The 57,671-nt window shown below is 41.8% G+C and carries 54 protein-coding genes and 1 pseudogene (2 of these 55 only partly in view); 31 read left to right on the forward strand and 24 right to left on the reverse strand.

The window, feature by feature from the left end; genetic code table 11:
* Positions 1–1,280, forward strand: partial view of a phosphatidylglycerol lysyltransferase domain-containing protein gene (locus FD724_RS25735; protein WP_179074544.1) — the 3' portion only. It extends 391 nt beyond the left edge of the window; the window shows 1,280 of its 1,671 coding nt (coding positions 392–1,671); its start codon lies off the left edge, out of view; the stop codon is at positions 1,278–1,280.
* A gap of 359 nt (positions 1,281–1,639) precedes the next feature.
* Positions 1,640–3,031 carry a hypothetical protein gene (locus tag FD724_RS25740; protein WP_179074545.1) on the forward strand — a complete coding sequence of 464 codons (1,392 nt, stop codon included), beginning with the start codon at positions 1,640–1,642 and terminating at the stop codon, positions 3,029–3,031.
* Positions 3,032–3,481: 450 nt separating this feature from the next.
* Here FD724_RS25740 and FD724_RS25745 read toward each other — a convergent pair.
* From FD724_RS25745 to FD724_RS25755, 3 genes and pseudogenes are all read right to left on the reverse strand, one after another.
* Positions 3,482–4,455, reverse strand: a pseudogene (locus FD724_RS25745) (transposase).
* A 2-nt stretch (positions 4,456–4,457) separates the two neighbouring features.
* The gene (locus FD724_RS25750; RefSeq protein ID WP_179074546.1) at positions 4,458–4,979 is read right to left on the reverse strand and encodes a hypothetical protein; all 522 of its coding nucleotides are present in this window, start codon (positions 4,977–4,979) and stop codon (positions 4,458–4,460) included.
* Between the two features lie 37 nt (positions 4,980–5,016).
* Entirely contained in the window at positions 5,017–5,616 is a 600-nt protein-coding gene (locus FD724_RS25755) for a site-2 protease family protein (protein WP_179074547.1), read from the reverse strand.
* Between the two features lie 528 nt (positions 5,617–6,144).
* Here FD724_RS25755 and FD724_RS25760 point away from each other — a divergent pair.
* From FD724_RS25760 to urtE, 8 genes are all read left to right on the forward strand, one after another.
* Entirely contained in the window at positions 6,145–6,420 is a 276-nt protein-coding gene (locus FD724_RS25760) for a DUF485 domain-containing protein (RefSeq protein ID WP_179074548.1), read from the forward strand.
* 178 nt (positions 6,421–6,598) lie between these two features.
* Positions 6,599–8,167 carry a sodium/solute symporter gene (locus FD724_RS25765; protein ID WP_179074549.1) on the forward strand — a complete coding sequence of 523 codons (1,569 nt, stop codon included), beginning with the start codon at positions 6,599–6,601 and terminating at the stop codon, positions 8,165–8,167.
* A gap of 313 nt (positions 8,168–8,480) precedes the next feature.
* Positions 8,481–9,794, forward strand: coding sequence for an urea ABC transporter substrate-binding protein (urtA, locus tag FD724_RS25770; protein ID WP_179074550.1), 1,314 nt, complete (start codon positions 8,481–8,483; stop codon positions 9,792–9,794).
* Between the two features lie 470 nt (positions 9,795–10,264).
* The gene (urtB, locus tag FD724_RS25775; RefSeq protein WP_179074551.1) at positions 10,265–11,425 is read left to right on the forward strand and encodes an urea ABC transporter permease subunit UrtB; all 1,161 of its coding nucleotides are present in this window, start codon (positions 10,265–10,267) and stop codon (positions 11,423–11,425) included.
* 30 nt (positions 11,426–11,455) lie between these two features.
* The gene (gene urtC, locus FD724_RS25780; RefSeq protein WP_179074552.1) at positions 11,456–12,574 is read left to right on the forward strand and encodes an urea ABC transporter permease subunit UrtC; all 1,119 of its coding nucleotides are present in this window, start codon (positions 11,456–11,458) and stop codon (positions 12,572–12,574) included.
* Positions 12,549–13,295, forward strand: coding sequence for an urea ABC transporter ATP-binding protein UrtD (gene urtD / locus FD724_RS25785; protein WP_179074553.1), 747 nt, complete (start codon positions 12,549–12,551; stop codon positions 13,293–13,295). The genes urtC and urtD overlap by 26 nt, the downstream gene beginning before the upstream one ends.
* Positions 13,296–13,348: 53 nt before the next feature.
* Positions 13,349–13,963: a Uma2 family endonuclease gene (locus FD724_RS25790; protein WP_179074554.1), complete on the forward strand. Its 615-nt coding sequence runs from the start codon at positions 13,349–13,351 to the stop codon at positions 13,961–13,963.
* A 14-nt stretch (positions 13,964–13,977) separates the two neighbouring features.
* Positions 13,978–14,676: an urea ABC transporter ATP-binding subunit UrtE gene (gene urtE / locus FD724_RS25795; protein WP_179074555.1), complete on the forward strand. Its 699-nt coding sequence runs from the start codon at positions 13,978–13,980 to the stop codon at positions 14,674–14,676.
* Between the two features lie 152 nt (positions 14,677–14,828).
* Here the strand turns inward: urtE and FD724_RS25800 are convergent, their stop codons facing one another.
* The 3 genes from FD724_RS25800 to FD724_RS25810 are packed head-to-tail and all read right to left on the reverse strand — an operon-like array spanning position 14,829 to position 17,686.
* On the reverse strand, positions 14,829–15,575 hold the full coding sequence (locus FD724_RS25800; RefSeq protein WP_179074556.1) for a hypothetical protein: 747 nt from the start codon (positions 15,573–15,575) through the stop codon (positions 14,829–14,831).
* 8 nt (positions 15,576–15,583) lie between these two features.
* Positions 15,584–16,897, reverse strand: a complete 1,314-nt coding sequence (locus FD724_RS25805) for a cytochrome P450 (protein WP_179074557.1) — start codon at positions 16,895–16,897, stop codon at positions 15,584–15,586.
* Positions 16,898–16,903: 6 nt separating this feature from the next.
* Positions 16,904–17,686: an ABC transporter permease gene (locus FD724_RS25810; protein WP_179074558.1), complete on the reverse strand. Its 783-nt coding sequence runs from the start codon at positions 17,684–17,686 to the stop codon at positions 16,904–16,906.
* Positions 17,687–17,836: 150 nt separating this feature from the next.
* On the opposite strand from FD724_RS25810, the gene FD724_RS25815 reads away from it, so the two are divergent.
* The 3 genes from FD724_RS25815 to FD724_RS25825 all read left to right on the forward strand — a co-directional run bounded on the left by FD724_RS25815 (position 17,837) and on the right by FD724_RS25825 (position 19,726).
* On the forward strand, positions 17,837–18,448 hold the full coding sequence (locus tag FD724_RS25815; RefSeq protein WP_174713245.1) for a DedA family protein: 612 nt from the start codon (positions 17,837–17,839) through the stop codon (positions 18,446–18,448).
* Between the two features lie 69 nt (positions 18,449–18,517).
* Complete coding sequence (locus FD724_RS25820) at positions 18,518–19,141, forward strand: exopolysaccharide biosynthesis protein (RefSeq protein ID WP_179074559.1); 624 nt, start codon at positions 18,518–18,520, stop codon at positions 19,139–19,141.
* Between the two features lie 60 nt (positions 19,142–19,201).
* Complete coding sequence (locus tag FD724_RS25825; RefSeq protein WP_179074560.1) at positions 19,202–19,726, forward strand: hypothetical protein; 525 nt, start codon at positions 19,202–19,204, stop codon at positions 19,724–19,726.
* On the opposite strand, the gene FD724_RS25830 is transcribed toward FD724_RS25825, so the two are convergent.
* The 4 genes from FD724_RS25830 to FD724_RS25845 all read right to left on the reverse strand — a co-directional run bounded on the left by FD724_RS25830 (position 19,723) and on the right by FD724_RS25845 (position 25,526).
* On the reverse strand, positions 19,723–20,283 hold the full coding sequence (locus tag FD724_RS25830) for a hypothetical protein (RefSeq protein ID WP_179074561.1): 561 nt from the start codon (positions 20,281–20,283) through the stop codon (positions 19,723–19,725). The genes FD724_RS25825 and FD724_RS25830 overlap by 4 nt on opposite strands.
* Before the next feature lie 209 nt (positions 20,284–20,492).
* The gene (locus tag FD724_RS25835) at positions 20,493–22,136 is read right to left on the reverse strand and encodes an acetolactate synthase large subunit (RefSeq protein ID WP_114083884.1); all 1,644 of its coding nucleotides are present in this window, start codon (positions 22,134–22,136) and stop codon (positions 20,493–20,495) included.
* 100 nt (positions 22,137–22,236) lie between these two features.
* The gene (locus FD724_RS25840) at positions 22,237–23,604 is read right to left on the reverse strand and encodes an NAD-dependent succinate-semialdehyde dehydrogenase (RefSeq protein ID WP_179074562.1); all 1,368 of its coding nucleotides are present in this window, start codon (positions 23,602–23,604) and stop codon (positions 22,237–22,239) included.
* A 281-nt stretch (positions 23,605–23,885) separates the two neighbouring features.
* Positions 23,886–25,526 (reverse strand): adenylate/guanylate cyclase domain-containing protein, encoded by a 1,641-nt coding sequence (locus FD724_RS25845; RefSeq protein ID WP_179074563.1) that lies wholly within the window; start codon positions 25,524–25,526, stop codon positions 23,886–23,888.
* Positions 25,527–26,430: 904 nt separating this feature from the next.
* Between FD724_RS25845 and FD724_RS25850 the strand changes: the two genes are divergently transcribed.
* On the forward strand, positions 26,431–27,624 hold the full coding sequence (locus tag FD724_RS25850; protein ID WP_179074564.1) for a phosphotransferase: 1,194 nt from the start codon (positions 26,431–26,433) through the stop codon (positions 27,622–27,624).
* Between the two features lie 115 nt (positions 27,625–27,739).
* Here the strand turns inward: FD724_RS25850 and FD724_RS25855 are convergent, their stop codons facing one another.
* From FD724_RS25855 to FD724_RS25870, 4 genes are all read right to left on the reverse strand, one after another.
* Positions 27,740–28,621 carry a CoA-binding protein gene (locus tag FD724_RS25855; RefSeq protein WP_179074565.1) on the reverse strand — a complete coding sequence of 294 codons (882 nt, stop codon included), beginning with the start codon at positions 28,619–28,621 and terminating at the stop codon, positions 27,740–27,742.
* Positions 28,599–28,787, reverse strand: coding sequence for a hypothetical protein (locus tag FD724_RS25860; protein WP_179071158.1), 189 nt, complete (start codon positions 28,785–28,787; stop codon positions 28,599–28,601). The genes FD724_RS25855 and FD724_RS25860 overlap by 23 nt, the downstream gene beginning before the upstream one ends.
* Before the next feature lie 91 nt (positions 28,788–28,878).
* Complete coding sequence (locus FD724_RS25865; protein WP_179074566.1) at positions 28,879–30,105, reverse strand: succinate--CoA ligase subunit beta; 1,227 nt, start codon at positions 30,103–30,105, stop codon at positions 28,879–28,881.
* A gap of 444 nt (positions 30,106–30,549) precedes the next feature.
* Positions 30,550–30,702: a hypothetical protein gene (locus FD724_RS25870; protein WP_179074567.1), complete on the reverse strand. Its 153-nt coding sequence runs from the start codon at positions 30,700–30,702 to the stop codon at positions 30,550–30,552.
* 53 nt (positions 30,703–30,755) lie between these two features.
* Between FD724_RS25870 and FD724_RS25875 the strand changes: the two genes are divergently transcribed.
* A complete protein-coding gene (locus FD724_RS25875; protein ID WP_179074568.1) occupies positions 30,756–32,501 on the forward strand; it encodes a hypothetical protein in 1,746 nt (581 codons plus the stop codon).
* Between the two features lie 214 nt (positions 32,502–32,715).
* Here the strand turns inward: FD724_RS25875 and FD724_RS25880 are convergent, their stop codons facing one another.
* Both FD724_RS25880 and mgtE read right to left on the reverse strand, forming a co-directional pair.
* Positions 32,716–33,744, reverse strand: coding sequence for an aspartate carbamoyltransferase catalytic subunit (locus tag FD724_RS25880; protein ID WP_179074569.1), 1,029 nt, complete (start codon positions 33,742–33,744; stop codon positions 32,716–32,718).
* A 106-nt stretch (positions 33,745–33,850) separates the two neighbouring features.
* Positions 33,851–35,203, reverse strand: coding sequence for a magnesium transporter (gene mgtE, locus FD724_RS25885; RefSeq protein WP_179074570.1), 1,353 nt, complete (start codon positions 35,201–35,203; stop codon positions 33,851–33,853).
* Positions 35,204–36,036: 833 nt separating this feature from the next.
* On the opposite strand from mgtE, the gene FD724_RS25890 reads away from it, so the two are divergent.
* Both FD724_RS25890 and FD724_RS25895 read left to right on the forward strand, forming a co-directional pair.
* Positions 36,037–36,423 carry an IS630 transposase-related protein gene (locus FD724_RS25890; protein ID WP_179072485.1) on the forward strand — a complete coding sequence of 129 codons (387 nt, stop codon included), beginning with the start codon at positions 36,037–36,039 and terminating at the stop codon, positions 36,421–36,423.
* Positions 36,342–36,983, forward strand: coding sequence for an IS630 family transposase (locus FD724_RS25895; protein WP_179072486.1), 642 nt, complete (start codon positions 36,342–36,344; stop codon positions 36,981–36,983). Before FD724_RS25890 ends, FD724_RS25895 begins: the two co-directional genes overlap by 82 nt.
* A 66-nt stretch (positions 36,984–37,049) precedes the next feature.
* Here FD724_RS25895 and FD724_RS41095 read toward each other — a convergent pair whose 3' ends face one another.
* Positions 37,050–37,523, reverse strand: a complete 474-nt coding sequence (locus tag FD724_RS41095) for a TauD/TfdA family dioxygenase (RefSeq protein WP_256874361.1) — start codon at positions 37,521–37,523, stop codon at positions 37,050–37,052.
* Complete coding sequence (locus tag FD724_RS41100; protein WP_256874362.1) at positions 37,438–38,013, reverse strand: TauD/TfdA family dioxygenase; 576 nt, start codon at positions 38,011–38,013, stop codon at positions 37,438–37,440. Before FD724_RS41100 ends, FD724_RS41095 begins: the two co-directional genes overlap by 86 nt.
* 603 nt (positions 38,014–38,616) lie before the next feature.
* Between FD724_RS41100 and FD724_RS25905 the strand changes: the two genes are divergently transcribed.
* The 4 genes from FD724_RS25905 to FD724_RS25920 all read left to right on the forward strand — a co-directional run bounded on the left by FD724_RS25905 (position 38,617) and on the right by FD724_RS25920 (position 44,761).
* A complete protein-coding gene (locus FD724_RS25905) occupies positions 38,617–40,326 on the forward strand; it encodes an FAD-dependent oxidoreductase (RefSeq protein WP_179074571.1) in 1,710 nt (569 codons plus the stop codon).
* A 13-nt stretch (positions 40,327–40,339) separates the two neighbouring features.
* Positions 40,340–40,681: a 4Fe-4S binding protein gene (locus tag FD724_RS25910; protein ID WP_179074572.1), complete on the forward strand. Its 342-nt coding sequence runs from the start codon at positions 40,340–40,342 to the stop codon at positions 40,679–40,681.
* A gap of 440 nt (positions 40,682–41,121) precedes the next feature.
* The gene (locus FD724_RS25915; protein WP_179074573.1) at positions 41,122–44,328 is read left to right on the forward strand and encodes a glycoside hydrolase family 15 protein; all 3,207 of its coding nucleotides are present in this window, start codon (positions 41,122–41,124) and stop codon (positions 44,326–44,328) included.
* 55 nt (positions 44,329–44,383) lie between these two features.
* Positions 44,384–44,761: a GxxExxY protein gene (locus tag FD724_RS25920; RefSeq protein WP_179074574.1), complete on the forward strand. Its 378-nt coding sequence runs from the start codon at positions 44,384–44,386 to the stop codon at positions 44,759–44,761.
* Positions 44,762–44,888: 127 nt separating this feature from the next.
* On the opposite strand, the gene FD724_RS25925 is transcribed toward FD724_RS25920, so the two are convergent.
* Entirely contained in the window at positions 44,889–45,203 is a 315-nt protein-coding gene (locus FD724_RS25925) for a YkvA family protein (RefSeq protein WP_114083370.1), read from the reverse strand.
* Positions 45,204–45,567: 364 nt separating this feature from the next.
* Between FD724_RS25925 and FD724_RS25930 the strand changes: the two genes are divergently transcribed.
* Positions 45,568–46,296, forward strand: a complete 729-nt coding sequence (locus tag FD724_RS25930) for a MotA/TolQ/ExbB proton channel family protein (protein ID WP_179074575.1) — start codon at positions 45,568–45,570, stop codon at positions 46,294–46,296.
* Between the two features lie 39 nt (positions 46,297–46,335).
* Positions 46,336–47,016 carry a biopolymer transporter ExbD gene (locus tag FD724_RS25935; RefSeq protein WP_179074576.1) on the forward strand — a complete coding sequence of 227 codons (681 nt, stop codon included), beginning with the start codon at positions 46,336–46,338 and terminating at the stop codon, positions 47,014–47,016.
* Between the two features lie 140 nt (positions 47,017–47,156).
* Here FD724_RS25935 and FD724_RS25940 read toward each other — a convergent pair whose 3' ends face one another.
* Both FD724_RS25940 and FD724_RS25945 read right to left on the reverse strand, forming a co-directional pair.
* Positions 47,157–47,657, reverse strand: a complete 501-nt coding sequence (locus FD724_RS25940) for a transposase (protein ID WP_179071815.1) — start codon at positions 47,655–47,657, stop codon at positions 47,157–47,159.
* Positions 47,658–47,716: 59 nt separating this feature from the next.
* Positions 47,717–48,103 (reverse strand): IS630 transposase-related protein, encoded by a 387-nt coding sequence (locus FD724_RS25945; RefSeq protein ID WP_179071816.1) that lies wholly within the window; start codon positions 48,101–48,103, stop codon positions 47,717–47,719.
* A 257-nt stretch (positions 48,104–48,360) separates the two neighbouring features.
* Between FD724_RS25945 and FD724_RS25950 the strand changes: the two genes are divergently transcribed.
* A complete protein-coding gene (locus FD724_RS25950; RefSeq protein ID WP_012411457.1) occupies positions 48,361–48,723 on the forward strand; it encodes a phage holin family protein in 363 nt (120 codons plus the stop codon).
* 65 nt (positions 48,724–48,788) lie between these two features.
* Here FD724_RS25950 and psb29 read toward each other — a convergent pair whose 3' ends face one another.
* Positions 48,789–49,496, reverse strand: a complete 708-nt coding sequence (gene psb29, locus FD724_RS25955; RefSeq protein ID WP_179074577.1) for a photosystem II biogenesis protein Psp29 — start codon at positions 49,494–49,496, stop codon at positions 48,789–48,791.
* 204 nt (positions 49,497–49,700) lie between these two features.
* Between psb29 and FD724_RS25960 the strand changes: the two genes are divergently transcribed.
* On the forward strand, positions 49,701–50,306 hold the full coding sequence (locus FD724_RS25960; RefSeq protein ID WP_179074578.1) for a chromophore lyase CpcT/CpeT: 606 nt from the start codon (positions 49,701–49,703) through the stop codon (positions 50,304–50,306).
* Between the two features lie 55 nt (positions 50,307–50,361).
* Here the strand turns inward: FD724_RS25960 and FD724_RS25965 are convergent, their stop codons facing one another.
* Both FD724_RS25965 and hemF read right to left on the reverse strand, forming a co-directional pair.
* Positions 50,362–50,730, reverse strand: coding sequence for an STAS domain-containing protein (locus FD724_RS25965; protein ID WP_163933353.1), 369 nt, complete (start codon positions 50,728–50,730; stop codon positions 50,362–50,364).
* Positions 50,731–50,991: 261 nt separating this feature from the next.
* Positions 50,992–52,035: an oxygen-dependent coproporphyrinogen oxidase gene (gene hemF, locus FD724_RS25970; protein ID WP_179074579.1), complete on the reverse strand. Its 1,044-nt coding sequence runs from the start codon at positions 52,033–52,035 to the stop codon at positions 50,992–50,994.
* Between the two features lie 308 nt (positions 52,036–52,343).
* On the opposite strand from hemF, the gene FD724_RS25975 reads away from it, so the two are divergent.
* The 6 genes from FD724_RS25975 to FD724_RS26000 form a co-directional block, all read left to right on the forward strand.
* The gene (locus FD724_RS25975) at positions 52,344–52,868 is read left to right on the forward strand and encodes an SRPBCC family protein (protein ID WP_163933347.1); all 525 of its coding nucleotides are present in this window, start codon (positions 52,344–52,346) and stop codon (positions 52,866–52,868) included.
* A 321-nt stretch (positions 52,869–53,189) separates the two neighbouring features.
* Positions 53,190–54,260: an Mrp/NBP35 family ATP-binding protein gene (locus FD724_RS25980; RefSeq protein ID WP_163933343.1), complete on the forward strand. Its 1,071-nt coding sequence runs from the start codon at positions 53,190–53,192 to the stop codon at positions 54,258–54,260.
* Positions 54,261–54,462: 202 nt separating this feature from the next.
* Positions 54,463–55,776 (forward strand): rod shape-determining protein RodA, encoded by a 1,314-nt coding sequence (gene rodA / locus FD724_RS25985; RefSeq protein WP_179074580.1) that lies wholly within the window; start codon positions 54,463–54,465, stop codon positions 55,774–55,776.
* A 109-nt stretch (positions 55,777–55,885) separates the two neighbouring features.
* Positions 55,886–56,083, forward strand: a complete 198-nt coding sequence (locus FD724_RS25990; protein WP_012411449.1) for an NAD(P)H dehydrogenase subunit NdhS — start codon at positions 55,886–55,888, stop codon at positions 56,081–56,083.
* A gap of 178 nt (positions 56,084–56,261) precedes the next feature.
* The gene (locus tag FD724_RS25995; protein WP_012411448.1) at positions 56,262–56,918 is read left to right on the forward strand and encodes an HAS-barrel domain-containing protein; all 657 of its coding nucleotides are present in this window, start codon (positions 56,262–56,264) and stop codon (positions 56,916–56,918) included.
* A 141-nt stretch (positions 56,919–57,059) separates the two neighbouring features.
* Positions 57,060–57,671 carry the start of a cation:proton antiporter gene (locus FD724_RS26000; RefSeq protein WP_179074581.1) on the forward strand. Its footprint extends 1,527 nt past the window's final position, so 612 of the gene's 2,139 nt are visible here — the first part of the coding sequence; it begins with the start codon at positions 57,060–57,062; its stop codon lies beyond the right edge, outside the window.

Raw genomic sequence — 57,671 nt, forward strand, 5'->3', positions numbered from 1 at the left:
GGGGAGTTAGAGTGCTGATAGGTGCTTTGCTATTTACCCTGGCATACGGAACTATTGGATTTTACTTATTAGACGGCAAATTTTCTGAAAATTTTAATTGGCGTGAAGCTGTACTTCAGACTTTAGCCATGTTCTTCACTGAGGATAATTGGGGACTGCAACCAAAGAGCCGATTTGGAGAATTTTTTGCTAATTCCATCTATATTATTGCCGCAGTTACTATTACCTATGCAATAGTAATGTTATTGCAACCTGTATTTTGGCGTAATCTAGCAACGCCAAAAGAGCGCCAAAGAGCTAAAGAAATTGTCGAGCAATATGGGCGTTCTTCTTTAGCAGCGATCGCACTCTTAAATGACAAGAGTTATTATTTTAGCCCTACTGGTAATAGTGTAATAGCTTATGTTCCCAAGGGCAGGGGTGCGATCGCATTAGGAGATCCCATCGGCCCCATTGAAGACCGCCAAGAGACAATAGTTGCTTTCTGGCAGTTTTGCCAGCGCAATGACTGGTATCCAGGCTTTTACCAAACTTTGCCCGATGATGTTGAGCTTTACAAATCATTGGGATTTAAGGTACTCAAGATTGGAGAAGAAGCGATCGTTGACCTGAAAAGTTTTACATTACAAGGTAAAGCCGGTAAAAACTTTAGACCATCAATCAATCGTTTAACTAAACTGGGATACCAAATCGAGTTTTACCAACCACCCATTGCTGATACTTTGTTGCACCTCCTCAAACCTGTGAGTGATGAATGGCTAAAGATGGTACAAGGTTCAGAAAAACAATTTTCTTTGGGCTGGTTTGATGAAGCTTATCTGCGAGAGTGCGAGATTGCTGTGGTGCATACTCCCGAAGGTAACATCACCGCCTTTGCCAACATTCTCCGGGAGTACCAACTCAACGAAGCAACTATTGACATGATGCGACATCGCTCATCTCTTGAGAATGGGACGATGGACTTTCTATTTATTTCTCTGCTTCAGCATTTTAAAGAGTGTGGTTACGACAGCTTTAATTTCGGTCTTTCTGCCCTTGCGGGAGTTGGAGACAACCCAGAATCACGCCGCTTAGAGAGAGTCTTGCACTATCTTTACGAGCATTTAAATCGCTTCTACAACTTCAAGGGGCTACACGCCTACAAAGATAAGTTCCGCCCCAGTTGGGAACCGCGTTATTTGGTTTACCCCAGTTTAGCTGCCTTACCAGATGTAGTTGTAGCATTGATTCGCGCAGATTCAGGCGATCGCCTTTTTGATTATTTCAAACCCGGAGCCTAAAGGCATCAATTCTGGCATTAACCCCATAACACATCATTCTAGGGCGATATCTACGATCGACTCGCCTGCACAAATTGACATTTTTATGATACAATTGTACTATAAAAGAATGAATCTCCGGTGAGTATGTAACGCTAAGTCTGACAGGAAATCTCCAAAGTTTGTCATAACTGAATCCCCATAGTAGTTAGTAGACTGAGGCCAAAATTTCCCTTACTTTGAACGAGGGGCAAAATCTCCTTGTCTTTATTTGGCATAAATTTATTGTGTGTTTGTCCTTCAAGTTTTCACGGTTGGAAGAACTTATTAGAAACCGTGGCTTTAACAGACTTATTGACCTTTAGATGGAAGGTGAAAATATGAGGAATAATCAAATTTCTCTGCCAGAACTCATCAATTTTTTTGCAGAACATCGCAACAATATCATTATTAATATCAAGCACCTGCAAGAAAATTATCAAAGAACAGGTATCAAGCGGGTTAGAGGTGTGAGAGACGAAAAAGGGGAACTATTACAACCTTGGTTGCAAACAGAATATATAGATAATGCTGAGTATGCTGGTATGGGCGAGTTTCAATTTAACCGCAATACCGCTACTATCAATATGCTTATCAAGCGTAAAGTCAAACTTACCAAATCTGAAGATAAAACCCCCACTCTTGAGGTAGCAGGTTTGCTGGTAAATGACCTCAATAGCTTTAATAACTACACGATTGTAAGTGACGCGAAAATCAATATAAAGTCTTTACAAGTCAAAATTAGTAGTAAAAAAGCTTTTGATTGGCTCAAAGAAAAGGGTGTGTTAGATGCAGAAAATTTTGACTTCCATGCTGAATATACCATCCAGCTAGATAACTTGCCGCTTGTCGCTTCTGATCATTGTTACAGTAGTATTGATGGACTATTCAATCAACTTGCAGAAATTAAAGTACTTACTAGTATTATTTCTGCTTACTTGAAAAAAGAGTCAGAGATATTTATAGCGCCACAGTTAGATGAGTTTAAAAAGCACTATCTGTCCAAGAATACTTACATCAATTTCCCTACAACTAATGAATATACTGATATCCACGAAGCTTTAGTTAATGGTACTCTTGATTCCAGATTGAGCTATAAAATCGATGTCGGCAGTCAAGATATTCTAAACTTGAGTAAGTTCCCTTCGGCTAACAAGTTTCTAAATAGGATGTATCGTCTTTATGATAAAGAAACTGGAGAAATTATCATTAAGCCGAATTTTAAGATGGTATTTAATGAAAATCTCGCTGTTAGGCACAAGTTACTGTCATCACGTACCAAGATTACGAAAGTTGACGAGTTTATGAAACCAATTTTCGATGATTTTCTTGGGCTTGAGCAAAATGGCATAGTTGTAGATATTCTGAAGAAAGTTGGTGCTGATATTTTGGCGCAGTTATTTCAGGATAAACAAACTGGTAAGAAAATCAGCAAAGAAGAAATGGTTGCAGCTTTGAGCGCAGCTAATACCAAGCTAGAGAAATATGTAGAAAATATCTACCAAGATAAGATTTCTCCTTTGGTATTTTACATTGGTTGTACTGGACTATTGCCAGATAAAATAAAAGCAAAACCCATGACTGCTGAAGAAGCTGCTGCTAAATATCCAAATTTGCAATTTTCTAAAAATGAGCAAGAGGGCACTTTTTTTGCAGTTGGTAATACTATTATCAGCATCTATGCCAAGACTGAATATTACAGTAAACTTATTTCTGTCGGTATAGACAATTAGATTGCACATACAAATCCAATAAAATTAGTATATGCAAGCAGTAGAACCCCGGCTTCTTTGAGAAGTCGAGGTTCTTATCTCTCATAGATGATTCAGAATTACTATAGGAATTCTATGGGTTTCCCAAAATACAGCTAGAGTTTGGACGTATTGCAGAAGAAATTGGACTTGCAGACGAAGGCTTCATTACCCGGATTTCTCACAAGTACGAAAAAATCATTGAGATGAGTAAAATTTAGGAAAATATATTTTATACATCAGTGGATTCAATTCAGAAACCGAAGATAATCACGTATTATCCGAGTCTTTAAAGATAAATAAAAGACAAATAAAACGAAAAATACTGAAGTAAAAACTATGATTAGCAATAATTAGGCAGCCGAAAACAGGGTTAAATTCAGTAAACTCAACCCCAGTAAGCTAATCATTATGATGACAATTAAGTAAAAATTAACCAGGACAGGGTAAGAGAGATAAATAATTGTAGGCCAGAGCGAAAATTCCTTTATAGGGGCAATAACTACTAATTGAAATTAAGATTTTTCGGCAGTTAATCGTGATAGTTGCTCCTAACTTCAGTAACTTTGTCCGAATAGTGCCAACAGTAGCGTTTTGAAGTTCTGTTTTGGCTAAACACTTCTCTCGTAAAGCATTCATTAAAATATAGGCAACAGATGAAAACCACAACCGTAGTTGATTACCTGCAAATGTATGGGTGCTTGTTCTATCACTTTTTAGTTCTAGTTTTTGCTCTTTGAGACAATTTTCCATGTTGCCTCTTGGACAATATTTTTCTGTATAAAGTTTTCCAGGCGGGATTTTATTTATCGCTAGTGAAGTTACTACAAAACGAGTATCTACCCCTTGATTACTATATTCAACTTTAGCAACAACCCGACGATTTCGACTCCAAGAATATAGAGTTTTATAGTTAAGCGATGAATACCAAACTGAATTCTTCACAAATGCTGTTGCTGCGAGGTGTAAATCTGGTGACGGTGCCAATAAGGATTCAAAAAACTTAACTACTGGTTGCAGTTTTTGTTCATATTCTTGAGACGCACGGTATTTAATTGATTGTGAAAGCTGAATTAATCGACTATTTTTCCTAGTGCCAGAGCAAACATTGGGTCGTGACGTAGTTCCTCGTGGTCATTTAAGTCTTCATAACCCATTATCAAACCATATATTCTCTGCCCGATTAGACTTTTTACTGAATGATCAACTCTATTCATATTTCGGTAATCTTTGAAACATCTTGCTAATCGCGATGTAATTCCTCTTTTCCGGTCTAGCTCCGCAATTAAAGTTAACCCTGCATCTGATATTACAGTCTCAGCCTTGAAATTAACTACGACTGGACATGACTTTACTTGTTCAAATTTGAACTGTTCCGGTATACAATCTGTTTTCTGAGGGGTCATGCTTAAAACTGCTGAAATTCATGTGCAATAGATATTTTGGCAGTTTTTAACTCCTCTTTTCTCCAGCTTCGTGAGAAATCCGGGATTACAATAGTGCTAGCTATGATTTGTAAAGATATTAACACAAAAACACTGTAGTAAATGAGTTTTAAATCTTTATTAATGATTTGGAAATAGCGCTCTACAAAAGAAGAATAACCTACAATACCCACAGAACCAAAGCTGCCAATAATCAATAATCTCATCAACAACTCAATGGAAGATCTAAAGGGCGATCGCTCTTGATTCAAACAAAATATATTACTTTGTTCCGTTCCCAAGTTTCCTAACACAGATTGAAAAACTACTGGTTGCAAGACCATTAATTTTTGACTTATTTGGTGGGAATATTTGACTAAATTATTACTAGTATATTGATCTACAAAAACTGTACTCGCCATTGAATTTTCAGATGGCATAAGCACAGCAGTAACACTCAAGAATATGCTAGTAGCAGCAACTACAAATTTCTGTTTGATTTTCATTCCAATTATCCTTTTCCTTTGCCTAAAAAATTGCTGTCTACATGCTCAATGATGACCGGATAAATAAATCAGCAATGCTACCAATTCCTCTCCCAAAGCCTGGGATTATGAATAGAAGCATCATGGCAAAGAGTCCGAATTGAGTATATTGCAATGGCTTTAGCTGAGGAAAAATCTCACTGAAAATATGAAAGCCATCCAGTGGTGGAATTGGCAGCAGATTAAATAGAAATAATGTCAAATTTATCCGAGCCGCTAGGTAAAGAAATTCGACGCTCAAAAGTCCTGAAAGATTAAAAAGTTTGAGCAATACAGTAAATAGAATACCTAATGCCAGATTCGACAATGGGCCTGCTGCGGATACCAAAATATTGCCTAGCTTACCAGAGCGAAACTTAGAGGGGTTGACGGGCATTTGTCCCCAAGCTATACCCATGAGGCAAAGAAAGATGATTGATTCTTTACCCATGTGAACTACAGGATTTAGTGTCAGATGACCATTTTGTTGGGGAGTATTATCTCCCTGACTCATCGCAGCCCAGCCGTGAGCAAGTTCATGCAAAGTAATGGAGAATATGACAATTACAACGATTCTGAAAAAATGAATCGGCTCTGTGATGAGTGTTTGGATAAACATAATTTACTAAATTTTGGTGATGCTTATCTGCGTAGCAAGAGGTATTTAGTATAAAATATAGCGGTTATATTACTTAAGTTGCTACGGTAATTTTTGGTATATTCTATAAATCAAAATTTACTAATTTTATTAATCTCAGTTGATTTGATACCTTAAAGAAACATCTCATAACACTTCAAGAATTTTAAAACCTAGTAGTAACTACGTATTTATTTTAATTTTTAGTATATAAAAAACTTACATTGACTCAAGTCTAAAAGCTTGGTGTATAATAAAATACTTAAAAAGTAAAGTTACAAATTTACAGATAGATTCAGCTTTATTTGTGTCTAACTGCATCTCATCGTTTTATGTGTCTCTGGCTCAAAATATAGCCGCTATTGCCTTGTGATTTTTGTACATCATTTTGCAAAGTTAATTTTATTACCTGAAATAGCAATAGATTTACTAATAATCTTTAAGAAAATTATGCATATATCAACTTCAATGAGACAATCTGACCTAATCTTCTCAACCTAAAGGAAGACAATGGACGATCGCACAAAGGCTCTCCAGGCTATCGCGGCTGAACGTTGGCGCGTATCCCTGATTCTCAGTGGAGCCATGATGTTTATTTACTTTGGCTTTATCTTGCTAATCGCATTCAATAAGCCCCTATTGGGGTCATTAGTAGCTCCTGGTCTAAGCCTGGGAATTTTACTAGGGGCGCTGGTAATTGTCTCAGCATGGGTATTAATTTTTATCTACGTACGCTGGGCAAATAGCAGTTACGACGATCAAATTGCCAGGCTGACACGCAAGTGAAAATTGGGAATGAGAGAGGGGGAATGGGGAATGGGGGCAGGGAGCAGGGGGCAGGGGAAGCACGGGAAGATGACCTACTGATTATTGACCAATGACCAATGACCAATGCCCAATTCCCAATGCCCAGTAGCTATTAGTAATTTCTAGTCCAAAATCCAAAATACTAAACCAAAAAAGCATGAATAGTGTGTGGTTGGATCTGCCATTAGCGGCGGATATTACCAGTCTTGGTAAGTTTAACCCGTTGGCGATCGCTTTCTTCTTTCTGTTTGTTGTCAGTTCTCTAGGTATTACCTATTGGGCGGCAAAGCTGACCAAAAATACCGCCCACTTCTATACAGCCGGCGGCAAAATCAGTGGTTTCCAAAATGGGCTAGCCCTAGCAGGAGACTTTATGAGTGCAGCTAGCTTTTTAGGTATCACTGGACTGGTAGCACTCAACGGCTTTGACGGCTTAATTTATTCTATTGGCTTCCTAGTGGGCTGGCCAATTGTGATGTTTTTGATTGCGGAACCACTACGTAACTTAGGCAAATACACTTTTGCTGATGTAGTGGCTTATCGCTTACAACAAAAACCAGTCCGTATTGCATCTGCCATTGGAACGCTGGCAGTGATTAGCTTTTACTTAATTGCCCAGATGGTAGGGGCTGGGGAGTTAATTAAACTACTGTTTGGCTTTGATTATGAGTTAGCCGTGGTCATCGTCGGTTGTGTGATGATGGCTTATGTGATTTTTGGTGGGATGATTGCCACCACTTGGGTGCAAATTATTAAAGCAGTTCTGTTGCTCGGCGGAACCATCTTGCTAGCTATTTTGGTATTGGCACGATTTGGTTTTAACCCACTTGCTCTTTTCGCTGCGGCCGCAGATAAATATACAGGTGTATTAGCTCCAGGTAAACAGGTTTCCGATCCCTTTGATGCCATCTCCTTGGGAATGTCGTTGATGTTCGGCACTGCTGGATTACCCCACATCCTGATGCGTTTTTACACAGTACCGGATGCTAAAGCAGCACGACTCTCTGTTACTTACGCTACAGCTATTATTGGCGTTTTTTATCTCCTTACCTTCATCCTGGGCTTTGGAGCAATGGTGCTAGTAGGGCAAGATGCCATCAAGCAAGTTGGGACTGGCGGTAACATGGCTGCACCGATGTTGGCAGAATTTCTCGGTGGTGATGCTTTCTTAGGCTTTATTTCTGCTGTTTCCTTTGCAACGATTTTGGCGGTTGTAGCGGGTTTGACACTTTCAGGAGCGGCTGCACTGTCTCATGATTTGTGGGTGAACGTGGTGCGTTCTGGTCATGCTGACGAGTCAGAACAACTGAAGGTAGCTCGCGGTGCGACAATGATTTTGGGCTTAGTGGCGATATTTCTAGGTATCTTGTTTAAAGGACAAAACGTCGCTTATATGGTGGGTTTAGCATTTGCGATCGCAGCTAGTGCCAACTTTCCAGCGTTGCTACTATCAATGCTTTGGCGGCGCTTTACCACTAGCGGGGCAGTTGCGAGTATGTTAGTCGGTACTTTCTCCTCGTTACTGCTGATTTATTTATCACCTACTATTCAGGTGACAATTCTCAAGCACGCTTCTGCACCTTTTCCACTGAAAAATCCGGGATTAATTACTATTCCCCTAGCGTTTATTGTGGCGATTGTTGTTTCACTATTGACTACTGAACAGCAGGCACAAGAAAAATTTGCGGAAGTTGAGGATCGCATCCACATCGGTTCTGGCATGTGATTTTGTCGCGTTGCTGATTAGAGATATAAATCTTGGTGTAGAGACGTTGCAATGCAACGTCTCTACAAGGGTTTTGAAATCACGCAAAATCATTTTCATACCTGAATTCAGCAAAGCAGATTTTGTCATTGGGTATTACTCATTACAAATATTAATATTGTAAAGTTATTTTTTTGTAACAAAAATCAGGCGTTTGGTATCCAAGATAACTTTTTACTAGTAAACTATCGCACTATCATCACACTTTAAAGTTTGAAATTGTCAGCTTTCTATTAAGTTAGTTGATTCATCAAGAGGAAAATTCATAAAGATTATGAGAAGAGAATTTAACAGACGTAAGTTTTTGATCTACGGTTCTTTAACTTTCGGAAGCAGCTTTTTTCTAAAAGCTTGTGCAAATAATCCGCCAAGCGCTACAGAGACAGTCGCATCTCCTACTGCTTCACCAGCTGCTGCTACTGCTGGTAACACCATCAAAGTAGGTATTTTGCACTCTCTGAGTGGTACGATGTCCATCAGTGAAAAAAGTGTTGTTGATGCTGAAAAATTAGCAATTAAAGAAATCAATGCTGCTGGTGGTGTCTTAGGCAAACAAATTGAAGCAATTACCGAAGATGGTGCTTCTAACTGGGATACTTTTAGAGAAAAGGCAACTAAGCTAATTGATCAAGATAAAGTTTCTGTAGTTTTTGGTTGTTGGACTTCTGCTAGTCGTAAAAATGTCAAACCAGTATTCGAGAGCAAAAATCACATGCTCTGGTATCCTGTGCAGTATGAAGGACAAGAGTGTTCTAAAAATATTTTCTATACTGGTGCAGCACCAAATCAACAAATCGAGCCATCTGTTGATTGGTTGTTAAAAAATAAGGGTAAAGAATTCTTTTTGGTTGGCTCTGACTATGTTTTTCCTCGCACTGCTAACACAATTATCAAAGCCCAATTAGAAGCTTTAGGCGGAAAAACAGTTGGTGAAGATTATTTACCTCTTGGCAATACAGAAGTTACGCCTATCATTACGAAAATCAAACAAAATTTGCCCAATGGTGGCGTGATTTATAACACCCTAAATGGTGATAGTAATGTCGCTTTCTTTAAACAATTAAAAGGGGCTGGATTGACACCAGATAAATATCCCTCTATGTCTGTCAGTATTGCCGAAGAAGAAGTCAAAGCAATTGGTGTAGAGTATCTCAAAGGTCATTACGCGGCTTGGAACTATTTTCAAACAGTAGACACACCTGCTAATAAAAAGTTTGTTGCCGCTTTCAAGAAAGAGTATGGTGAAGATCGCGTGACAAATGATCCAATGGAAGCATCATATATTGCAGTTTATTTGTGGAAGCAAGCAGTAGAAAAAGCTGGGACTACTGATTTAGAGAAAGTGCGGGCTGCGGCTTATGGGCAAACTCTAGATGCGCCTGAAGGTAAAGTGACAATGGATGCCAATCATCACATTTCCAAAATTGTGCGGATTGGTCAAGTTAGACAAGATGGTTTGTTTGATATTGTCTATGCTACTCCTGCACCAGTTGAGCCAGTTCCTTGGAATCAATTTGTAAAAGAGACTAAAGGGTTTGCTTGTGATTGGACTGACCCAGCGAAGGGTGGTAAGTACAAGAAAGTTTAATTCATTAGTCATTTTTCATTTGTCATTAGTCATTAGTCATTTGTCATCGGTTAATAGTTACAAGCAACAAAGGATAAAGCCATAACCCACCATCGTAGCTCGACTTTATCCATTTTTGGGCAACACTCAAGCTGACGCTGAAACCTTTGTATGACAGTAGTTTTACTTTTTAAATTTCAGCTTGAATCAGTGATATGGAAAAAGTTTTTGCCAAAAAGCTAAGGCTTTTGCTCTATAAGGAGAACCAAGTTCTTAATTTTGGATAAAGTCGAGCTTAGAGGTTGTTTAAAAAGTCCTTGGCTGTGATTTTAGCACTTGTTGATCCCCCCTAACCCCCCTTTTTAAGGGGAGAACCGGATCAAAGTCCCCCTTCTTAAGGGGGATTTAGGGGGATCTAGAATGTTTTATTACTGAGAAGAAAACTTTTCAAACATCCTCTAATAACAAGAAGTTAATATGTAGGAAAAAAAGTGTTAACAGGATTTTTAGAAGCTGTATTTAATGGCATTAGTATTGGTGCTGTATTATTAATTGCTGCATTGGGATTAGCCATTATTTTTGGATTGATGGGTGTCATCAATATGGCACATGGGGAGTTGATGATGTTTGGGGCTTATACAACATTTGTTGTGCAAAATGTTTGTAAGCAATTGGGTGGAATGTGGTTTGAAGTCTATATATTTTTGGCTTTGATTATCGCTTTTCTTTTCACGGCTGCTGTGGGATTAATTCTAGAAAAAGGCGTGATTCGTTATCTCTATGGAAGACCATTAGAAACTCTCTTGGCAACTTGGGGAGTAAGTTTGATTTTTCAACAGTTTGTTCGCAGCGTGAATTGGGTATTGATAATTGGCATAGGTTTATTTTCTCTGCTGTTTTTTGGAGGTTTATGGATTTTAAATTCTCGCACTGATTTGGGAAGAGTTCGTAACTGGATTGTGGCGGTAATATTTTTACTATCGCTGGGAGTGACAATAGCAACGGGCAATTTATTGAGTCTAACTTATAAGTTAGCAGTAACTCAACCTTGGTTTGGCGCTCAAAATGTGGATGTAACAGCACCTACTTGGTTACAAGCAGGGATATCTTTGGGTGGTGTGCAATTTCCCTTTGCTAGGTTATTTATCATTGCTTTAACAATAATCTGTGTGTCGGGAATTTATTTATTTTTACAGCGTTCTAGCTGGGGTTTAAGAATTCGGGCTGTGACGCAAAATCGGAGTATGAGTGCTTGTTTGGGTATCCCAACTCAAAAGGTTGATGCGATTACTTTTGCATTGGGTTCTGGTTTAGCTGGTGTGGCTGGATGTGCGATTAGTTTACTCGGTTCTGTAGGGCCAAATACGGGACAAAACTATATTATTGATACTTTTATGGTTGTTGTTGTTGGGGGTGTAGGCAATTTAGCCGGGACGATTGTGGCTGCTTTGGGTATTGGGACGGCTAATTTTTTAATTGGTTCTGGAACTTTGGCTTTATTGTTTACTCCTGTAAAGCCTTTGGCTGATTTCTTTACTTTTTTTGCGACGACGAGTATGGCTAAGGTGATGGTGTTTGCGCTGATTATTGTGTTTTTACAGTGGAAGCCTGGGGGGATTTTTCCGCAGAAGGGACGTACTGTTGATGTTTAACGAACCGCAGAGACGCAGAGGACGCAGAGAATGAGGAAGAGGGGAGGAGGGTTATTAATTGAGGTGGGGGTGGTGGTTGCGATCGCACTCTTCCTTATAATTGTTATGCCAGTGGTGCTTTCGGAGTTTCGCCTGAATTTGTTGGGGCGATTTTTGTCGCTGGCGATTGTGGCTTTGGGTATCGATTTGATTTGGGGGTATACTGGTTTACTAAGTTTGGGACATGGTATCTTCTTTGGTTTGGGTGGATATGCGATCGCAATGTACCTAAAACTCCAAGTCCCTACTGGAGAATTGCCTGATTTCATGGGGCTTTATGGGGTTACGGAACTTCCCGCCTTTTGGCAACCTTTTTATTCTTTTCCTTTGACAATAGCTTTGGTGGTACTAATTCCAGGGTTATTGGCGGGATTATTGGGATATTTAGTTTTCCGTAATCGCCTCAAGGGTGTTTATTTTTCTATCTTGACTCAAGCGGGAACTATTGTATTTTTCAACTTCTTTAACGGTCAGCAACAATTTTTCAACGGTACGAACGGACTGATAGATTTTACAACTTTGTTTGGGGCAACGGTCAGCGATGCCAAAACGCAGTTTGTTTTCTACACGCTGACGGTAGTGTTTCTCGCAATCACCTACGGTATTTGTCGCTGGTTGACAACTGGACGCTTTGGGAGATTGTTGATAGCGATTCGTGATGATGAAAGTCGGGTAAGATTCTCTGGTTACGACCCTACAGATTTTAAGGTGTTGGTGTTTGCAGTTTCAGGTGCGATCGCAGGTATAGCAGGAGCATTTTACACTATTCAAAGTGGTTCTGTATCACCGAGAGCAATGGATATTGCCTTTTCGATTGAAATGGTGATTTGGGTAGCTGTAGGCGGACGCGCTACTTTAATTGGCGCGATTGTCGGAACTTTATTAGTAAATTATGCCCGCACTTTTTTAAGCGAACAATTTGCCGAAATCTGGCTATTTTTCCAAGGCGCACTATTTTTGATAGTCGTCACAGTGCTTCCTGACGGTATCGTGGGATGGTTGCGTAGCCAGAATATTTCTCTTTTCCACCGCCGTCAAGAAATTTCTACATATCCCACCTTGGAAGAAGACCCCGAAGTGCAACATGAACGCGAAAATATTGGAAACTGAAAACGTAACTGTTAGTTTTGACGGTTTTAAGGCTTTAAACCAGCTTAACTTTAGTATGGATGTGGGTGAATTACGAGTAGTAATTGGCCCCAATGGTGCGGGAAAGACAACATTTCTGGATGTGATTACCGGGAAAGTGCAACCAACTATTGGGCGAGTTTTATTTAAAGGAAGAAATCTGCGTTCTTTACCTGAATATAAAATTGCGCGATTGGGAATTGGGCGCAAGTTCCAAACACCTCGAATTTACTTAAATTTAACGCCCCGTGAAAATTTAGAAATTACCATAAACAAAAAGAAAAATGTTTTTTCTACTTTGTTTGAAAATTCTAATGCTGTTGAAAAGAATAATATTAAAGGATTATTAGAAACCATCGGCTTAACGCCGAAGGCAGATATCAAAGCAGCTTTACTTTCTCATGGAGAAAAGCAACGTTTAGAAATTGGGATGTTAGTAGCACAGTCACCTGATTTATTACTCGTTGATGAACCAGTTGCTGGTTTAACAGATGAAGAAACCTATAATATTGGTGAATTACTTTTAGCATTAGCACAAAGTCATTCAATTTTAGTAATTGAACATGATATGGAATTTGTGCGTCAAATTGCTAAGAAAGTAACAGTGCTACATGAAGGTTCGGTGCTGTGCGAAGGTAATTTTGAGGAAGTGCAAAATGACTCTCGTGTAATTGAAGTGTATTTGGGAAAACAGGAAGAATGAACACAATTTAGGGGCAGCGATGGTAAAGTCAAATATATGTGGAGGTGGTAACTATGACTCAAACCCTACCCAAGTTAGTAACCTTTGAACAATTTATCGAGTGGTACCCCTCAAATGGGGAGAGATATGAACTACATAAAGGAGTCATTGTAGAAATGCCACCCCCAACTGGTGAACACGAAAATGTTGTTGGATTTTTGGCGGCACAGATAACCCTCCAGTTCTTGCAAATGGGGCTTCCGTTTCGTATCCCCAAAACTGCCTTTGTCAAAATTCAGAGTAATAACTCAACCTATTCTCCTGACATTTTGCTATTAAATCATGCCAATCTTGTGAATGAACCTCTGTGGAGTAAGCAATCGACTGTTATTCAAGCTGCATCTATCCCACTAGCTGTTGAAGTTGTTAGTACCAACTGGCGAGACGACTACTATGACAAGTTCAGAGATTACGAGGAAATGGGAATTTCTGAGTATTGGATTGTAGACTATGCTGCAATCGGTGGCAAAAGATTTACTGGTAATCCTAAACAAAAAACTATTACAATTTGCGAATTAGTTGACGGAGATTATCAAATGACTGTGTTTAGAGGAAATGATTTTATTGCATCGCCTTTATTCCCCCAACTCAACTTGACAGCACAACAAATTTTTGATTCTGCTTTGTAAGTTTCGGTTTGAATATGCTTAAAATCTCTAACCTCAACGTTTACTACGGTGAAAGCCACATTCTCCGCAATGTAGATTTAAGCGTACCATCTGGGCAAATGGTCTGCCTAATCGGACGCAATGGTGTAGGTAAAACAACTCTACTCAAAACAATCATGGGTTTACTCAAACCCCGCAGTGGTACTATTAACTTAGCTGGAGAATTAATCAACTCAAAATCTCCCGACCAAAGGGCAAAGTTAGGAATTGGTTATGTTCCCCAAGGACGAGAGATTATCCCCCGTTTGACAGTCAAAGAAAATCTGCTGCTGGGGTTGGAAGCTAGACGCAAACCAGTAAAGAAAGCAGAAATTCCAGAGGAAGTTTTTAGCTTATTCCCTGTGTTAAAAACCATGCTTTCGCGGATGGGTGGTGATTTGAGTGGAGGACAGCAGCAACAATTAGCGATCGCACGTGCTTTAATGGGAGAACCTCAATTACTCGTCTTAGATGAACCCACTGAAGGTATTCAACCCTCAATCATCCTCGAAATTGAAGCCGCAGTTCGTCGCATCATCGAAACCACAGGTATTTCGGTTTTATTGGTAGAGCAACATTTACACTTTGTCCGTCAAGCTGATTATTATTACGCTATGCAAAAAGGCGGTATTGTCGCCTCCGGTTCCACAGCCGAACTTAGCCAAGATGTGATTCAACGCTTTTTAGCTGTTTAATAAAATAGAATTCAGGAGTCAGGAGCCAGAATACCCCTTCAGTGAAGCAAGCTACAGAATTGAATTGGAATGTGACTGACGAATAGTGTAGCCTTAGCGAGTATTCGTTCGCGTAGCGTCTTGTAGAGAGCGTCGCATCTGAAGAAACGGGTTTAACTTCCCCACTTTCTTGTTCTGAATTCTGAATTCTGAATTCTGTATTCTTCAATTTTTGATATTTCTATATCAATTGTGTCAGAAGCAATCAAGTCTGTTGCTTCTTGTAAAAGCTCATGCTGTTCCTTTTGAATTGCTTCTAAGCGATGAGAAATTTCTACTAATCGTTGTTTTTTATTTGGTTGAAAACTTTCAGGTGACAAAGCTGGCAGATTATCAGTTGTTTTAGTAGCCGTAAATTGTTGAACAGCAAAACTGCCGACTTTAGTTAAGGATAAAAAACTAACTTTAATCAAAGCCTGAAGCAATTTTAACGGAACTTGGAGTATTGACCAACTAGCTGTTTCAATCAAGCGGACAATTGCTTTGATAATGCTCCAGACCAGAGCAAGTGCAAACAAAAAAATAACTATACTAATAATTGGGTGATTTGTTGCCCAACCTAGTATTTGAACTAACCTAAAAAATATCGGGTGTTGTGTCAGCCAATCACTTACAGAAGATGCCATTACATCTTTAACTGCGCCCGATGTTGTAGTTTTAAATTTATCAGCAGTTTGCCAAGTTTGTTCTAAGCTTGTTGTAACTGTATCAATTGCTTTATCAGTTGTTGTATTCAAAGACTCCCTAACTTGTTGTGCTGAGTTACTTAGAGAGTTAACGCTTCCGCCCACAAAATCTTTCACATTTTGTAAGCGTTGCAAAACTCCGTTAGGCAAGTTTATGTCTATTTGGGATGCCATAAAACATTTCACCGAGGTTGAAATCTAACCCACAACCCATCTTTAGGGCGATTAGTGGGAATCACAACTACTTCTAAACTTTGATTGGGTAATATTTCCCAATGATAACTACGTAGAAGATGAGCAGCAACAATCTTCATTTCCATTTTGGCAAAAGCTATGCCAATACAAATGCGTGGGCCACCGCCAAAAGCAACTAAACTAAAGGGATATTTTTTGTGTTCTTGCCGTTGAGAACTAAAACGGTCTGGGTCAAAGAGTTCTGGCTTAGAATAAATTTCTTCAATTTGGTGAGTAACTCCAATTGAGTAGTATAACTGCCAACCAGTCGGTACGTGATAACCATTCAATTCAAAGTCTTTAATCACACCACGAAACCCACCTCCGACAGGTTGATGCAATCTTTCAACTTCCCACAAAACCTGCTCTAAATAGGGCATTTTCCCTAATTGTTCTAAATCTAAATCACCTTGACTTGCAAGTTGCAATTGTTCAACTCTTGCTTTTTCCAGTACTTCTGGATGACGGGCTAACTCTGTACAGAACCAAGTCAGCATCGAAGTAGTAGTTTCATGTCCAGCAAAGAGTAACAGCACCGCTTGGGCAATGATTTCTTTTTCACTGAGGCTGTTACCGTCTTCATCCTTAGCTTTGATTAACAGGCTGATGGTATCTTGAGTTGGGTTTTGCTGACGTTCTCTGACAACTTGAGTTAGATGCTCTAAAATTTCATTACGCGCGGCTATAGCTTTACCAAATGTAGTAAATGGTAGAGACAACGGATTAATAGCAAACAGCCCATTCGTCAAAGTTGTAAATAACTGGCTGAGGCGCACACATTCCGGCCCAGGACGCGTACCCAACAATAATTGACTGGCAATATCAAATGTCAGCTGTTTAAACTCTTGGAACCAAGTAAACTCCTGTTTTTTCTCCCACTTTTGGAGATAGCCGCGCGTAATATCTTCCATTGTGGAGAAATAATTCGCCAATGCTGGGCCGTGCAACGTCGGCATCATCAAGCGGCGGTTTCTGCGGTGTTCCTCTCCATCTTGGAGAAAAAGCGATTCACCCAGTAATGTTTTGAAATTATCAGGCCATCCCTCACGCCAAGAAAAATTTTCGATATGGCTTGACAAAACGAACTCTAATGCCTTCGGCCCTGCCATTACTACAGTAGCTCTGCCAAGAAGATGGGTTTTGAAGATGGGCCCATACTGGCGATAGCGCTTTTTGGCAAAATCGCGGTCGAAAACAAAGGAGAGTGTTTCACCTAATATAGGGATACCAAAGCTTCCAGGAGGAATTTGATTAGTTTTCATATCTCTCTAGCTCGAAGCACTAGTATAAAACCGCAACGCAAACCGCCAAAACCAAGTAGAAGCGAAAAACAAGGCTACTGCTAAGATTGCTGCACCTATCAACCAGCTAATTTCACTCCGACCCAACAGCGCTTGGGCTGGTACAGTGGTTAAAAAAGCTACTGGCATCACAAAAGTGAAGAAAAAACGGTAAGCAGTAGGATATGCTGCAATGGGATATCGTCCAGCTTCCAATAAACCACGCAACACTTCAGTAACGTTGTATATTTTGACAAACCAAATACTCATTGAACCCAGCATAAACCACAGGCTGTATAAAATTACAAAGCTGAATAATAACGGTAGCACACCAAGTAGATAGCCGTTTATCCCTACACCAAGGCGTTTACCTGCATAGCCAATGATAATACTACCAAAAATTAGATCCGGCAGTCCCCAAGGGGAAAGGGTATGAGTGGAAAGCCAAAACTGGCTGCGGATAGGTTTTAATAATATAAAGTCCAAAGTGCCTTCTTGAACATGACGGACAATGCGATTCAAGTTCGACACTAGAAAAGTTGCAGAAAATCCTTGTAGTAAGGTAAAAATTCCTAGAACTATTAAAGCTGCTTCCCATGACCAACCACTAAAAGTATAGCCAGTGCGGTAAAACAAGAATAATCCAAAGAGGCTACCCGCAAGATTTCCCAAGCTGGTGAGGGTAGCGACGAAAAAATTAACACGATACTCTAACTCAGATGCGATCGCAGCACCCCAAAATAGTCTTAGTACTTTCAAATATCTTTGCATCTTGCACCTCTAACCCAAAATGTGCCATCTGTCACTAAAATTTCTAAGATTACACAAGAACTTTACGTAAATTTAATATTACTTTTTATTCAGCAAAATTGCTAAACGTTAAGATGTTGTGGATATATTGTTGAAACCTAAAAAATTCTAATGCATTTAAATTTACCAGACCTAATTACAAAAATTGGCTACTTTGGGGTATGGGCAATTATCTTTGCTGAATCTGGCTTGCTAATTGGTTTTTTTCTGCCAGGAGATAGTTTGCTATTTACTGCTGGATTTCTCGCATCTCTTCCGAAATCAGGGTTTAACATTTGGGTTCTAATTTTTGGTGCTTTTGTTTGTGCAGTGCTTGGTGATAATGTTGGCTACGCTACAGGACATAAATTTGGCAGAAAATTATTTCAGAAAGAAGATTCATGGTTGTTTCATAAAAAACACTTGGTAAAAACCCAGGATTTTTATCATAAACATGGCAAAAAGACACTAGTCTTGGCCAGGTTTACACCGATAATTCGCACTTTTGCGCCGATTGTGGCTGGACTTGGTGCGATGCATTACCGAACATTTATGTCTTACAACTTAATTGGTGGCTTTCTTTGGACATTTGGCATTACCCTGTTAGGATTTTTCTTAGGAAAATCTCTGCCACCTGAACAGGTAGATAAGTATTTGTTACCAATTATTGGAGCAATTATAGTTATTTCTTTAATGCCATCGATGATTCATGTAATACAAGAAAATCGAGCAAATAAAAGTTGAAATATTTTTTTATTTTGTATAGATATTAGGTAGATTTATTTACTTAATATTGGTAAATATTGGTGATAGATGGCTAAACTATCTAACGAACTACAACGCTATTTTTTTGAGGAAGAACGACCAGCAAAAGTGACTTTGGCAGAGATTCTATTGTTAGCGCAAGAAAGAATCTTTGGATTTTTGCTAGTTATCCTATCTCTACCTTCTGCTTTGCCAGTTCCAGCGCCGGGATATTCAACTCCTTTTGGCATCTTGATTTTTCTGTTAGCGATACAGTTAATCGCTGGTGCCAAAACCCCCTGGCTACCCAAGCGGATGATGAATTATCCTATCCAACTCACAACAGTTCAGGGTTTTTTGAAAGCAGGAATTCCTTGGTTAAAAAGAATTGAAGCGATCGCTCGTCCTCGTTTAAGCTATATCTGTACTACTTTACCCGGTAGAGTGACCATTGGTATAGCGATCGCTTTGATGGCAATTTCCATGATGATTCCGATTCCAGGAACCAATACCCTACCAGCAATGGGAATTTTTGTAACCAGCTTTGGCTTATCGGAAGATGATGGTGCTATTAGCCTAGGTGGTTTGGTAATGTGTGTGATGGGCGCAGTTTTGACTACTTCCATACTGTTGGCGTTGATTTGGGGAGGTTCTAGTCTTCTCGACATTATCAAGACTTGGCTAGGTTGTTAAATAGCAAAAATACTACTTAAGTAGAATGACACAGAAACAGCAGAGTTTAATAATATTCTCATGGCCATCAACCTGTATCTGTTCCTAGAAAATCTCCTCTTTTTTGCAATTGCCACACTTTTTATTGTGGTTGTGAACTGGGGGTGGAAACACACAAAGCCCTATACTCTACCTTTGCCATTTCCCGGTTGGTATAAAATCTGGTTTGGCTCAGTGCAACTGCTAGGAGGATTGCTACCATTAGTAGTCATGCTATTGTGGGGTGTATGGTGGGGCGATCGCACTGTGTTGACTGTGCTTGGTTGGTATTTTATTATCTTAGGGTTGCAAATTATCTCTGAGATAGTAACACTCAGGCAGTTGCAAAATGTAGTGTGGGTAATGGTTCCTTATATATACTTGCCTTACCGCTTCTGGCAGCTATATGAAGGTTTAACACTTTTGGATTCTAAAAGTGAGTTGGTATGGGTACGATATTTATTGATTTTTGAATTGGTGTTGTGGATTGTTAACTACGTTATAGATGTGTCTCAATTGCCACGGCTGTTTCGCTGGGAAGTAGAATCAAACTCTGATCTTAGTTAGGGATTAATCGCAGAATTAGCCATTTTTATCAAAGAAGTGCGATCGCCTGCTTTTAACCCAACAACATATTGCACACCCTGTTGTCTCCAAGTCAAGGTAGCATCTGAGCAATTAGCACCACAAGTAAAATCCACAAAATAGCCAGTAATACCCTTAGCTAAAGATACAGCTTTACCATTCAGACGAGGTGTTTTGCGGGTTACTGCTTCAGCAGAAATCACACCCAGACGACAAGCAGTTCCACCACTACAATCAGGACTAAAGCCGAGCAAAATCTCGTAGTTTTTTTGTGTAGCAGCTTCTATAATTGCGTAAATTCGATTTTCCCCATCTGATTCAGGAATAAACTTCGGTAACAGAACCCGAATCTGAGTCTTTTGCTTTAATTTAGGCAAAATAGATTTAAAAACTGAGTGTACCTGGGTTTTACCCTGGCTTTGCGCTATTAGTTGGGACTGGTTATTTATAGTAGCTATCGCTGATTTGTGAAAGCTGCTAACGCTGACTAATACAAATACACCACATACAGCACTAATATTTCTGAAGCTTGAAATCATCTTTGAAAACCTATTTCGTCTAAGAAAGGAGTTAGGAATAAATACAGTAGATTGCAGGTAAGTGAGGTACAAAATGTAGTACTCAAAATTCAGGTATAAAGAGTTTCTAACTCCTGCCTCAAAACCCGTAGCTTTATACTTTATGTAAAAAAAACTGCTGTAACTCCTAACTCCTCAGTTATAACTCTTAACTCCTAAGTCGTAACTTTTTACACCGCACAACTCAACTCGCCGGCTTTTTGGCTAAAGCGGTGATTCTCCCGATAATCTACGGGACAATCTATCACGGCGGGTACATCTTGAGCGAGGGCTTCTTTCAGAGTGGGAATCAAATCTAAAGCCGATTCAACTCGGTAGCCTTTTAAACCCATACTTTCAGCGTATTTAACAAAATCAGGATTGCTAAAATGCACAAAAGATGAGTTTCCTTTGCCAAATTGATTTTCTTGCTTCCACTCAATTAACCCATAGCCACCATCATTGAAAATTATGGTGACAAAAGGCGTACCTACGCGTAAGGCTGTTTCTAATTCTTGAGAATTCATCATAAAGCCGCCATCACCTGTTACAGCAACAACTTTGCGTTTAGGATGAACAAGTTTTGCTGCTAAAGCGCCAGGAATGGCAATACCCATAGCCGCGAAACCGTTGGAAATAATACAAGTATTGGGACTATGGCAATGATAATGACGGGCCATCCACATCTTATGTGCGCCAACATCAGAGATAACGATATCATCTGGTCCCATCACTTGCCGTAAGTCATAAATTAACTTTTGCGGCTTAATTGGAAATCCGTCATCATGGGCATACTGTTCATAATCAGCCCGAATATCTGACCTTAAGCTGATAGCAAAAGGATCTGGTTTACCTTGTCTGTCTGCTAATTTTAAAATTTCATAGAGGGAATCTGAAATATCTCCCACAACTTCGGCGTTAGGAATATAACTACTATCAATTTCCGCCGGACTTACCCCAATATGCACAATCGGAATTTCACCATTCCGATTCCATTTTTTCGGGGAAAACTCAATCAAATCATAGCCGATCGCAATTACTAAATCTGTGTTATCAAAACCGCAGGTAATGAAGTCTCTTTGCTGTAATCCGACTGACCACAAAGCCAATTGATGTGTGTAGGGAATCACACCTTTACCCATGAAGGTATTAGCAACAGGTATATTCAGCAATGTAGCAAATTGCGTGACAGCATCACTCGCATGAGCGCGAATTGCCCCATTTCCGACTAAGATTAATGGGTTAACTGCTTGGCAAATTGCGGCTGCTGCTGCCCGAATGCTAGCAAAAGATGCATAAGTTTTTTCGCTATTATCTTTACGCAAAGGTTTACCTTCGACAGGCATAGCAGCAATATTTTCTGGTAAATCGATGTGAACTGCACCGGGTTTTTCGGATTGCGATCGCTTAAATGCTTTCCGCACTACTTCTGGTGTAATACTCGGTCGCACAATCTGCTTATTCCACTTGGTAACAGGTGCAAACATTGCCACCAAATCTAAATATTGATGGGATTCGATGTGCATTCTATCTGTTCCCACTTGACCAGTAATTGCTACTAAGGGCGCACCATCGAGGTTAGCATCTGCTACCCCAGTCATCAAATTGGTTGCCCCAGGGCCAAGAGTAGAAAGACACACCCCAGCTTTTCCTGTTAAGCGTCCGTAGACATCGGCCATGAATGCTGCACCCTGTTCATGACGAGTTGTAATAAATTTAATCGAAGAATGTTTTAACGCTTCCAAAACATGCAGGTTTTCTTCGCCAGGGAGTCCAAAAATATATTGCACTCCTTCATTTTCTAGGCACTGCACCAATAATTCTGCTGTATTCATTTTATTTCCCGACAACTCTATTAACGAATAAGACTTTTGTTTTTTGTCATTAGTCATTTGTCCTTTGACCAATGACTAATGACCAATGACTAATGACTAATCATTTAACCCAAACGGTTTTCACATTGACAAACTCATGTATACCTTGAATGCTCAATTCTCTGCCATATCCAGAACGCTTAGTACCACCAAAGGGCAACCGAGGATCGGATTTGACCATACTGTTGATAAATACGGCACCTGCTTCGATTTCTGCAACTAAGCGATCGCATTCTTGGTCATTCGTTGTCCAAGCGCTTGCACCTAATCCAAAGGGACTGTCATTAGCGAGTTTAATGGCAGCATCGATATCAGGAACCCGGAATAACAAGGCTACTGGGCCAAAGAATTCTTCTTTTGCAATCGGTGTGTCAGGCGGGATATCTATGATAATCGTTGGCGGATAAAAGTTCCCTGGACGATCTGATAAAGGATGTCCGCCGGTGAGGACTTTACCACCACTTTTGGTAGCAGCTTGCACTTGTTGATCTAAATCCTGGAGAATACCAGGTGTTGCCAGTGGGCCTAAATCGGTATCCGGTTGCATAGGATCGCCTACTTTTAGCGCCTCGAATTTTTCTAAAAGCAATTTTTCAAATTGATCTGCGATCGCTTCTGCGACAATAAAACGTTTTGCTGCAATACATGATTGCCCGTTATTCAACATCCGTGCTGTAGTAGCTGTGACAACTGCTGTCTCTAAGTCAGCACTTTCTAACACAATAAATGGATCGCTTCCTCCCAATTCCAAAACGGTTTTTTTAATTTGTTTGCCGGCGGCGACAGCGAGGGATATGCCTGCTGGTTCGCTTCCAGTTAAGGTGGCAGCTTTTACGCGGTCATCAGCCATTAAATCGGCAACTTTCGCAGCGCCTATTAATAGAGTTTGAAACGCACCTTCAGGAAAACCCGCGCGTCGGATAATATCTTCAATTGCCAAGGCGCACTGCGGCACGTTGGAAGCGTGTTTGAGTAAGCCGACATTTCCCGCCATTAATGCTGGTGCAGCAAAGCGGAATACTTGCCAAAAGGGGAAATTCCACGGCATTACCGCGAGAATTGCACCCATTGGTTGATAACGTACAAAACTCTGGCTGGCATCAGTTTTTACACTGACATCAGCCAAAAAAGCCGGGGCGTGTTCAGCATAGTAGCGACAGACGGCGGCGCATTTTTCGACTTCTGCGATCGCAGCTTTAAATGGCTTACCCATTTCTAGAGTCATTAACTTAGCAAATTCTGCTTTGTCTTGCTCTAAAATATCAGCAGCCTTTTGTAGCCATTGCGATCGTTCAGAAAAATCAGTCTGACGATACTTTTCAAAAGTCTGATTTGCCAAATCGAGTTTAGCAACAATTTCTGTATCATTGAGCGCCTCAAAAGTTTTGAGCGTCTCCCCAGTGGCGGGATTGATGGTAGCGATCGCCATTACCTGACCTCCCGTTAAAAAATAGCTTCAGGTAGGCTTCCTAGTGTTACACAGATCAATTCTGGAAGCTACACCCAAATTTTAGTCTTTTAACCAAGAATTAGTCGCTTAATATTACAATTTTGCAATTACTTTTGGAATAAAAGATACAACTTAACTACGTATTTATCTTGGTAAATTAGTCATTAGTAATTTGTTAATTCGTTTTCCAATACCCATACCCAATACTTCTCTACGAGAGGCTGCGCCATCGACAATGACCAATGACCAATGACAAATGACTAATAGCCAATAATTGTTGGCACTTGCTGCAAATTTGTCTGATAAACCTTAACTAATCGATCAATACCTTTGAAACGATAGTCTCCCATTTCTTGGAAGTCTTCAGGTAGTGAAAGCATTTTATGAGTGGCTTGACTAATCACACATTCACTAGGGGGACAAACTGCTTCCATCCGAGCAGCAAGATTAATCGTCGCGCCTAATGCCGTATAATCTACCCTTTGGGAACTACCGACATCTCCCACAACAGCCTTACCGCTATTGATAGCAATCCGTAATTGCAGGGGTTCGTGCCAAAAACCATTGGCATTTAAATGTTCGAGACGAGTGAGCATTCCTTTGGCAGCAGTAACAGCGCGATCGGCGTGATCTGCTTGCGGTTCTGGAGCCCCAAAAAATGCCATAATACAATCGCCAATATATTTATCTAAAGTGCCGCCGCAAGTAAACACTTCTTTTAGCATTTCTTCAAATAAATTATTTAATAGTTGAGCGATCGCAGTTGGTGTTAACCGTTCAGAAATTGCTGTAAAACCTACTAAATCTGCAAATAAGATACTGATTTCGCTCTCGGCTGGTGCTAAACGACCACCCGGTAATCCGCCTACAGAAATCAACTGCTGCACAACTGCTGGAGAATGATAGCGTTCTAATCGGTGACGAATCATCTCTTCAGTTTTGAGTTTCTCTACCAATAGCCAACGCTGCACACTCGAAGCTACAAGGTTTGCTAAAGCCGAAAAAAAGCTGAGTTCTTCTTCGCCTTCATTTGCCCAATGGTAAGAAGAAAGATTGGCATCGGCATAGAGTACGCCTACAACTTTATTTTCATCCCATAAAGGCACTGCCATCGCGCTACGAATGCCTTTGACTAAAATACTCTGTTCACTAGCAAACCGTTCATCCTGATGGGTATCGGCGGTTTGAATCACAACTTTTTCGTCAAATACCTTTTGACAGATACTCCGACTGATCCAACTTCCATCTGAGGGTAGATGTTTTTGTTGGGAAATATTTCTCGTAGCAGCGTTCACTAACTCTAATTGACCGCAACCATTAACATCAATTAATAGTGCCAAGCGATCAATACTATCAAGGTAACGAAAAACTACTTGCTGCACTTGAGAAAAAATTTCTTCTATAGATGCCGCTGCACAGAGATTTTTCGCTATGTCCACTAAGTCTTTGAGACGGGCAATGGTTTTGTCCTTATTGCTGATATTCCCATCCTTGCTATCAGCTGCAATCCATTGCTGTTGTAATTGTTCGACATTGTGCAGAATTGTTCTCTGCTCATTATTTTCCGAACTTGCGTGATACTCAGATATCGATTGAGCAACAGCGCTTGTGAGCATTACTACCAGGCTAACATTGCCCAACCAAACGATATCACCATGATGCAACTCTTGGGGACAGTTAATCAGATATTTATTGACTTGCGTCCCGTTTTTGCTGCCCAGATCCTCAATAGTCCACACACCGTCTGCTGTTTTCATCAGGCGAGCATGGTTGCGGGAGACTCCAGCAAAAGGTAAGTACAAGTTACATTCCGGCAAACGACCAATTGTGAATATACCTTGATCGACTGCGATCGTTGTCTCCGTATCTCCCTCTTTTAGGCGTAGCGTGAGTTCAGTCATGAATGTGATCCATCAAAGCTAGAGGTGCAAGCAACTCTCAGGTAAGTTCTACCCTATAGGTTAACCTTCGCCTTTTCTTTATGACACTGTTAACTGCATTCCGACAACTGTATGTGACAGATATTACATTGAATCAGGCTATTTTGCTGGAGGTTTGTAGGATTTCCGCAAAATATCTGTCAAACTCTCGTTTCTCCGTGTCGTGCTAGTCGCTACAACGCAGAGGCTAGCGTCAAAAGGATTTCCCCTATGAGCTACTGATTTAATTGGGCGGTAATTCTAAACTAATGTGCTTCTCCCCTGGCTGGACAGTACTTTCAGGCTTGGGTTTCAATCATACTACTCAATCGCTACTCAAAAGCACCATCTTTAACCACATTTTTCGCGATCGCAAGCAACCATCGCCCTAATCAAATGCTACTCATTCATTAGTGCCCATGTGGACTAAATATAATGTGACGAAAAGGGAATTTCGCAATGCCGCACCTGAATCCTTTACACAAGAGTCATTTTTTACCCCCAAGAGACTGTCATGCCCAAACGCAAACACATATCTGCAATTGTACTTATCTTAACGTGAGTTCGATGAACCTCTCCCTCCCAGCCTCCCTCTCCGAAACGGAAAGCGAGGAGCAACGAAAAATTCAGCTTTTTGCTCCCCTCTCCGTGTCGGAGAGGGGTTGGGGGAGAGGTCAAATAAGACTTGTCGAACTCACGTTATCTTAATTTTAAGTTTGGTGTTTGTATGGTTCTTGGAAACTTTTGGTGATGATGAAAGATGGACTTACACTAAACGCTGTAGGGACAATTGATGAATTGCTCATACCTGAAAATCAGAGTTTTGGCTATTGTTTGCGTAAGTCCTCATCAAGTAGTCGATGAAATTTTATAAAGTATTGATTCAATGAATTCACCTTCCGCGCATCCGCTAATTGATGAAGTGACATTAACGACCGTTGTCTGTCATATACTCGACAGTAAAACTGCCACTTTGGGCGAATGGCACTCCGAAGCGATCGCTCACCATATTGTTAATAACGTTACAGCCGGTTTGCAGCGCATTACTGGTATTGCTAACAATGGCAGCGAACAATTATCTTGGTCGGTAATTCTGAAGATTTTGCACCTACAACCAGAAAATGCTGGCTCTATTTTCAATTCCTCTCAAGACCCCACACACTGGAATTACTGGCAGCGTGAGGCGTTGATATATACGTCAGGAATCCTCAATAATTGGACTGGCGACTTAGTAGCCCCCCGTTGTTTCGCGATTACAGAACCGTCTCCTAATGTCGTCTGGCTGTGGCTGGAGGATATTCAGGGTAGTCCTGGCACCACTTGGACTCTGGAGCGCTTTGGTGTAGTGGCTCATCACCTTGGCTATTTACAAGGAAGCTATGTAATGGCGCAATCATTGCCTTCTGAGCCTTGGCTGAGTCGTGACTGGCATCGAGCATGGGTATCCAATATTGATAGGGCTGCTTTAGAAGCGTTGCGAGAACCTGCTATATGGCAGCACCCACTACTAAAACAGATATTTTCCCCAGATATCGGCGATCGCGTCATGGGCTTGTGGAGCGATCGCCATATCCTTCTCGATGCTGTGGACAAAGCACCCCATACACTCTGCCACTTTGATATTACGCCCAACAACTTGTTTTCTCGACGTAACGCAGATGGCAATGACCAGACTGTTCTCATCGATTGGTCTTTTGTTGGCTATGGTGTCTTGGGAGAAGACATCATAAATTTGGTGCTGGACAGCGTTTTCTTGTTGTTCGTCGATGGTTCATCACTGATACTCTTGGAAAAACTTGTGCTTGAGGGTTACTTAACGGGGTTACGTTCTGCTGGGTGGAATGGGGATGAACGTGTGCTGCGCTTTACTTATGCTGCTTTAGCGGCACTTCATTTTGGTCTAATCGCAGGGAGGTTATTAAAGCTAGTGCAAAATGAATCTCGTCACAACTGGCTAGAGCAACGCTTTGGGCGAACTTTTGACGAGATTATCACATCAAGAGCGATCGCTATTACTCATGGATTAAAACTGGCAGACGAAGCCAGATTATTGCTTCCTTCGCTTTTTGTAATTAAGTAAGTTGGCGTTAAAAAAACTAATTATGTTACGAAACGTAAATATGCTTAAAACCCTTACCAATGACAAAGGACAAATGACAGCCTTAGCCAGTTAGCTTTAATTTCGCCGACCTAACTTAATTAATTTCCTTTCTCAATAATTCTGGAATCTGAGAAGGGCGTTCAGCTACTGGAACTTCTGCTTCTTTTAAAGCGGCTAATTTACTTTGGGCTGTGCCAAAGTTAGGATCGCGTCCGATAACCGTTGCTAAAGTCCCAGTTTGCCGCCAACTTTTTCCTGGTGGCGCTTGTCTACCTGCAATGTAGGCAATTACTGGTTTATCAATTGCTTCAGCAATATACCGGGCTGCTGCTTCTTCACTACCACCACCTGGTTGACCGACTAAAACGATCGCCTCTGTAGTTTCATCCTCATCCAGAATTTGCAACCATTGGAGAAAGGAGGAACCAACGATCGCATCACTACCAATACTGACACTAATCGACTGCCCCAAACCTGCTTTTGTTAATTCGTAAGCAACTTCGTAGGTGAGAGTGCTACTACGACTAACGATTCCCACTGCCCCAGGAGTATAAAACTCACTAGGTTGAGTGCCTAAAAGAATTTTTCCCGGCACAATGATCCCCGGACTGTTAGGCCCAATTACCAAAGTCTCACAGGCTTCGGCTTTGCGGAGTAATTGCACCATATCCAAAGGTGGCACGCCAGCAGTGATAATAATGATCTGGCTAATATGAGATGCGATCGCTTCTAATGCAGCATCTAAAACGTCGTAAGGATCTACACAGATAATTGTTGTGTCAATTACCCCAAATTGTTTTATTACCTCCTCTACTAAGTCAAATACTGGCAGTCCATGCAGTTCCTGTCCGCCACATCCCGGATTGACACCTGCTACCAAATTCGTACCATAAGCTTGCATTTGAGCAACATGAGTGCCTGATATAAATTCACAAAAGCCTTGAATTATTACTTTACTTTCTGGCGTTAGGTTCATAAAAAATTACCGTAAGTTTGACAACCCAGTGAGTTAAGCCACAGGAGGCAGGGGGAGGGGGTAGAGGAGTGTGGGGAGTGTGGGGAGTGTGGGGGGTAAGACTTCTTCCCCATCCTCCCACACCTCCCACACCTCCCACACTTCCCACACCCCTTGGATTTCTCACAAGTGAGAAATCCAGGCTAATGCCCAATTCCCAACAATATATTTACGTGGTAAAAATTAATAATTTTTGATTTGGAACAAAATCACAGTCACTACTTTTTATTAGCAGTTGGTTTAGCAAGACGGACTGCTGCCGCTACAGCCTCATCTAAATTTTCTACCACGAGTAGCGCATCGCTATGGGTTTTTAGTGTTGCTAGATATTTTCTAGCAGCATTAAATTCAGAACCAGCAAGACGGACAACTAAGGGTGTAAAATTCTGTACTTGACGACTTTTACTACCATTAGAACGTACAACTTGTGATTCAAGTTCGCTGTTGTCTTGCTGTACAACTCTGGCTATAACTTCAACCACTTCCTCTGTTTGAGGAATGCTACCCAGAAAGTTTATTAGTATTACTTGAATGCTTTTGTCAGCTTCTAGGATTTTCAGACCTGTCTCTAGGCGATCGCGGAAGGTAGTTGGTGTCGTATCTGTGAGGAAAGCATGACGTAGATTTAAACAAACACCTGGATTGCCACCAGCATTGGCGACTAAATCCAAAGTTGCCATCACTGAACCAGTACCATTACCTAAAATACCGATTTTACCGTGCATTTTTACGCCATCCCAGTCACCTAAAATACCATTAATTTCAGTACTGGTATGACGGCTGATAATTTTTGCAGCCATCTCAGCTAGGTCTGGATGACGCTTGATTGCCCGTTCATTGATCCTGACTTTACCATTAAGAGCCATAACTTGACCATTAGCACTGACTGCCAAGGGATTTATTTCGACTAAATCCAGGTCTTTTTGCACAAATAAATGGTACATCTTCTCCAAAACGCTGCTTACCGACTGCATCAGCGTCCCTTGTAAACCCATTTTCAAAGCCAGTCTTCGGGCATAAAATGGCGAAAATTCCTGTTCCACGACGACATGGTGCATTTTTTCCCCAGCAGATTCCCAATCGATGTCTGCTTCTTTACAACCTAAAAGTACTGGTCGGCAGACAGCAGTATCTAAAACCACCGCTAGATAAAATTCCTGGTTCGCGTCGTATTGGGATTCTGCCAGCACCACTTCTGGCAATTCGCCCCATATTGGTAGACTAAAAATATTTTGAGCAGCTGCGATCGCATCAATTGTCGTTTCGGCAAACCTGACCCCACCCGCTTTTGCCCGCTCTGCTCCATGTACTTGAGATTTCAGTACAATCGGAAAGCGAATTTTTAAACGTTTCAAATCTGTAGGATGGTCAATCCGTTGGGAGGGCAAGACCGGAATGCCTATCTTCCCAAACCATTCTTTAACTTGATACTCTAATAAATCCATTGATACACCTTGTATTGACACTTTCCAAGCTTTTAGTGAATGCTGTTTTAATATTTTGCAGCACTTTTATTTAAAAATTAAGCTTTTGGCAGCTATAAAAATTTCTTTTTCTACGTATCAATTTTATCGAACCCAGCAAATGAGGCATATTAATTTTGATAGCTAACCTGTTTGTGCCAGAGCCACAACAGGTAATTAATCTCCTCAGTAAGTTTCCCAGCATAGAAGATAACTACCATTTCTGTCAAAACCCTCTGACCTAGCACTGTTTCCTTAACCTTTGGATAAAATTTTCACAACTGCTCTGCAACCAAAATTTTACAGAATAGTAGCTACTCTAAATTTAACTGTCGCAAAATAATGCAGTGAAAATACTCAAAATTCCTATTATTCCCATTTTTTATTTGTAATTTATATCTGAAGACAGATTATTTAATTTTGCATCTAGTAGCGTGAAAATGTAGCGCCGCGAACAATAATTGCTTTTTTAATTTTTGGTGAAAAGTCAGAATTTGTGTTAGAAAGTTGGTCGTTCAGATTTTCAGGCTGTGGTTGGTTAAATTGTGCATTTGCATTCAACAAAACTAAAAAGTTCATTTCATCCTCTTAAAAATAATCAAAACAATATAGAAGTTAAGCGGGAAAGCTCTATGAAAGTAGCAGTCCAGCACGAAGATTTACAGCTTTTAGCCAAGACTTTGCAGGAACAATTGCTTGTAGAAGTCTCATCGGCTGAAGTCTTCGAGGTTAAGTGTGCCGTCAATAAAGACGGATTAATGATTTTAACGCAACATGAATCAGATGTAATAGCTGACACTCAGACAATCTTTGCAGTCATTGAGGAAGTACTTCAGTCTCTAGCACCCCATAGAGAGCAGCGAGTGCAATGTTTCCTCAGAGTTTCTGGTGAACAACTCCCTTATGCCAAATGTTTTCTACCCCTGAAGCAGACGGGGGGATGGGGAGATGAGGAAGTAGGGGGAGCAGAGGGGCAATACTTTTCTCCCATGTCTTCATCTGCTTTGACTTATTCTCCATCACTTGATGAGACAGAGGAAGAGGAACTGTTTGATCCGTTTGCAGATGCGCCGAATTTGCCGACTTCAAAAGCATTCGCAATCAAACCCATGCTGCTGGGTGTAGCCTTAGCGGGAATTGTCGTCTTAGGCAGTGGTGCTTACTTCTTGACTCGCCCTTGTGTAATGTCGGAGTGTAAAGAAATACAAAATGCCGAGCGATTAAAAACAAAATCTCCACAATTGATACGCCGTGCTAAGTCTGAACAAGAATTAGTAGCCGTACAACAGCAACTTGCGGCAGCTAGTACAGCCTTGAATGTAATTCCTAGTTGGTCGCCTCGTTCCCAGGTATCAGAAGAACTAAAAGCAAGTTTGTCTGGACGATCAGAAAAAATCAACCAGGTAGTCAAGGCTTTGCAGACAGGATCTTTGGCGACACAAAAAGTTCAAACTCCTGCATCTAGCCTAGAGGAATTACAAGCTAGACAACATTTATGGCGACAGGCTATAGCACCACTAGAAACTATAAGTCCCGACAGTGAACTCTATGGGCTAGTGCAAGGGAAATTGATTAATTATCGAGTTCGTTTGCACGCTGTAAATCAGCAGATATTTACTGAGGAAAAATGGCTAAAAAAATTAACAGCAGCAAAAGCTGTAGCTAGTGCTGCCGAAAAGCAAGAAGGTATTGCTAAATCTTTGAATGATTGGCAAAAGGTGCGGTCTACTTGGCTGGTGGCGATTAATGCTTTGAATAGTATTCCCTTAACTAGCCCTAGATACCAAGAAGCTGAAAAGCTGTTGGTAGATTATAAACCTAAACTGATGGCGGCACGCGATCGCGCGACTAAGGAACAATTAGCTGTTAAAACCTACCAACAAGTTCTTAGCACCGCCAAGCAAGCCAAGCTTTATGAGCGACAAAACCAATGGCAAGCAGCCGCTACATACTGGGAGCAGGCTTTACAAACTGTTAAAAAAATTTCCCAAGATAGCTTGTACTACAATCAAGCTCAGTCCCTCATCGAACCCTATTCAACAGCCCTTAAACAAGCACAAGAAAAAATACAAGTTGTTAGTAGTTTGCAACAAACCCGCACTGATTTGGATAAAACCTGTATTAATGAAATTCAGATTTGTACCTTTAGCATAGACAATGCAGGAATCATTGTCCGTTTAACTTCTGAGTATGACCAAGTAAGACAAAATAACTTGGCTAATCCTTATTCTGAGAATTCTAGTACTGCTGTTGATATTACCAATCACTTGCAAATCTTACGAGAAGCTCTAGCTGTAATTAGTGACAATGCCAACCTGTCCCTTATCCTTTATGATTCTAAAGACCAGGTAATTTATACTCGGACTTTGGGTGGGTAAAATCTGCCAATTATCAGAAAAATGGGTTTAAAACCTCGTGCTTCCAGCACGGATTTAAAGTAATGAGTAATGAGTAATGAGTGGATGAAAAATGGGTATTTACTAATTACTTATTACTAATTACTTATTACTAATTACTTATTACTTATTACTCCTTCTTAAGAGTGCGTTCACGGCGGTGAGGATGTCAACAGGTGAAAATGTATTGTCAAAATTAAGCTTTGCCGCTACCTAATAAATATAGTAGCGCCATGCGAACGGCGATACCGCTAGTAACTTGCGATTGAATAAGACTAAATTCTGGATCATCCATCAATTCAGAACTAATTTCAACACCACGGTTAACGGGGCCTGGATGCAAAACTTTAACATTAGGTTTACAAAGTTGCAATTTTGTACGTGTAATGCCAAATAGCTGATGATATTCTCGCAAACTTGGTAGTAAATGAGCCGTCATACGCTCTTTTTGTAGGCGCAGAGTCATCACAAAGTCGGCATCTTGTAAAGCTGGTTCTAGCTGCCAATGTAGAAAAAGTGGCGGAGTGGGGAAGTGGGGGGATAACTCCTGACTTCTGACTCCTAATTCTTCAGAGATGTACTCGGCAAATAATTTGGGTAAGAGGGTTGGTGGTGCTGCCAGATGGACTTCGGCCCCACTGGCAATTAAACTCCAAATATTCGATCGCGCCACACGAGAATGAAGAATATCTCCAACAATGGCAATCTTTTTCCCCTTTAAAAGTTCCAGTCGGGGGCTAGCTGGGTCAATTAGAGTAGTTATGGTAAATAAATCTAGCAGTGCTTGGGAAGGATGCTCATGTTGACCATCACCAGCATTAAGGACACTAACTCGTACACCTAAACGATCCATTTCAGCTGCGATCGCATTTGGTACTCCAGCCTCTCGATGGCGGACTACCATAATATCAGTTCCCATAGCCAAATAAGTCTTCGCCGTGTCGAGAATTGTTTCTCCCTTAGTCATCGAAGATGTAGCGGCGGCGAAGTTGAGCGTATCTGCACTTAAGCGTTTCGCCGCGAGTTCAAAACTGCTGCGAGTACGCGTAGAAGATTCAAAAAATAAATTCGCCACCACCTGTCCCTGCAAAGTTGGCACTTTTTTCGTCCGCCGCGATAGCACCTCTTGAAAACTGGCAGCAGTTTGCAAAACTGTATCGTATTCAGTGGTAGTGAAGTCGGCTAGGGAAAGAATGTGATGACGATTCCAGGTGGTAGTAGGCATATTTGAGGACTGGGGACTGGGGACTGGTGATTGGGAACTGGAGGACTGGGGGAGATAAGGGAGAAGTAATCAATGCCCAATGCCCAATGCCCCATTCCCAATCCTTTCAAGTTGGTAAATGGAAAACGTTTAAAGCTAGAGAAATTAAGCTGAGGAACGTTAAAAATCCAATTGTATCTAGCATTGTAGTCACTAACGGGCCACTAACCAAAGCAGGGTCAAGCTTCAGCCGTGTCAAACCCATTGGCAATAAAGTACCGAGTGTAACAGCCACAATTGTATTAGTTGCCATTACCATTCCGGCAATTAAAGCCACCCATCGTTCTTGGGGCCGCGCCCAAATTAAGGAAAGCAGGATCATTGTTGTGGCTAAAGCTAGGGCTGTACCTAAACCAGCTAGAAGTTCCTTGCGGAGAATTTTCAAGGTATCTTTGGGTGTTACCTCACCCACCCCTAAGCCGCGAATTGTCACCGTTAATGATTGAATACCAACAGTGCCACCAGTGTTAGAAAAAATCGGCATGATTACTGCTAAAACTGGCACTGCGGCAATTACAGATTGAAAAGGCGCGATCGCACTGGCTGCACCAATATACATGGCCATGATGCCCAATAGCCAAGGCAAGCGGTTGCGGATCGTGAGTAAGGGAGAGGATAAAGCCGCTTCATCACCACTCACACCCGCCAGTTTTTGAATATCTTCTGTGGCTTCTTCTTCCAAAATATCCATGACATCATCAATGGTGACGATGCCTACCAATCGGTCTTCCCGATCAACAACCGGGATAGCGATTAAGTCGTAGCGCTGCATGATTCGCGCCACTTCTTCTTGAGGGGTTTCAGTTCTAACTTTGATGACGCGATCGCTAGAAATATCTTTGATGAAAACATCGGGAAAGGTAAATAGCAACTGGCGCAGTGAAACTACTCTTACCAGCGTCCGGTTATCATCAGTGACGTAGGCGTAGTAAATCGACTCTTTGTCTTCATCCTGACGGCGGATTTTACTTAGAGCTTCACCTACAGTTAATCCTTGCCGCAACCGAACATATTCGGTTGTCATCACCCGTCCAGCAGTGCCTTCTGGATAACCGAGAATCGTTGCTGTTGCTTGCCTTTGTTCTGGACTCAGTTCTTGCAATAGCCGTTTGATTACCCCAGCAGGTAATTCATCAAACAATTCTGCCCGTTCGTCGGGACTCATTGCTTCTACAAGTTGCACTACTTGGACATCATGGAGAGAATTAATTAGTTCTTCCTGCACCTCTGTAGGCAGATATTCAAATACATCGATTGCCTGACCTTTGTTGAGTAAACGGAATGCGATCGCGCGTTGTTTTTCAGGCAATTGTGTAATGTAATCTCCCACATCCACAGGTTGCAAGCGATTTAAATCCCACTTCAACTGGTTTAAATCGGTAGTATCAGTCAGCAAATCACGAATATCTTGTGTGAGCATGAGATATATCTCCTAAGTCTCCCCCGCGCTGGGAGACTTCCTCGCCAGCTCAGAGGAGGTTGATACTGCCATCTGGTGGACTATTGCCCATAAAATTTCAACAATTCAATATCGATATCTAAATCAAGGCATTGCTAGTCATCATCCTAACCTGGAATCGCACTCTCAGGTAGACACCGAATATTAGCATTCAGCATCTATAATATTTCTGACTAATTTAATTGCCCTAAATTTTAGGTAATTTCTGTGTACTTAAAGTAGATTTTACTACTGCTAGAAGCTATGTCAAGCCAATAAAGGAATTTACTCGCAAAATTCACAGAGTCAAAATATTTACAAACTTAATAAGTAGTCTTTTATATCAAGCAACTTCATGCATAGTTACCTGGACAAAATTGAAGAATTCTGTTTGGATAAAGGCTGATATACAAGTAATATAATCCACGGCAATCAAAAAAAAGATTCTATCGAACAGAATTCAGGAGTCAGGAGTCAGAATTCAGAATGAATTCTGTGCGAGTGGCGGATAGCGCAGCGTAAAGCCTTCTCTACGAGAGGCTGCGCCAACGGCATGGCTTCGCTTAAAGCGAGTCCACGAGCGTCTGAATAGCCGGGTTTAAGACCCCCACTAAATCTACGATTTGGTGGTCTTTAATCAGTCGCGGGTCTGAATCCCCGACTGATTTATTCTGACTCCTGAATTCTGACTTCTGAATTCTTCTTCAATATTCTATTAAATGCTGGTGGATATACAAAAAAATCTATTTAGGAACTTCAATACAGCACTTCCGTCTGTTATAAGGTACACTAGATTAAAATATAAATATTTTTAAATGAAGTCATACTCTGTCGATTTTCGAGAAAAAATAGTTGCGGCACATCTTCAGAAAAACATCTCAATCAGAAAAGTAGCTAATATATTTTCCGTCTCAAAGAGTTTAGTCCAAAAGCTTGTAAAACAACAAAAAGTTGAAGGAAATTTACAATGCAAGCCACGAGGAAAGCCACAATTTAGTCATCTAACAAATGCTGACATAGAGTTGAGAGAATTAGTTGAATCACATCCTGATGCAACATTGATAGAGTTGTGTGAATTATTCGCAGATAAGACTGGTAATTGGGTAGGTCGTAGTGCAATGTGTCGGGCGTTACAGAAATTAGGATTAAATCGGAAAAAAAAACAAAGCGGAGTACCCAAGCAGGCACGGAGAAAGTCCTGAATTTAAGATTAGATTTTTGGGAAAAGGTCAAACATATAGAGCCAGAAAATTTAGTATTTTTGGACGAAACTGGCGTTTTACTTGGTTTAACAAGGACTCATGCCCGTTCACAAATGGGAACAAGAGCTTACTCTCTTAACCCCTTCTATCGGGGATCAAAAGTTACAGTAATTGGAGCAATTAGTATTAAAAAAGTAGTTGCATTAATGACAATGAATAATTCAATGGATGGCGAAGCTTTTGAATTATTTATTGAGAAGTTTCTAGTGCCAGAGTTATGGTCAGGAGCAGTGGTAGTTATGGATAATTTATCCGCACATAAAATCGATTCAATTGTGCCAATGATTGAAGCTGTCGGCGCTTCAGTTATTTGTTTATCCCCATATTCTCCCGATTTTAATCCAATTGAATTATGGTGGTCACAACTTAAATCTTTTTTACGCAGTTTTGCTCCAACTACAACAGAAATGGTTGATAAACTAATATCAGTTGCACTCGACTTAATAAATCCTCAACATTTAAGAAACTGGTTTGCTAATTGCTGCTACTGTACCTCATAACAGCCGGAACTGCTGTAATGGGCTGCGTCAGGCAGATGCACGCAGCCCGGTTTAGTATTTTGTGGTTTACGAAAGTACTGGTTGTGCTTCCAGATTTTGGGCTTTTTGCTTGAAGACGGTTGGTACTTCTGCGCTGAACGCCTCACCTTGAACCACTTCTGAGCGGAAACCATCAACGCCAACTGGAACATCGCCAGTAATGGTGGTGCGATAGAGGAGACGCTCGACATCCAAATGATCTAAATCTTGAGGAGCCAAATGCACTGTGGCGCGGTTGTCCCAGAAGGCGATATCACCATTGTTCCAACGGAAACGAGTGGTGTAAGCAGGCTTGGTGATTTGGTTGAAGAACAATTCCAGCAGCAGGTTGCTCTCTTGTGGTGACACGTCAACAATGTGCGAGGTAAAGCCAGGGTTAACGAACAACGCACGCTCACCAGTCTCAGGATGAACCCTAACAACTGGGTGGATTGAGACTAGTGGATTGACAGCAATACGCTCGGTGAACTTGCTGTTGCGGGGCTGATGCCTTACCTCCATTGAAGCGATGTTCAGCTTTCAATGTGTCTGCTAGCGCCCGTAAAGGTGCTGACAAACCCTCATAAGCTGCAACTAGATTACTCCACTGGGTGTCACCACCGAAGCTAGGAACATTAACTGCACGCAAAATTGACGCTGCTGGTGGGTTAATTGCCGCAGTCACGTCTGTGTGCCAGGGGCCTCCACTGCGGAAACCATATTGCTTTTCATAGAGCCTACGGTCTACGGGTTTGATCTGCGGAAATCCCGCAACTGGTTCAGGCTCTCCAAGTGGATGTGCGAAAGTCACTTCGCCAAAACGAGATGTGAACTCAACCTGGGCAGCATGATCGATGTTCTGACCACGAAAGAACACAACTTTCCACTTCAATAGTGCTTTGCGAATTTCTTTGACTTCATCATCATTCAGAGGACGCGAAAGATCCACGCCGCTGATTTCAGCACCAATGAAACCAGCTACTTGTTTGACTTCAATATGCTTGTAGCCCATGTAGACTCTCCAAAGTTTGATTTATAAGGTGGTGTCCGCACTCGTCCTTTTCTTTTGGAATATTGCTATCCACTACAAGCAATATTCCAAAGGAAGCGGTCGTAGTTTTTAGAATCATACACTAAATCGATCGAATTACCGTAGTATAATGCAAATATATTTTTAGACTGCTGAAATAACAGGAAGTTCATAGCGTCTCATTTGTTAAAGATGCGTGCGTGCTGCCAGCTTATCTACATAGCACTCTACTAAGTCTGGTCATGGTGATATTGGTGTGAGCCGATATGTCATTACCCCTCACGAGAATGGAAACTTTTACCACAGTTCCAACCGGATAAGATATTAATTCGTAATACTTAATGTTTGTAAAGCTAATAATTAGTGTATCATGTGAACTGTAATTTGCCTTACACATTCTTTGTATAGATTATGCAAACTCTATCTACTGCATAAGTATTTATCACGAACTGCGTACACCAGGACGGATGAAAAAGGGACTGGTACAGCAAAGCGGAATTCAAAATTAAAGAACTCTTAGGGACTGAGTTAAGAAATCAGCACACTGCTCAAAGTCCCTCTAACAGAACTTTTCCAAGTCAAAGTATGAAGTTGACTGCCAAAAAGGAGGACAAAGAATTGCTAACAGCCTATAGCGAAAATGAACTGCAATTAACTGCCGACGTGCTGGTAATTGGTGGCGGCCCTGCCGCAGCATGGGCAGCATGGGCAGCCGCATCAGAAGGTGTCAAAGTAATCATTGTTGATAAAGGTTTTCTGGGTACGAGCGGTGCAGCTGCTGCCAGTGGTAATGGCATCATGGCTCCTTCTCCAGAAAATTGGGACAAAGTTTTATGGGAGCGTTATCGCGTAGGAAAAAACCTAGCTAACTTACGTTGGATCGAGCGTGTCATCGAAAAAACTTGGCTCAGTTTGCCTCTAGTTGAAAAGTGGGGCTATCGTTTTCCCAAAGAAAATGGGGAATCCATACGCCAGAGTTATTATGGCCCCGAATATATGCGGGTACTTCGCAAGAATCTATTGCGTGTGGGTGTTCAGATTCTTGACCAAAGTCCTGCTCTAGAGCTTTTATTGGCTGATGACGGCTCAGTGGCTGGAGCAAGAGGTGTGCAGAGACAAAATCATCGTACCTATACTGTTCGCGCTGGTGCAGTAGTCCTGGCCAATGGTGGTTGTGCATTCTTGAGTAAAGCATTAGGGTGCAATACCAATACAGGTGATGGAATGCTGATGGCAGTAGAAGCTGGTGGTGAACTCTCCAGTATGGAAGCTTCTAATCACTATGCCATCTCGACAGCTTTTAATGCCACAGTAACAAGGGGTGTTCCCTTTGGCTGGGCTAGTTACAGCGATGAAGCAGGTAATGATCTTGGTGGCTATGTCAATGGTCGTCGCGATCCATCATTTCTTCCCAATGCCCTCCTGAAAGGCTCCGTTTATGCTCGTTTGGATCGAGCTACACCTGAAGTCAAGGCGGTGATTGAAAAGTCTCATTTCATATCTTTTTTACCCTATAAAAAAGCTGGCATTGACCCCTATACAGAACGAGTGCCTGTAACACTGATTTTAGAAGGTACAGTCCGTGGTACGGGTGGAATTCGGATTGTGAATGATAGTTGCGGTACAAAGGTTCCTGGCCTCTACGCCGCCGGTGATGCTGCATCGCGGGAGTTTTTAGCAGGTTTAGCTTCTGGGGGTGGTGGTCCCAATGCGGCCTGGGCAATCTCTACAGGGCAATGGGCTGGAGTTGGCGCGGCTGAATTTGCGAAGAGTCTTGGCGCTCATCTTCATGAACGGGTGGTGCATCCTGCTGGTCAAGCCGGATTGCGTAGCCCATCACAGTCTCCCACTTCTGAAACATTCGATAGCGAGGCGATCGTGCGCGGTGTACAAGCGCAGATGTTCCCCTTAGAGAAGAATTACTTGCGCTGTGAGCAAGGACTTTTGGATTCCCTCGCCAAATTAGAAACGTTGTGGCAGCAGGTAAAGACGAACCCGAAACAAGATACAGTGCGCGATGTGGAATTTTCTCGGCGAGCGGCTGCTCTCACAGCTGTAGCACGATGGGCATATTTTAGTGCTTTACATCGCACGGAAACCCGCAGCGAACATATTCGTATGGACTATCCCGAAACCGATCCAAATCAGCGTTATTATCAGGCAACCGGCGGCTTAGATCGTCTATGGGTGAGGCGTGATTGGCTAACGGATGCCATCGCCTACGACGAGCAGAACGCGATCGCTACAGTACCAGTACCAACCACTCAAACCACACCCTCTGTATCAAAGTTGTAGCAGGAGCAGTATCATGATCGAGCTTGTCAGTCATAAACTCTGTATCAATTGCAATCTGTGCGTCCAAGTATGTCCTACCAATGTTTTTGAGTCCGTATCTAACCAACCACCCGCGATCGCTCGACAAGAAGACTGTCAAACTTGTTTCATGTGTGAGGCTTATTGTCCTGCGGATGCACTCTATGTTGCGCCCCAATCTCATACCAATGTTGCAGTCAATGAGGATGATTTAATTGAAAGTGGCATCATGGGTGAATATCGTCGCATCTTGGGTTGGGGGTATGGCAGAAAAAACAATAGTGAATTGGATGCTGCTCATCAACTGCGCCAATTGCCGCGCCCCTATCAAAGTTAATTTGAGTGTTTAATTGAGTGTGGTAGCGACCTCAATTAATCGAAAACCTGCAAGTCACACCAATAACTGCTTCTTTTAGATGCCCTATCTTACTAGTACCAACAACGGTAATTGATGCTAGTAAGATAGGGCAATTTGTCTTGGTTTAACGCCGCGTTTTTGAGCTAATTCTACGACTGGATCAACGATCGCACTGCCCCAAAAAGACCCCCAGTAATAAGCTTCGCCATCTTAAGTATAAAACAGCCTAAGTAAATCGTATTTTAGTTTGCGATCGCTAAAATTAAGTACCCAGAGGCGTATTAACAAGAGATAATAATAAACTCACACCACCCTTAGCTGTTGTCCCATCAACCATTACAGAAATTATTCTGGCTTGGTTTAGGTAATTCACTTGACAGTCACAGGGTCGAATTTTGCAAGTTGTTCTGAACCAAACCATGAAAACATCTACCAAATTGCTAACTCGCCTGGACTATTACTACCAGCAAATCAAGACAATTATCCTGGCTCGGCAGAATCCGATTACTGGTTTACTACCTGCGAGTACAGCGATTACAGCCCACGGCGATTATACAGATGCCTGGGTGCGAGACAACGTTTACAGCATTTTGGCAGTTTGGGGTTTAGGACTTGCATACCGCAAGATTGACGACGATAAGGGACGCACTTATGAACTAGAACACAGTGTCATCAAACTGATGCGCGGGTTGCTATTTGCGATGATGCGACAGGCTCATAAAGTAGAGACATTTAAACATACTCAGTCGCTACTAGATGGACTACACGCCAAATACAATACCGCAACCGGTGACATTGTTGTTGGTGATGACGAATGGGGACATTTGCAACTTGATGCCACATCTATATTTTTGCTGATGTTGGCGCAAATGACGGCTGCTGGATTGCCAATAATTTATACAATTGATGAAGTAAATTTCGTCCAAAATTTGGTTTATTACATTGGACGAGCTTACCGTACACCAGATTACGGTATTTGGGAACGTGGTAATAAAATTAATCGTGGTAGTGCTGAGTTAAATGCCAGTTCCGTAGGCATGGCAAAAGCTGCTTTAGAAGCTATCAACGGGCTGGATTTGTTTGGTGTGCGTGGTAGTCAAGCATCGGTGATTCATGTGCTACCAGATGAAATCGCCCGCGCTCGAATTACTTTAGAATCACTATTACCGAGAGAATCTGGTTCCAAAGAAATTGATGCGGCGCTGTTAAGTATTATTAGTTATCCTGCCTTTGCAGTGGAAGATTTGGAGCTACGCGATCGCACTTTAAACGATATTATCAATAAACTCGCAGGTAAATACGGCTGCAAACGCTTTCTGCGTGATGGACACCAAACGGTTTTAGAAGATAATCAGCGCTTGCACTACGAACCGTGGGAACTCAAGCAATTTGAGCATATTGAATGCGAATGGCCGTTATTTTTCACTTATTTAGTTTTAGATGGATTATTTTGCGGTGAGCAAGAACAAGTTAAAAAGTACCAAGAACTTTTAGAATCATTACTTATAGAACAAGATGGTTTGCGTCTACTGCCAGAACTATATTATGTCCCAGCCGAAAACATAGAAGCAGAAAAGTTAGCACCCCAAACGCAACCACGTTTACCCAATGAAAATATCCCTTTGGTGTGGGCGCAGAGTTTATATTTTCTTAGTCAAATGTTGAGTGAAGGGTTACTAGCAGTTGGTGATATCGACCCTTTGGGAAGACATTTGTGTGTGGGTAAACAGCGCGAATCTTTGGTACAAATTGCCTTGCTAGCAGAAGATGAAGATTTACAGAAAAAACTAGAAGTTCATGGGATTGAAACACAAACGCCTACCCAAGTAGAACCGATTCAGGTGAGAAAAGCTGGAGAATTCTCAGCTATTTATACCCAAATTGGCCGTAATGACAAACTTGGTTTAACTGGGCGGCCAGTACGACGGCTGCGGAGTTTAACAACATCTAGAATCTTTCGGATTAGCGGTGAAACAATTGTATTTTTGCCTTCATTCTCAGACTCTCAACAATTTTACTTAACCCTTGATTACCATTTTCTGTTAGATCAAATTAGAAGCGAACTAGCTTACATCCAAAAATATTGGAGCGATTTAGGTCGTCCTACTTTGACTTTAATGTTGACGCACACCATGTTAGAAAGTGGTTCGGAAGCATTACTAGAACTGATGCAAGAACTAAAAGATGGTGTTTGTAACAGTGTGCGGGTGAAATTAGGGCGGCTAAATCAGCTAATGCTGACGGCTGGAATTCAAAGAATTGATTTTCTTCCTAATGCAGAATTCTCGCGATCGCCAGTGAGAAATGCTGGCCCACGTTGCTATTATTTGGCTTATCATCCTGAGAAAAACTGGCGCTTAGGGCATACTCAAGAATTTCAGATGGAGTATGAAACCAATTTCGGATTATTACTTTCTTCTTTGCGTGCTTCAGAGAATATCTACGAACAAATTGAGTTACTGCAAACTTTAACTCGCTTGCAAGGCATGAACTTTGATACGGGGTATGGCGGCCCAGGATATCCTGTAACCGTAGCCGATTTACTCGATGAAGTGTATACCAAAGCTGGAGATTTAGGTATTTGGGCAGTGGTACGTCGGGCTGCGGGGTTAAGGCAAATGGTTGATATCAGCCTATCAGATGCAGTGACAAGTATTTTGGTGCGAGGTAAGCAAATTGCTGTGGGTAAAGCTTACAGTGAAGCGTCCTTGATTAGCGTACCCATGTCACATGATGAAATTGCCGATAAAATTAATCATTTTTGTCGTGAAGATATACGCGATCGCGTCCTAACTCAAGAAATTTTAATCTATCTTGGTATCTTAATTCGCTCAGAATCCGAACTATTCCAGGGATTACTCACGCTGAGAGTCGGCTATCTCATCTTATTGATCACCAGCGAACTAGCGCGGGAATTACACGTTACTCAAGATGAAGCTTACGATTACTTAATGCAACTTTCACCCTTTGAAGTCAAAATGCGCTTGCGTCAGGTACTGACTGGATATACTGGCATGAGTAACCTGTTGCGTCAGCAAGAATCACTACACGTCAAGCAAAAAGAAAGTGATATTGCTTGGGTGGTGTTACCAGGAATCGCTGAAGAAATAGAAGTCCCACCAGGTGGTTGGCGGCGGTTTCGTCAAGCCGAAGGTGCGACGGGACGCGTACCAAAAGACTTTTTCAAGCAGGTTTGGCTATTAATGCAACATTGCAAGGGTCTAGTAATTGGGGATAAACTAGAGCGCCGCAATCGTTTAGATAGTGAGATAATGTTGTCCGAGATGACAGCAGGGGAAAGGAATTTTGCTCTCTTGGTTGAGCATTTGCTGAATAAAATCGAAGCTCCAGAATACCGCCAAGTTAATATTGAAGCATTAATCGAATTAGGAGCGATCGCAGCTAATAATCCCAAGCTGCAAATCGAAGAATATATTGTGTTAGATGTGTTGATTGGACACGCGGTGCGATTGGCATGGCTAGAAAATCATAGTCAACGCAGCGATCGCTATGATGAGGATAAGGCGAGTGCGTGGCGATCGTTTTACAATACTTCTCCTAGAGATTGCGCTAGTTATATCTTGAAGGCGTTTAGGTTCTTGACGGAATTTGTGAAGGATTTTTAAACGCATAGGCGCTTCGCCTTCCCGCAGGGTAGGGGCGCGGAGGGAAACGCAGAGGATGAGAGAGAATGAGTTGAGTGGGGTGATTATTGGGTGTGCGATGAGGGTGCATACTGCTTTGGGACCTGGTTTGTTGGAGTCGGCTTATGAGGAGTGTTTGAATTATGAGTTGAACAAAGCCGGGTTGAATGTTGGTAAGCAAATTCCATTGCCTTTGGTTTACCAAGATGTGCAATTAGAATGCGTTTATCGATTAGATTTGATAGTCGAAAACAAAGTAATTGTAGAGATTAAATCTGTAGAATCTTTCCACCCGATTCACTCAGTTCAACTTCTAACCTATCTCAAACTAGCAAACTGCAAACTAGGTCTTCTCCTCAACTTTAACGTCCTCCACCTCAAAGAAGCCATTAAACGCGTAGCCAACAACCTCTAACTCCCCCTCTCACTCCCTCTCATCCTCCGCGAACCTCCGCGCCCCTACCCTGCGGGAAGGCGAAGCGCCTATGCGTTAAAAAAAATATCCCCCACCTCAAATTCCAAAAGCAGGGGTTTTATTAAAACTACTTAACAGAAACAGCATCAACATCAATAGTGCTTGCACTTGAGGTAGAACCCTCAGTAGTATTAGGCACTTCATTATCCACATCACCCTTACGAGCCTTCCAGCCCTCAATTACTAGCCCAGACACCTCAGAAACTAGCAGAGTCAAAAGGAAAACATCATCAATCTGTCCCACAACGGGTATAAAATCTGGGAGAACATCAAATGGGCTGACCAAATAGACTAACGTTCCTAAAATAACCCACCAACGGTACTTGGGGTTACGGAGTACATCGCGATACCAGGTGTAAAGTGATTGGATTGAAAATTTCATATTTTGAACCTCCAGTTATCTTTAATTTTGACAAATAATCCTAAAAATTCCCGGTGGGAATAACCGTCCTAGTTAGTCGAGAAGACGCTACTCCTAATCTGTCATCAAAAACCTATTTTGTAATTATCCATAAGAGTTTAATACCGCAAGGGTTTGACAAATTAGACAGTGATTGTATTAATTCGGGATTATGCAACCCAGCAGCAAGTTTGTCCACCAGTCGAAGTCCAATACCCCATGCTTACACTATCTTTTTAGCTTTTCGAGAAATTTATATTTTGGAAGTCCCTCATTTTGCATTAATCTCTAGAATTAAAATGCCTTAGCACATTTGCTCTAGTCATGGAGGGAGGAAACTTAAACAGTGGATATTTTAGATTTATTTTATAAGGGCGGGCCAGCGATGTGGCCTTTACTTGTCCTGTCGATTCTATCTTTGAGTGTGATTTTTGAGCGTCTGTGGTTCTGGTTGCGAATTTTGACTCAGGAAAAGCAAATAGTTGATCGCATTCTGGATGCAGCCCAAGATAATTGGCAAGAAGCTGCTGACATTGCCAAACAAGCAAGCCATCAACCTGTCGGGCGTTTTCTCTATGCCCCCTTACGTTTTCCAAAAACTGATGTGGAAACCTTTCGACTAGCACTTGAGGCTACAGCAGAAGATGAATTGGCTGGAATGCGGCGGGGCGAAAAGCTTTTAGAAGCTGTGATTGCCCTCGCGCCCCTGCTGGGATTATTGGGTACTGTTTTAGGTTTAATTCATTCTCTGCGCTCAATTCGGATTGGCGATTTGGGAACTGAATCTACTGCCGGGGTGACTACTGGTATTGGTGAATCCTTAATTAGTACGGCAACTGGGTTAATAGTTGCCATTATTAGCTTGGTATTTTATCGCCTATTTCAAAGTTTTGTAGTCAACCAAGTCAAAGTTTTTCGGAAAGCAGGGAATGAGATGGAATTACTCTACCGCCAGTCTCCCCCTGATTTTAGTAATATTACATCACCAATTGTCCGGGAAAATTTCACTCCACCCCGCAAGCCAGGAAAGACTAGGTTGCCTGAACCTCCTGAACCCCCGAATTTACCTAATTAGTCAAGAATTAAACCCCAAGCAGGCGATTAAATTGAGAAAATGAAAGTTAATCTACATACCCCAATTGAAGAAGTCCAAATTCAAATCATCCCTTTAATTGATGTCGTTTTTTGTATCCTGACGTTTTTTTTGTTGGCGGCTTTACAATTTACACGGCAACAGGCAATAAATGTCGATTTGCCCAAAGCCAGCCCAAGTACAGTATCTGCAATAACATCACAGAGCGGAAGTCTGATTGTAACTATCGATGCCGTTGGCAATACTTACATAGAAAAACAGCCTGTAAAACGCGACGATTTGGGAGCGAGACTAAAACAGTATCTCCAAGCAAACCCCAGTGCTATTGTGGTGCTAAATGCTTCGCGGACAGCCACTTACAATGATGTAATTGAGACATTGGATTTGCTACGGCAAGTAGGAGGCGATCGCGTTTCTTTAGGAATTATTCCTGGCCCATCTCAACCACCCACAAACTCACTCAACCAACCTAATATTCCCTCTTTCCCAGTCAATCCTGGTATAGCACCAGTTCCAGGCATTAATCCAGAAGGGAATATTACCCCTAAATTTCCCTTAGCACCTAATTCCGTACCCTTACCTGGTGTAAGTCAGCCTCCAACCGGGCAAGGCATCAGTCCTATAAATCCTGGTATTTCCAACCCACCAGCATCCCAAGCCCCTGTAGCACCCAAACAAACGCAACCACCTCTTAAAAGGTGAAATAGGGAGCAGAGGGGCAGAGAGGCAGAGGGGCAGAGGGACAGGGGGACAAGGGGACAAGGGGACAAGGGGGAATTATTGAATAAGTCTCTCTCCTGCTCCCCCTCTTCCTTGTCTCTTCTTTACAGCACTTCCGGCTGTTATGAGGTACAGTAGCAGCAATTAGCAAACCAGTTTCTTAAATGTTGAGGATTTATTAAGTCGAGTGCAACTGATATTAGTTTATCAACCATTTCTGTTGTAGTTGGAGCAAAACTGCGTAAGAAAGATTTGAGTTGTGACCACCATAATTCAATTGGATTAAAATCGGGAGAATATGGGGATAAACAAAGAACTGAAGCGCCGACAGCTTCAATCATTGGCACAATTGAATCGAGTTTATGCGCGGATAAATTATCCATCACTACGACTGCTCCTGACCATAACTCTGGTACTAAAAACTTCTCAATAAATACATCATTTGCAACGCCATCCATTGAATTATTCATTGTCATTAATGCGACTACTTTTTTAATACTAATTGCTCCAATTACTGTAACTTTTGATACCCGATAGAAGGGGTTAAGAGAGTAAGCTCTTGTTCCAATTTGTGAACGGGCATGAGTCCTTGTTAAACCAAGTAGAACGCCAGTTTCGTCCAAAAATACTAAATTTTCTGGCTCTATATGTTTGACCTTTTCCCAAAAATCTAATCTTAAATTCAGGACTCTCTCCGTGCCTGCTTGGGTACTCCGCTTTGTTTTTTTTTCCGATTTAATCCTAATTTCTGTAACGCACGACACATTGCACTTCGACCTACGAAATTGCCAGTCTTGTCTGCAAATAATTCACACAATTCTATTAATGTTGCATCTGGATGTGATGCAACTAATTCTGTCAACTCTATGTCAGCATTTGTTAGATGACTAAATTGTGGCTTTCCTCGCGGCTTGGATTGTAAATTTCCTTCAACTTTTTGTTGTTTTACAAGCTTTTGGACTAAACTATTTGAGACGGAAAATATATTAGCTACTTTCCTGATTGAGATGTTTTTCTGAAGATGTGCCGCAACTATTTTTTCTCGAAGCTCGACAGAGTATGACTTCATTTAAAAGTATTTATATTTTAATCTAGTGTACCTTATAACAGACGGAAGTGCTGTATACCCCTGCCCCCTGCTCCCCTGCTCCCCTGCCCCTCTGCCCCTGGAGCTTTTTCTCAATCCTAAAGATATCTAAAACAAAATTCAGTTAGCAATGAAATTTCTGCTAACTTACAAATAATTGGTTGAGCTTTAAAGATTTTTCCACCGATAAACTGAAGGAATTTATCACCAATTGCCATTCACGTTTCAGGGGTTGTGGCATGAATATCGTTACGCTTTTAATTGTTTGGGTAGTAACAGCTATCAGCCTGTTGATAATTAGTAAATTACCTTTAGGAGTTGAAATTGATACTCCTGGTAAAGCCTTTCTTTCTGCCGCAGTGCTTGGTATCGTGACGGCAATAGTCAGACCGATTTTAAGCCTCGTTTTTGCAGTCCCCAATTTACTTACGTTGGATTTACTCTCCGGCATTTTCACATTTATGATTGCCGTAGTTTGTTTTAGTATTGCTGCTTGGTTAGTAGAGGGCTTCCGCTTACGTTACGGTATTTGGAGTGCTGTTATTGGAGCATTTACGCTGACTATAATTAACAGCTTAATCTACAAATTATTGGGTGTTTAAAATCAATAGTGATGAGTTAGAAGGTAGGAGTTAATCGTTAATAACTCTTAACTCCTAACTCCTAACTATTCGTTGGAACTTGGGGGAGCAACGGGAGTTGTTGATTGCTGTTTACGTTGTTCGCGTTTTTTGCGATCGGCTGAGAGCATATCTGCCATAACTACCAGCGCTTGCGCCATCTTATCTAGGTTAGAACGGTATAATTCCAAATCCTTGTTGAGTTTGTCATCAGATACGTGCAAGCCAGCTGCGATCGCTTTTAGCGCTTCAGTGAGTTGCTTTTGATCTTTGACTAATTCAGGATCTGACTGTTCTAATAACGAAAATAAACCAATTGCGAACAAACGGTTGTATTTAAAGTTAGGATTGTTGGCGATCGCTTGCAGTTGTGTTTGCAAGTCAGTATCTCTATCTAAGTAAGTAGTTTGGGCTAGCCACCCAATTAAATCTTTAACAGGCAAACCTTTAGCTACAGCTTGCAATCTTTGGGCATCGTGTCGATAGCTTTGTGGATCTGTTTCTATAGCCTGACATAAGGCGTTAAAAATTGATTCTTGATCCCGTTCTGGTTGATAGCCTTCCATGAAGCGGTCAAAAGTTGTGACGACACCCAAGGCATAAATTGGATTGTAGCTAAAATCGATATTTACTGACAGCAGATGCATTTCTACCATCAATTCTTCTACTACCCGACGATAAATAGTGTTAATCGGACGGGTGTGAAGATTGTAAAAAGTTCGTTTTGTATCAGAGACAGTACGGACGTTATTCACAAAGAAAATGTTAAGGGCGACGTATCTTTATTTTCTCGCTTAAAGGCTACTTTGCCAAGTTGAGCTTTTGACTTGTGACGGTTTCATCTACAATATAAACAAATCAAAAGTATTTTATAAGCTAGTAGCCACAGGGGATTAAGACCTTTTCCTCTAAAAAACTAGCCAGAAATATTTCTCCTTAATGATTTGTTTATTGAATTTATGAACTTCTCGCCACAGTTAATTGCTTTAGGTGAGTACCTAGCTGGTGAATTTGATAATCGAGAACAAGCTATAGAAGAACCAGTTTGGTATGTCCATCTCCGAATGTGGCAAAGACCAGTGAATTTGTTCACAGAAGATAGCATCACCTTGTTTGCCGAACAAGCTAGCGTGATTAACCTAGATAAACCTTACCGTCAGCGAATTATGCGGTTGCGTCAGGGTCGCAACTCTCACACATCTCTGGAAGTACAATACTATATACCTCAAGATCCAGATGCGTTAAGAGGCGCAGGCAATAACCCTGCTCTACTGAACACACTGACACCCGAACAATTAGATTTACTACCAGGTTGTATCCTAACAGTAACTCACGAAGCATTAGCTGGCGATCGCTATAAGTTTACCGCCACACCACAACCAGACACTCGTTGCAGCTTTACTTATCTTGGTAATAGCATCTATGTTTCCTTGGGGTTTGAAACCACTGCGGCAGAATTTCACAGCTACGACAAAGGAATTGATTCAGAAACTGGAAAAGCAACTTGGGGAGCGATTATGGGCCCTTATCGCTACACCAAGCGGAATCAGTATTCAATAAGATAAACCTATCATTCATCAGTTACGAGTTATGAAGTTTCTATTAACTCCTAACTCTTTTTTAGCTAGCCATACTACGAGGTACACCTTCTAAAGCTTCATCTTCTGTTTCAAAGATTTCAAAGACAGTATCCATCATCGTCACTTCAAACACGAGTTTGGCTTCTGGATGTACATTGCAGATGCGGAAACTGCCCTTGACTTTATCAGCATCACGCATTCCAGCTACCAAAGACGTGAGGCCAGAACTATCAATAAAATTCACCTGAGCCAGATTTACAACTACATGGCGGCTGAGTTTAGAAATACACTCTTGTAACTTCAGGCGAAATTGCCAAGCAGTGGTAATGTCTAGGCGACCTGCTGGTGTTAGGACAATAACGGTGTTTCCGTCTTGGGTTGTATAAGTTTTTTGGTCTATATGAATCACTAAAGCCCTCCCCGTGGCATTCCTCTTAAGATTAGGTAGTTACAGAATTGTCTAACGCTGTCACTTGAGATTAACAAGCTATAGCTAAAATTGTCACCTTTTTCTGCTAGGTGCTTAACTTTAGTAGTTTAACTCACTAAATCAGTACTGAGTAGCAATTTTAAACGAGGGAGTGGCAAAGACTAGGAAAATGAAGGAGATAGGGAAACTCCTAACTCCTAACTCAGCACAGGCTCAAGGCTCCGCTATCCATGTACAGCACTATTGAGGTGGTGTCCAGTTGATCCAATCTTGAGGCTTAAGGAAGGTTTCATACAACTCGGCTTCGGGTGTATTGGGTTCCGGTTGATAGCCGTATTCCCAGCGTACTAAAGGTGGTAGGGACATGAGAATTGATTCGGTGCGTCCGTTGGTTTGCAGACCAAAAATAGTACCTCGGTCATAAACCAAGTTAAATTCTACATACCGTCCCCGGCGATAGAGTTGAAAATTCCGTTGGCGATCGCCATATTCCATCCCATGTCGCCGTTCTACAATAGGTACGTAGGCTGGTAAAAATGCTCTGCCACAGTCTTGCACAAAAGCAAACAAATCTTCCCAATTGCGGGTTGCTGGTGTTCCCACCTGGTTGCTATAAATAGCTGCTTCTCCATCGGGATTTGGCCCGCGATATAAAACACCTTGACCATCTTGGTAATCAAAAAATAGACCACCTACGCCTCGTGTCTCATCACGATGCTTGAGGTAAAAATATTCATCACACCACTTCTTAAATACTGAGTAATACTCTGGGTGATGTTTGTCACAAGCCTGTTTTAACGTTTTGTGTAAATGTGACGCATCTTCAGCAAACGGGTAATAAGGTGTCAAGTCAAGACCACCACCAAACCACCACACTGGCCCCGCTTCAAAGTAGCGATAATTTAGATGAACTGTGGGCACGTAAGGATTGTGAGGATGTAATACCATTGAAGTACCCGTGGCATAAAAGCCATGTCCTGCGGCTTCAGGGCGTTGGGTTAAAATTGAGGCTGGCAAATGGGAACCCCAAACTTCAGAAAAGTTTACACCTGCTTGTTCAAATATTGCACCTTCTCGCAGCACGCGCGATCGCCCTCCACCCCCTTCAGGGCGTTCCCAGCTATCTTCATTAAACTTAGCCACACCATCTAGTTTTGCCAATGATTCAGTAATTTCGTCTTGCAGTTGTTTCATAAACTGACTGACTCTAGTCTGAGCGTCAGGTGCTGGCAAAGACTTGGATGATTCTGCTGCTACAGTTGGTGTTTGCGAGTTGGTCAACATAGATTCCCGAACCTAAATTACAATTTCCAGAAAGCCACAAATTTCTTAATTTTAAAAATTTGGGGGAAACACGCGCCAACAATCAAGCTCTATTTGCCCAACCCGCTTTTTTCTTACTGGTTAAGCATTTATACGATTGATGGCCATCACTAGAGTTATTTTCCCTCAAATGCGTATAGGCTTGTATATTGACTGAGTTTTATTTTGTTAATTTTAACTATTTCGCTCATTTGGTACTTCAGGAACTGAGCGTAGTTGCACACAATACCAGAGTTACCAGAAAGTGTCTAGGGAGGAGGATTAGGAAAATGCAAGATTGGTTATCCAAATTCATCCACCGCAAACGTCGTCGGTTTTGCGCTTCTCTGGTGCGGACATATCGAGAAATTAGTTCTGCTTCTGTAGATGAACTGTGGCAAAAAGTTGCTGACTTAACAGATGTTTCCTGGCATCCACTACTTAAGAGTACTAATGTACCCTACGGATTAGTACCCAAACCAGGATTGATTTTTCATGCTGTAACACGCTTTTCGCCAATTCCCATCCGTATTTTTGTAGAGCGTGTCAATCACAGAGAGATGCTGAGTATCCGAGTGCTGGCAATTCCAGGAATAGAAGAACGGGTGACTTATCAAGTAGAGTCAACTGTTTGTGGCACTTGTTTATCTTATTCTGTAACGCTACGGGGGTGGTTATCGCCCCTGATTTGGTCTTTATCCCGTCCTTATGTAGACCGCGTAGCACGGTCTTTAGTAGAAGCAGCAGAAAAGACGGCATTGCCAACGGTATCTGGGAAGAAGAAATCTCTTGATGACAGTTGTTTTGATTTTTAGATAAAGGGGAGCAGGCAGAGGGAGAAGAGGAGTGTGGGGAGTGTGGGGAGTGTGGGGAGTGTGGGGCGTAAGACTTCTTCCCCATCCTCCCACACCTCCCACACTTCTCACACCCCTTGGATTTCTCACTTGTGAGAAATCCAGGCTAATGCCCAATGCCCAAAGAAAGTTAAGATTCTATTAGGTAATAATGCTATTTGCTAAGTTTTATTACGGCATTGACAGTGAAAACACTAAGCTGACCTTACTTAAGAAAACATCAAGTTAATAGCTAAGATGTTCGCCACAAGTGTATTTATTCATTTTGAATTTTGAATTTTTATGTACGATGTCCTCGATTCTCGCTCTGTCCTAGAAATTTTGCGTCCAGTGGAAGACCCAGAACTCCGCAAAAGTCTGGTGGAACTGAATATGATTCGCAACGTCAAAATTGACGGTGGCAAGGTTAGTTTCACTTTAGTGTTAACCACTCCTGCCTGTCCTTTACGTGAATTTATTGTCGAAGACTGTCAGAAAGCTGTCAAAAAGCTACCGGGTGTTACAGATGTCAGCATAGAAGTAACCGCAGAAACACCCCAACAAAAAAGTTTGCCTGATCGCACTGGTATTTCTGGCGTAAAAAATATTATTGCTGTTTCCAGTGGCAAAGGTGGCGTTGGTAAAAGTACGGTGGCGGTGAATGTAGCAGTGGCTCTAGCTCAAACTGGGGCGAAAGTTGGTTTGTTAGACGCTGATATTTACGGCCCCAACGATCCCACTATGCTGGGTCTAGCTGATGCTCAAATTGTGGTGCGTTCCACTGAAACAGGTGATATTTTGGAACCTGCTTTTAATCACGGTGTCAAATTAGTTTCAATGGGCTTTTTGATTGACCGAGATCAACCAGTCATTTGGCGGGGGCCTATGCTTAATGGCGTAATTCGCCAGTTTCTCTATCAAGTGCAATGGGGAGAACTGGATTATTTGATTGTAGATATGCCACCGGGAACCGGAGATGCTCAGTTAACTTTAACTCAAGCAGTTCCAATGGCCGGGGCGGTAATTGTCACCACACCGCAAACTGTAGCCCTATTAGATTCTCGCAAGGGATTGCGGATGTTCCAGCAGATGAATGTCCCGGTATTGGGGATCGTGGAAAATATGAGCTATTTTATCCCCCCCGATCAACCAGATAAGCACTATGACATCTTTGGTTCCGGTGGAGGCTCCAAAACCGCCGCCGAATTGGGAGTGCCACTGCTGGGGTGCGTGCCACTAGAGATTTCCACACGAGTTGGCGGTGACAGTGGTGTGCCCATAGTTGTTGGCGATCCAGATTCAGCTTCGGCAAAAGCATTAACTGCGATCGCTCTTACCATTGCTGGTAAAGTATCAGTTGCTGCGTTGACATAATTAATTTTTAATTTCTATCTGCTTCCTGGGCTATGTCCTGGGAATACTAAAAATGGGAAATGGGGAATGGGGAATGGGGAATGGGGAATGGAGAAAAGGAAAACAAAAGACAAGTCAACAGATCACAACTTTAGAGAGACAGCTAAAATAACCAATTCCCAATTCCCAATTCCCAACACTTCAAAAAGTCTAAATTGGCACAATGTTATTAAAACGATCGCTCCCCAAAATTCGCTGGAAGTCTTGGGTTAAGCCCTGGCAAAATGTAGATTGGCTACTATTTTGTTTGCCAGTTGCTGTCAGTATCTTTGGTGGCATCATGATCCTCAGTACGGAACTGAAGCAACCAGTAACTGACTGGTGGTGGCACTGGATGGTAGCGGGTATCGGTGTGCTTATAGCCCTCTTTTTATCTCGCATCCGCTACGAACTCTTAATGCAGTGGCACTGGGTAACATACTCACTAACGAATTTCAGCTTAATCGCGGTGATGATTGCTGGTACTAGCGCTAAAGGGGCACAGAGGTGGATTAGTATCGCCGGCTTTAACGTGCAACCCTCAGAATTTGCCAAAGTCGGCATGATCGTTACCTTAGCAGCTTTGCTACACAGGCGTACTGCTTCTAGCCTTGAAGGTGTTTTCCGGGTTCTGGCAATTACCGCCATACCTTGGGGATTAGTATTTTTGCAGCCAGATTTAGCAACATCATTGGTATTTGGTGCGATCGTCTTAGGAATGCTTTATTGGGCAAATGCTAACCCAGGCTGGTTAATTCTGCTGATTTCTCCTGTGGTTGCGGCCATTTTGTTTAGTATATCTTGGCCTTTATCAGAGCCAATAATTTTATTCAAAGAACTATCTTTTGGCCCATTGGGAATAGTTTGGTCATTTGCGATGGCTATTTTGGGCTGGCAAACTCTCCCTTGGCGTAGATTTGGTTGCAGTGCGATCGGTGCGTGGACTCTCAATATACTGGGTGGCGAATTAGGAGTCTTCGCTTGGAACCATATTCTAAAACCATATCAAAAAGCTCGGCTAACTGTATTCATGGATCCCGACCACGATCCACTTGGTGCTGGGTATCACTTAATCCAATCTCGTATTGCCATTGGTGCTGGTGAAATTTGGGGATGGGGTCTGTTCAAGGGGCCAATGACGCAACTGAATTTTGTACCTGAACAGCATACAGACTTTATTTTCTCCGCAGTCGGAGAAGAATTCGGTTTTGTTGGTTGTTTGTTAGTGCTGTTTGTCTTCTGCTTAATTTGCCTCCGTCTGCTGCATGTTGCCCAAACCGCCAAAGATAACTTTGGTTCCTTGTTGGCTATTGGCGTTTTATCTATGATCGTGTTTCAGGTGATTGTGAACGTTGGCATGACTGTAGGTTTAGCACCTGTGGCAGGAATACCTTTACCTTGGATGAGTTATGGGCGTTCTGCTATGCTGACCAACTTCATTTCCTTGGGAATAGTAGAATCGGTAGCAAATTTTCGCCAAAGGCAGAAGTATTATTGATTCGTCATTGGTCATTAGTCATTGGTCATTAGTCATTTGTAAGAACTAACGACAAATGACTAATGAGAAGTATTAAGCTATATAACAGGAAACAAGCGAGGCTAAAAACATGATTCTGCCTGGAGCAACTGTTCGCGTCAAGAATCCCGCAGATACCTATTATCGCTACGAAGGACTCGTGCAACGACTGACCGATGGTAAAGTAGCCGTATTATTTGAAGGTGGTAACTGGGATAAATTAGTTACCTTTCGCCTAAGCGAATTGGAACTCGTAGAAACCATAGCCGGACGGAAAAAAGCCAAATAAGATTAGTCATTAGTCATTTGTCCTTTGTCCTTTGGCAAAAACTAATGACTAATGACCCTTACGGGTGACGCTCGTTCCTCGCTAACGCTGCGCTAACGCCAGTCACTCATGGGGTAAACCCCCATCGCGCAGCGTCTCGTAGAGAAGACCGCGCTGGCTCACCAATGACTAAATTACTATGCGCCTCCCACTACCACAGTTTGCTACTGGCGATCGCCATCCCAACCACATTGCGGAGGTGATTGAAACTACTAGTACTGAATTTCTAGCTCAGTGTTTGGAACCAGAAGATTTAAGCTTTCCCTCCATGCCACCCTTTGGTAGTTGGGTTTGCTCTGTGGATGAAGAATCTGGGAATCAAGTTTATGGTGTGGTATATTATGCTACTACTATGCCTATAGATTCAGTACACCGAGCTAGGGCTTTGGGGTTGTCACTGCAAGACTTACGCGAGGAACAACCCCAGATATTTGCCATGTTGAGAACAGAATTTAGGGCTGCGATCGTGGGATTTGAACAATCTTCCCAGAATCGAGGTTATAACCAAAGAATATATCAGTATCTACCACCCCGTCCCCCGCAAATTCATCAAGCTGTTTATCGGTGTGAACCAGAAGCGATCGTTAAATTTACTGAAGAACTAGATTTTTTGCGGACATTACTTTGTATTAACGGTGCGCCAGTCGAGTCCTTGACCGCAGCTGCCATTCGAGATGTATACCAATTACGCAAAGCTGACCGAGAATGGTTAATTAAAGCTGGACGTAACCTAAGCGTGCTACTTAAAGACGACTACGATCGCTTGCGGTTTATTTTAAGTCAAATCCATCCGTAGGTAGTTAGTTCTTAGACCATTGCCTAGTTAGTGTAAGTTAATATTTTTAATTTTTCGTCAGGTGGCTTACCCATTTTATATCCATCAGGCGATCGCCTCCAGGTAATCGCAGTTTTACCATAGCCCCTTCAATTCCTACCTATGGAACTCATATCACAAGTTCTTGTTCTGGAACCAACTTCCCAAGTTCTTGGCAAGGAACCAATTGTTCCCTTTGCTATTTTGCTGGTGGTTATCTTAGTTATCCCGATCATGTTTGAGCGGCTAAGATTACCAGGATTAGTGGGTTTGGTTTTCTCAGGGCTAGTACTTGGGCCTTCAGGCTGGAATTTATTTCAGTCTGACTCACCGATGATTAACCTGCTATCAGAGATTGGGTTAATTTATTTACTGTTTGTCGCCGGGCTAGAAATTGATCTCGAAAAGTTCCGTCGGCAAAAAAGTCGTGCCTTTGGCTTTGCCAGCTTGACTTTCCTTGTCCCCCTGATAATGGGAACCTTAGTAGGGCTGATTTTAGGCTATGGCTGGAATACTTCAATTTTAATTGGCTCTTTATTCACTTCCTATACTCTTTTGGCATATCCCATAATCAGCCGTTTGGGAGTAGTAAACAATAAAGCTGTTACTGTCACCATTGGAGCTAAGATTTTTACAGATATTGGGGCAGTGCTGATCTTAGGTGTTTGTGTAGGCATCACTCATGCTGGAGCATTCAGCTTTGCTAAACTACTCACCTTGTCGGGTTGGTTAATT

It is taken from the genome of Nostoc sp. C057 (assembly GCF_013393925.1).
Lineage (GTDB): Bacteria > Cyanobacteriota > Cyanobacteriia > Cyanobacteriales > Nostocaceae > Nostoc > Nostoc muscorum_A.

Bases quoted from the DNA above. Each gene is read 5' to 3' on its own strand.
- FD724_RS25740 (WP_179074545.1), top strand. From the start codon at position 1,640: ATGAGGAATAATCAAATTTCTCTGCCAGAACTCATCAATTTTTTTGCA.
- FD724_RS25750 (WP_179074546.1), bottom strand. From the start codon at position 4,979: ATGAAAATCAAACAGAAATTTGTAGTTGCTGCTACTAGCATATTCTTG.
- FD724_RS25755 (WP_179074547.1), bottom strand. From the start codon at position 5,616: ATGTTTATCCAAACACTCATCACAGAGCCGATTCATTTTTTCAGAATC.
- FD724_RS25760 (WP_179074548.1), top strand. From the start codon at position 6,145: ATGGACGATCGCACAAAGGCTCTCCAGGCTATCGCGGCTGAACGTTGG.
- FD724_RS25765 (WP_179074549.1), top strand. From the start codon at position 6,599: ATGAATAGTGTGTGGTTGGATCTGCCATTAGCGGCGGATATTACCAGT.
- urtA (WP_179074550.1), top strand. From the start codon at position 8,481: ATGAGAAGAGAATTTAACAGACGTAAGTTTTTGATCTACGGTTCTTTA.
- urtC (WP_179074552.1), top strand. From the start codon at position 11,456: ATGAGGAAGAGGGGAGGAGGGTTATTAATTGAGGTGGGGGTGGTGGTT.
- urtD (WP_179074553.1), top strand. From the start codon at position 12,549: ATGAACGCGAAAATATTGGAAACTGAAAACGTAACTGTTAGTTTTGAC.
- FD724_RS25790 (WP_179074554.1), top strand. From the start codon at position 13,349: ATGACTCAAACCCTACCCAAGTTAGTAACCTTTGAACAATTTATCGAG.
- urtE (WP_179074555.1), top strand. From the start codon at position 13,978: ATGCTTAAAATCTCTAACCTCAACGTTTACTACGGTGAAAGCCACATT.
- FD724_RS25800 (WP_179074556.1), bottom strand. From the start codon at position 15,575: ATGGCATCCCAAATAGACATAAACTTGCCTAACGGAGTTTTGCAACGC.
- FD724_RS25805 (WP_179074557.1), bottom strand. From the start codon at position 16,897: ATGAAAACTAATCAAATTCCTCCTGGAAGCTTTGGTATCCCTATATTA.
- FD724_RS25810 (WP_179074558.1), bottom strand. From the start codon at position 17,686: ATGCAAAGATATTTGAAAGTACTAAGACTATTTTGGGGTGCTGCGATC.
- FD724_RS25815 (WP_174713245.1), top strand. From the start codon at position 17,837: ATGCATTTAAATTTACCAGACCTAATTACAAAAATTGGCTACTTTGGG.
- FD724_RS25820 (WP_179074559.1), top strand. From the start codon at position 18,518: ATGGCTAAACTATCTAACGAACTACAACGCTATTTTTTTGAGGAAGAA.
- FD724_RS25825 (WP_179074560.1), top strand. From the start codon at position 19,202: ATGGCCATCAACCTGTATCTGTTCCTAGAAAATCTCCTCTTTTTTGCA.
- FD724_RS25830 (WP_179074561.1), bottom strand. From the start codon at position 20,283: ATGATTTCAAGCTTCAGAAATATTAGTGCTGTATGTGGTGTATTTGTA.
- FD724_RS25835 (WP_114083884.1), bottom strand. From the start codon at position 22,136: ATGAATACAGCAGAATTATTGGTGCAGTGCCTAGAAAATGAAGGAGTG.
- FD724_RS25840 (WP_179074562.1), bottom strand. From the start codon at position 23,604: ATGGCGATCGCTACCATCAATCCCGCCACTGGGGAGACGCTCAAAACT.
- FD724_RS25845 (WP_179074563.1), bottom strand. From the start codon at position 25,526: ATGACTGAACTCACGCTACGCCTAAAAGAGGGAGATACGGAGACAACG.
- FD724_RS25850 (WP_179074564.1), top strand. From the start codon at position 26,431: ATGAATTCACCTTCCGCGCATCCGCTAATTGATGAAGTGACATTAACG.
- FD724_RS25855 (WP_179074565.1), bottom strand. From the start codon at position 28,621: ATGAACCTAACGCCAGAAAGTAAAGTAATAATTCAAGGCTTTTGTGAA.
- FD724_RS25865 (WP_179074566.1), bottom strand. From the start codon at position 30,105: ATGGATTTATTAGAGTATCAAGTTAAAGAATGGTTTGGGAAGATAGGC.
- FD724_RS25870 (WP_179074567.1), bottom strand. From the start codon at position 30,702: ATGAACTTTTTAGTTTTGTTGAATGCAAATGCACAATTTAACCAACCA.
- FD724_RS25875 (WP_179074568.1), top strand. From the start codon at position 30,756: ATGAAAGTAGCAGTCCAGCACGAAGATTTACAGCTTTTAGCCAAGACT.
- FD724_RS25880 (WP_179074569.1), bottom strand. From the start codon at position 33,744: ATGCCTACTACCACCTGGAATCGTCATCACATTCTTTCCCTAGCCGAC.
- mgtE (WP_179074570.1), bottom strand. From the start codon at position 35,203: ATGCTCACACAAGATATTCGTGATTTGCTGACTGATACTACCGATTTA.
- FD724_RS25890 (WP_179072485.1), top strand. From the start codon at position 36,037: ATGAAGTCATACTCTGTCGATTTTCGAGAAAAAATAGTTGCGGCACAT.
- FD724_RS41095 (WP_256874361.1), bottom strand. From the start codon at position 37,523: ATGGAGGTAAGGCATCAGCCCCGCAACAGCAAGTTCACCGAGCGTATT.
- FD724_RS41100 (WP_256874362.1), bottom strand. From the start codon at position 38,013: ATGGGCTACAAGCATATTGAAGTCAAACAAGTAGCTGGTTTCATTGGT.
- FD724_RS25905 (WP_179074571.1), top strand. From the start codon at position 38,617: ATGAAGTTGACTGCCAAAAAGGAGGACAAAGAATTGCTAACAGCCTAT.
- FD724_RS25910 (WP_179074572.1), top strand. From the start codon at position 40,340: ATGATCGAGCTTGTCAGTCATAAACTCTGTATCAATTGCAATCTGTGC.
- FD724_RS25915 (WP_179074573.1), top strand. From the start codon at position 41,122: ATGAAAACATCTACCAAATTGCTAACTCGCCTGGACTATTACTACCAG.
- FD724_RS25920 (WP_179074574.1), top strand. From the start codon at position 44,384: ATGAGAGAGAATGAGTTGAGTGGGGTGATTATTGGGTGTGCGATGAGG.
- FD724_RS25925 (WP_114083370.1), bottom strand. From the start codon at position 45,203: ATGAAATTTTCAATCCAATCACTTTACACCTGGTATCGCGATGTACTC.
- FD724_RS25935 (WP_179074576.1), top strand. From the start codon at position 46,336: ATGAAAGTTAATCTACATACCCCAATTGAAGAAGTCCAAATTCAAATC.
- FD724_RS25945 (WP_179071816.1), bottom strand. From the start codon at position 48,103: ATGAAGTCATACTCTGTCGAGCTTCGAGAAAAAATAGTTGCGGCACAT.
- FD724_RS25950 (WP_012411457.1), top strand. From the start codon at position 48,361: ATGAATATCGTTACGCTTTTAATTGTTTGGGTAGTAACAGCTATCAGC.
- FD724_RS25960 (WP_179074578.1), top strand. From the start codon at position 49,701: ATGAACTTCTCGCCACAGTTAATTGCTTTAGGTGAGTACCTAGCTGGT.
- hemF (WP_179074579.1), bottom strand. From the start codon at position 52,035: ATGTTGACCAACTCGCAAACACCAACTGTAGCAGCAGAATCATCCAAG.
- FD724_RS25975 (WP_163933347.1), top strand. From the start codon at position 52,344: ATGCAAGATTGGTTATCCAAATTCATCCACCGCAAACGTCGTCGGTTT.
- FD724_RS25980 (WP_163933343.1), top strand. From the start codon at position 53,190: ATGTACGATGTCCTCGATTCTCGCTCTGTCCTAGAAATTTTGCGTCCA.
- rodA (WP_179074580.1), top strand. From the start codon at position 54,463: ATGTTATTAAAACGATCGCTCCCCAAAATTCGCTGGAAGTCTTGGGTT.
- FD724_RS25990 (WP_012411449.1), top strand. From the start codon at position 55,886: ATGATTCTGCCTGGAGCAACTGTTCGCGTCAAGAATCCCGCAGATACC.
- FD724_RS25995 (WP_012411448.1), top strand. From the start codon at position 56,262: ATGCGCCTCCCACTACCACAGTTTGCTACTGGCGATCGCCATCCCAAC.